The organism is Prevotella mikamonis, assembly GCF_055381405.1.
In genome coordinates this window covers 403,700-461,370 of record NZ_AP035785.1, presented here as the reverse complement: position 1 = coordinate 461,370, position 57,671 = coordinate 403,700, and the positions used below count along the sequence as shown (strand labels likewise).

The window sequence follows — 57,671 nt, the reverse complement described above, 5'->3', positions numbered from 1 at the left end:
TTCTGGTGTATCACTATTCTGTGTCTCCTATTCTATAGCGGAGTGTTCCCCTTCCTAAAGTTTGCTACCAAACTCATGGTGGCCAACTATGCCGTCAAGGAAGAGTGGGCAGGCATCATTCCCGGTCTGATTCCGTTTGGAACAATCTTCCTTACTCCCCTATTCGGCTCTATATACGATAAGGTGGGCAAAGGAGCTACGCTAATGTTGATTGGCAGTGCCATGCTCACCGGCGTCCATCTCATCTTCGCTACCCACATCCTGCCATACGGCTGGTTTGCCGTCATCATCATGATTGTGCTGGGCATTGCCTTCTCCCTAGTACCATCTGCCATGTGGCCAAGTGTGCCGAAGATTATTCCCTTGAAATATCTGGGAAGTGCCTACGCCGTCATATTCTATATCCAGAATATCGGTTTGTCGCTAGTTCCGATGTGGATAGGAAAAGTCAACGGTATCGATCCTAGCTACACCACCTCTATGAGCATCTTCACCGGTTTCGGTATCGCTGCCATCATCACTTCACTGGCACTCATTGCCATTGACAAGAAGAAAGGATACGGACTGCAAAAAGCCAATATCAAGAAATAAAAACGACTCATAGTTGTCCCAGATGATAAACATCGGGAGTACGAGGACTATATTCGTACAATACTATCTCCCCTTAATAGAATGCAGTAAAATCTCATCTATTAAGGGGATTTTCTTTTCCTTTGCCCATTCACCAGACCTCATCTTACGCATAATAGAATCAACCCCCAATTACTGCAAAGGCTCGGCAGCATCGCTGCAAGGGCCGAACAGCAGTGCTGCAAAGCCCAAACAGAACTACTGCGAAGCCTTTGCAGAAAACCCAATCAAACCGACATCCTCGCTAAACAAGATTCTATCACCACCCGCATGGATTCAGATACGGATAGTCATACAAAACAAAAGCGGTGCAACCCATACGAGTTGCACCGCTTATAGTATATTCAGATGTTACTTAGCACACCTTCTCCAATTTCTTCATAATCGCCAACATGAATACGAATGCCACCAGGCAGAGAACAATAAGCAATCCCCAAACCACATACAACGGCGCATCACCCCACAACAGAGCAGGAATACTCGTGAGATAGTTACCAACGGCCGTAGCTACAAACCATCCTCCCATCATCATGCCCTTATACTTCGGAGGCGCAACCTTGCTGACAAACGAGATTCCCATGGGCGAAAGCAGCAACTCACCAAAGGTCAATACCAGGTAGGTAGAAATAAGCCAATTAGACGACACCAATGTTTCGGCCGTAGCACCATTGGCAGCTTGCATGGCAGGCGTAGGAAGACCTATAGAGCCTATCGTCATAATGACAAAACCGATGGCAGCAATCAACATACCATACGCAATCTTACGCGGAGCAGACGGTTCTTTGCCGATGCGGCCCAACCAGCCAAAAATGGCCATACTAACAGGTGTCAGGGCTACCACGAAGAAAGGATTAAACTGCTGGAAGATAGGAGCATCAATTTCTGTCGGACCTGACAAGTTCAGATATTTCCATATCAAACCGGCAGCACCTAGAAAGACTACTGCACCGGAGATAGTCTTGCCACGACCTGTCTTAGACTGGAAGAAACCAAACAAGCCATATACCACAAAGATGGCCAATACCAAATTAAACACGTTAAAGAACATGCTCTCTGCACCAGTAGCACTCTTGACCGTGAATTCATCGGCAAACAGAGTCAACGTAAGACCGTTCTGATGGAAAGCCATCCAGAAGAATATAACGACAGTAAACACCAGTACGAGGGCTGTTACACGGTCGCGGGTTTCTTTAGGCGACAACTCTACTACTTCATCCTTGGCATCCGATACACGCACCGTGCCGCTTCCTTCTACATGCTTAAAGGTGCTACGGAATCCATAATAAATAAGAATAGAGACTATCAACGAGATACAAGCCACCCCAAAGGCAAAATGGTAACTGTCGTTGACAGATACTCCCAACTGATTCTGTGCCCAATTCATGATGCCAACGGCTGCGGACGGTGCAAAGAGTGCACCGATGTTGATAGCCATATAGAAGATGGAGAAAGCAGAATCGCGTTGTGATGAATAGCGAGGGTCGTCATACAGATTGCCCACCATCACTTGCAGATTGCCTTTGAACAATCCCGTACCAGCCGAAATCATGAGCAACGCAGCAGCCATACCAATGATAGCAAGCACGTTTGCACCCAGTGGCAAAGCTAAAACCACGTAACCGGCAAACATAATCATTACACCAATCTTCACCATTCGGCCATAACCGAACTTGTCGGCCAGCATACCACCGATGAAAGGTAGGAAATAAACTAATGCCAGGAAGGCTGCATAGATAGAGCCGGCCGTCCCCGCAGAGAAGCCAAAGTTGGCTTTCAGGAAGAGTACAAAGGTTGCCAGCATGGTGTAATAACCGAATCTCTCGCCGGTATTAGCCAATGCCAAGGCATAAAGTCCTTTAGGTTGGTTTTCAAACATAAGTTTTCAAGAATTTAAGTTACTATTTTTGTTTTTTGTTTTTCCTGGTTTTAACTATATCAATCCAGTAAGTCATCTTTATGACAACGTTACTTAGATTCGATTTAGCGAAGTAATCGCGCTTGGAAGCACCGTATAGATTGCCCAGTCCATAGTAATACCGGGCTTCCAACATGAAGTGTCCTATGGCCGGAATACTATATTCCAAGCCTGCACCCGCAGCAATACCATAGTCGAAACGATGTTCTACGGCCATCGTATCCTGCGCCACCACTGTATTGACACGGTCTTTTGTGTTCCGTGAGACGAAATCGAAGTTCGTCTTAGTGCGTTCACTGAGAAGCCAACCAAACTGCGGTCCTAAGTTTATAAAGAACTGCACTCCATTCGTTTCACGTCCCCAAGCCAGATGGGCCAGTAGCGGAAGCTGCACATAAGACAGCGTCCGGCTGTACGCTTCGGGCATACCCGTGGTGGCATTGATAACCGGCTGATTGTTTACATCGACAATATCCTCTTTCCAACCGACCTGAGCATAGTTCACTTCGGCCATGACAGAACATATCGTACTGAAATATTTCTCGCTCTTATAACGCAGGGATAAGCCCCCGGTCATTCCTCCCAACCACTTCTGATTGACTTTGGGTGTAAAGCCTACCTGACTCATCGCGTAACCACCATTGACACCCACAGAGAAGTCATTACGGTATTCTCCCACTTGAGCATGGGCAGACAATGCTACCAAGAACAATCCAGCTGCAAACGCAAAACGAATGTAACGACTCTTCATATCAATAGTTGATGCTCTCAATAGTTTGATTTACAGTGTAATGAATCAACTGGAAATTCTCATTCTGATATCCTCCATTACCTACCTTATTAAAATATAGTGGGGTCTGTATCGGCTTATAGACATGTTGTGACTTGCTGCCTACAAATGACTTTCCATACCTCCACACTCCCCGAATGAAATAAGAAGCATGGTCGTAACCGGTAAGTCCGAAACGAGGCAACGCATTCTGCATGCCTACTTGAAACCATCTTGCATAGCTATTGGCAATCTCGCGCGTCTGCGCATCGACGGGATTATAATAGAATGCGGTCGGGATATAGGTATCATATTTATAGAACGATGGCAAATTATACTCTACGTACATCAGCCATTCCGTATATCCAAACATGGAAATCTTGATTTGCGGATAGGAAACTGACAGCCCATCAAGCTTTGCAAACGCCACTCTCAACTCAGGAGAACGGCCTGTATTCAAAATGACTACATTAGGTTCTGTGCGGCTAAAGGCCTTGGCGAACATCTCTTCGCTTGACTTCAGGTTAGTGATGCTATACTTAGTACCGCGCTGTTCCAACTGCTTACGTAACCCGAAGGTAAATATTCCTTTACGGCTTGTGGTGTCATTGCAATCAATAAAGATTGCATGATGATGAGGGAATCGCTCCAAAAAGGCTTTGATGGCAGCATCGTTCTGTTTAGTGGGACTCTGATAGACTTGATATATCTGTTTATATGCCTCTACATCATTCCCACTAATAGAGAATGGAACAACCAGCTTTATATCATTCCTGGTGCAGAATTCGGCCAAAGTTTTCAGTTGTTTCGTATACAAAGGACCGAATATCAAATCACATTTCCGGGCATTATCATCCAGCAATACTGTTCTTATATCGGCATCAATGGGGACATTCCAACTATGGATAGAGGTGGAAACACCTTCTTTCTTCAACTTTTCGCATGCCATCAGGATACCCCGATAATACTCCACCATGCGCCTACCATCACCATCGACATCATGTAATGGCAGCATCACGCCTATTTTCACGGTGCGCCCCGCAGCTTGTTTCTCTGCCGGTTTAGCCGGTGCCGCAGGCTGGACAGGCTTGGCAGGGGTGGTCTCCGAAGCTGAAAAGGGAATAAAGATATAATCGCCCTTCTTGAGAGAGTAGCCTTCCAGTTTCATCTCCGGATTGGCATTCATCAATTCCGGAATCGAGATTCCATACTCTTTTGCGATTCCAAAGAGGGTATCCTTCTTCTTCACCTTGTACATATCACGCCACTTCGTGGTCTGCCCAACAGCCGATAAGGCAAAAAACAAGAATAATATGAATGACGCATAGCGAATCAAATACTTCATGATAGGTGCTTTTATTTATTACAATTGCAAAAATACAAAAAAACTCTCATCCCCATATGACATCTCTCATCTTTTTAGTAACTTTGCACAATTACAAACAATGAGAATAGGGATATTACATACTTCTTTGATAACAGCAATACTTTCGATTTCTCCGATTGCTGTATATGCTGATTTTACGCCTACGATAAACCCTACCGCCAGCGCCACAACGTCAGACGGGACGACCGAAGAAGGCATAACTACTTATTCAGGCTCAGCCCCGATTACATGTACTTTCAATGCCAACACGCTCAATCGGGCAGGATGGACTGCCCATTACGAATGGCATTTCTACACTGCCGGGGAAACCAAAACTCCGTATCTTATTAGATATGAGGAAAATACCAGTTATACATTCAAGGAATCCGGAACTCACTATATACAGCTTTATGCCACCTTTACAAACGGCTCTGATTCCGTGATATGGCAGAAAGAAGATACCAATCCCATCACGATAACCATATCGGAAAGCAAACTTGAGATGCCCAATGCCTTCTCGCCCAACGGCGACGGAGTCAACGACATCTACAAAGCCAAAAGCGGTTATCAAAGCATCGTGGAATTCAAGGCTTACATTTTCAACAGATGGGGGCAGAAACTCTATGAATGGGACGATCCTGCCGAAGGCTGGAACGGTACTTTCCACGGCAATCCTGTCAAAGAGGGAGTATACTTTGTATTGGTTAAGGCTAAAGGGGCAGACGGACATACGTTCAATATCAGAAGAGATGTAAACCTATTAAGAGGATATAGCAACGCACATGAATAGGAACGAAGACCAAATAAACATCTGGGGAGCACGCGTACATAATCTTAAGAATATAGATGTTACCATTCCGCGCAACTCACTAACAGTCATCACCGGACTCAGCGGTTCCGGCAAATCGTCATTGGCTTTCGACACGATTTTTGCTGAGGGACAACGCCGATACATAGAGACTTTCTCTGCCTATGCCCGTAATTTTCTGGGAAACATGGAGCGCCCGGATGTCGATAAGATTACAGGATTGAGTCCGGTCATCAGCATTGAGCAGAAGACCACCAACAAAAACCCTCGTTCTACGGTGGGAACAACCACTGAAATCTACGACTATCTGCGTCTGCTCTATGCCAGAGCAGGCACGGCCTACAGCTATATGACCGGCGAGAAGATGGTGAAATACACCGAAGAGAAAGTATTGGAGATGATTCTCAACAATTACGATGGAAAGAAAATCTACATCCTTGCACCGCTCGTCAGAAACCGCAAAGGCCACTATCGCGAACTCTTCGAAAGCATGCGTCGCAAGGGTTATCTCTATATACGGGTGGACGGAGAGATGATGGATCTTAAACCCGGTATGAAGACCGACCGCTACAAGAACCACAATATAGAAGTGGTAATAGACAAACTGGCCGTACAATCCAAGGACGACCAACGACTGAAGAAGACGGTTCAGGTAGCTATGCGCGAGGGTGAAGGACTTATCATGATTCTGGATAAGGACAGCAACGAAGGCAAATACTACTCCAAACGATTGATGTGTCCCACTTCGGGCATTTCATACAAGGACTCTGCGCCCAATATCTTCTCATTCAATTCACCCGAAGGTGCTTGCCCCCATTGCAAGGGATTGGGATATGTAAACCAAATAGACTTAAAGAAGGTCATTCCTAACGACAAGCTGAGTATACATGATGGCGCAATCCTGCCACTGGGGAAATACAAAAATCAGATGATTTTCTGGCAAGTCGCTGCCATTCTCGACAAATACGGCTACACGCTCAAGACTCCTTTCAAAGAAATTCCGCAAGAAGCTGTCAACGAAATTCTATATGGCAGCTTGGAAAAAGTGAAAATAAGCAAGGAGCTTGTACACACCAATTCCGACTATTTCATAGACTTTGACGGTATTATCAAGTATCTGCAAGATGTCATAGAGAATGACGATACGTCGGCAGGACAGAAGTGGGCTGACCAATTTCTGGCCGAAACCGAATGCCCGGAATGTCATGGACAACGGCTGAACCGCGAAGCCCTCTCTTACAAGATATGGGATAAGAACATCGCAACTGTTGCCAATTTCGACTTACTGGAACTGAAAGAATGGCTCGACCAGGTAGACGAGCATATGGATGAAACCCAAAAGAAAATTGGAACGGAGATAATCAAGGAAATCAAGACACGTGTCAACTTCCTCTTAGAAGTCGGACTCGACTATCTGTCATTAAACCGTCAGTCGGCAAGTTTGTCAGGTGGAGAGAGTCAGCGCATCCGATTGGCCACCCAGATTGGTTCACAACTGGTGAATGTACTATACATTCTTGACGAGCCAAGTATCGGATTGCATCAGCGAGACAACGAACGTCTCATCCGCTCGTTAAAGGAATTGCGCGACCTTGGCAATACGGTTATCGTGGTAGAACATGACAAAGACATGATGCTGGCCGCCGACTACATCGTCGACATAGGTCCTAAAGCCGGTCGAAAAGGTGGCGAGGTGGTATTCCAGGGAACTCCCAAGGAAATGCTGAAGACACATACTATCACCGCCGATTACCTCAATGGAGAACGAGCCATCACCATTCCTGCCAAGCGACGTGAAGGAAATGGCAAGACGCTGTGTCTGCGTGGCGCAACGGGCAACAATCTGAAAGACGTCGACATAGAATTCCCACTGGGCAAACTCATTGTCGTTACAGGAGTATCAGGTTCGGGGAAGTCTACCTTAATCAACGAGACACTACAGCCAATCCTCTCTCATCATTTCTACCGATCATTGAAAAAGCCCATGCCCTACCGAACTATTGAGGGCATAGACCATATAGATAAGGTGGTGAATGTAGACCAGAGCCCTATCGGAAGGACTCCCCGCAGCAATCCAGCTACCTATACGGGCGTGTTCAGTGAAATCAGAAAACTCTTCGTCAACCTGCCTGAAGCCAAAATTCGTGGCTATAAACCCGGCCGATTCTCTTTCAACGTGAAGGGTGGGCGATGTGAAACATGCGGTGGAAATGGCTACAAGACCATCGAAATGAACTTTTTACCCGACGTGATGGTCCCCTGTGAGGTGTGTCATGGCAAGAGGTATAACCGCGAAACACTGGAAGTCAGATTCAAAGGGAAAAGCATCGCGGATGTACTCGACATGACTATCAATCAAGCAGTGGAATTCTTTGAAAACGTACCTAGTATCCTGCCGAAAATCAAAAGTCTGCAAGATGTTGGCTTGGGATATATCAAACTTGGTCAGAGCTCCACTACCCTGTCAGGTGGCGAAAGCCAACGCGTGAAGCTGGCAACCGAATTAGCGAAGAAAGATACGGGCAAGACACTCTACATTCTCGACGAGCCGACCACAGGACTGCACTTTGAAGACATCAATATCTTGATGGATGTACTCCAGAAATTAGTAGATCGTGGCAACACCGTCATCATCATTGAGCACAATTTGGACGTCATAAAACTGGCCGACTACATTATTGACATGGGACCGGAAGGTGGTCGAGGAGGTGGCAAAGTCCTCTGCACCGGTACACCAGAAGATGTGGTAAAGACGAATAAGGGATATACCATCAAGTTCCTCAAAGAGGAATTAAAAAGCTAGGACTTATCGACAATGTTTCGAGTATAGTACGCTCAGACAGCTTACACCCCTTTATGAAAATACAGGGGATTCATACTTAAAACATTGCAAAGCCCAAACAGCAATGCTGCCCGACCTAGGCAGCAAAACAGCAAAGGCCTCGCAGCATCGCTGCGAGGCCTTTGCAATAATTTAAGGATTCTACTTTGCGTATGTTAAACCAATAACCCACGAAAGCCAGAGAGACCTACTCTGTCTCCTTTTCCTCTGCCGAAGCTGCTTTAACAGCTTTCTTACGGGTGGTAGCAGTCTTTTTCTTAGCAGCAGCTTGCTTCTCACGACGGGCGGCCTCGGCTTTCTCCATCTTCTCAACCTTAGCCTGCAAGCGGATGATTTCTTTTTCCTTCATCTCGATTTCTTCGCCTTGATTATTGATGGCTGTAAGCAGACTGTTCAATTCGTCATTATCTATCTCTTCAGGGTAAAGCCTGTTGACACGACTGATAAAGTCGCCAAGGATATTCATGTAGTTCGTAAAGGCATCGAACGGGCTAGTATAAATACCTCGGTCCAGTCCTACATTGCTAGGCTTGGTGGTCATAAAACGGAAGTTATTGCTTGCCTGTAGATAGTCCCAGTCTTGATTAATACGTGGGTCGTTGGATATACGCACGCGGTCGGCAACACTATACAGCTTGTTGAAAGCCTCACGCTGCATGGGATTACCAAGCCACGGACTAACGTCACGCTCCTCATCTATCCAACTCAATGTATCGGGTACTTCAAGTGCGCCGACACTCTTTACCTGCTTGAAGATTTCGCTTGGAGTAGAGAAGGTGATATCCCGCTCTTTTGCACAAGCAGGTAAAGCCTTGAAGAATTCAAGAATATTGCTGGAAAGCGGCTGTGCAATACCAAGGGCCGACAGCTCCATAAAAATGTTGATGTTCTTCTCTTCATCCGGCAGAGCTGCAATCTTGTCCACATACGCATCTGCAAAAAGAGGATAACCATCCCAACCGGTATCACTGAATCGCAATGCTATGTCATCACTCAACTGATAATCGCGAAGCAGCAACTTCAGGTTACGATTCAAAGTACAATTGTATACATAATGCGGAGACTTCCATCCTAACACGTGTTTAGCCCCTTCCGTAACCATACCCTTGAAACCCATATTCGCAACCTGAGCACCAATATCGTCACTATAAATCAAAGATGAATTGCGTAGAACAGTAGGATACTTTCCAAAGTACTCATTGATTTTCTCGCATTGGCGCTTTACCTCAGTAGCAAAACACTCTTCGTTGATGAGCGAAGAGAGTCCATGGGAATATGGCTCGGCAAGGAATTCCACACAACCGGTCTCATTCAGCTCCTGCAATTTGGCAAGAACCTGTGGAGCATGCATCTCCAACTGCTCCATTCCGACACCTGATAGTGAGAATGTCACTTTGAATTTGCCCTCATTCTCCTTTATCATGCTGAGCAAAGTATCCAATGCCGGCATATAACAGCGCTCTGTAGTATCGTTGATGGTACGCTCGGTCTCGAAATCATCATAGTAATAATGATCCGTTCCTATATCGAAAAAGCGATAACGTTTCAGATGAATAATCTGGTGTATTTCAAAATACAAACATATTGTTTTCATTATCTATGGTCTTTTAAAGATTTAACTATATAAATTGACAGACGCTATTTCCAACCCAAAGTGCGCATATAGAATTCTCGAATCCAAGCTCCAACACGCTCCCAAGTAATTTGATCGACTTCCCGTTTACCTTCTTCTTTCAGATAGTTAAACAGACTTTCGTTCGTACATATACTGTAAATTGAATCAGCCAGTGCATGAATATCCCAATAATCCACCTTGATACAGTTGGTCAGAATCTCGGCACACCCACTCTGCTTGGAAATGATTGTAGGCGTACCACACTGCATGGCTTCCAATGGAGAGATACCAAACGGTTCGCTTACAGACGGCATGACATACACATCACTATTCTTAAGGCACTCATAAACTTGTTTCCCACGCATAAATCCTGGGAAATGGAAACGGTCGGAGATACCTCTCTCCGCAGCCAGATAAATCATCTGGTCCATCATATCGCCCGAACCAGCCATACAAAAACGAATGTTACGACTACGATGAAGCACCATATTGGCTGCTTCTACAAAGTATTCCGGACCTTTCTGCATGGTAAGTCGGCCTAAGAAAGTTACGACTTTCTCACCTCCTTCATGGTTAGAACGAGGGATAGCAGCATTCTCCGGACTCAAAGGGTAAACGGCATTGTGAACCGTAAACACTTTGCGAGGGTCTTGATGATACTGATGTATGACCGTTTGGCGGGTCAACTCAGACACACACATAATGCAATCGGCATTATCCATACCGTCTTTCTCGATTCCATAGACAGTAGGATTTACCTTACCACGACTACGGTCGAAATCGGTAGCATGCACATGTATGCACAAGGGTTTGCCACTTACCTTCTTCGCATGAATACCTGCCGGATAAGTAAGCCAGTCATGTGCATGGATAATATCAAACTCAACCGTGCGGGCAACGACCCCTGCTATTATAGAATAGTTATTAATCTCATCATGAAGATTGGCCGGATAACCACCTGCAAAATCCACACATCCCAAGTCGTTGAGATACATATAGTTGAAATCGGCATAGAGATGGTCTCGCATTTTGAAATACATATCAGGGTCCATCACATTCCCTACCCGACTCTTCACATAGTCATAGTTGACGTCGCGCCATGCCACCGGCACACAATTCATGGCAACAATGTTGGCATAAGTGCGGTCTTCATCTCCCCAGGGTTTCGGTAAACAAAGTGTAGTCTCTATATCTCCCTGAGCATGGAGTCCTTCGGAAATACCGAAGTTGGCTGTCGCCAATCCACCATAGACGTGAGGAGGATACTCCCATCCAAACATTAATACTTTCATAGCATTCTCCTCCTATTATTATTTAAAGTTATACTTTTCCAATAATTCCAATGTTCGAAGAATCTCAGCCACATTCATGGCAAACGAGATAGCACCACGCCCGTGGAATGGAGGATTGCCGTCGAAGAGTTCAGGGATTGTACCCAAGCAGTGATACAGCATCTCGTCTTCATAACCAACCATCTGACGTTCAATGAAACTGAGCCGAGTACGCTTATAAAGTCGCAGACATGCCTCCATATAGAAACCACCCAGCCACGGCCATGCAGTGCCTTGATGGTACGCATAGTCACGCTGACTCTGCGGTCCTACATACATAGGATTGTACCCTCCGCTCTTTGGAGAGAGCGAACGCAAGCCCTTTGGTGTAAGCAGTTCGCGTGTACAGATATCCAACACACTCTTCTTTTGAACCAAGTCGAGCGGTGAATAGTCTAAAGCCACAGCAAAAATCATATTGGGACGGACGCTCCAATCTACCATATTTCCATCTACATAGTCGAACAGATAGCCATGTTCATTGTAGAACATATTGACAAATGACTCCTTACAACGTGCTACCAAAGAATGAAGTCGCGCTGCATGCTTTTCATTGTTATCAAGTTCAGCCATAGAAGCACAGAAACACAAGGCGTTGTACCACAAGGCATTGAATTCTACTATATATCCTGTACGGGGTACAACGGGGCGACCGTTAGCCATAGAGTTCATCCATGTAACCGGCTTGTCTTTACCTTCCGTACGCAGCAGCCCATTATCATCAAGATGCAGATTGGGATGCTTGTTTCCCTCTATAAACAGAATAATAGCTTTCAAGAACGATCCATACCGCTTCAGACACTCTTCATTCCCCTGCTCCTTAGCATACTGTTGCAGACACCAGATAGCCCAAAGGGGAACATCAGGCTGCTCCATCTCGTAAATATTCACCGAAAGCGACTTGCCCACCATGAACTCCCGCAATCCTTTTTCTGCCGTCTTCATCACCAGTTCAAAGTAATCCGGCTCCTCTATAGAAAGCGTCAATCCCGGCAATGAGATAAACGTATCGCGGGCACGACACTTGAACCACGGATACCCAGCAAGGATATAGCGATCGTCATTGGACTTGCGAATGTGGAATTGGTGAGCTGCATTGACTAGACAGTGGAAGAAATTATCTCGCGGACTTCGCTCCTCCACTTCCTTCTCAAAAAGAGTTTTCAGAGTCCTTGTCTTCGATTCTGAAGTAGAAGCAGCAAAAACGATACTCTCTCCTTTCTTGATATTCATCTCAAAATAACCAGGAACATACAAATCTTCGTTCGAAGCATACCCACGCTCCTGCTCTTTTGGGTATTCCACACCGCGATACCAATCGGGCTGGAAGACAAATTCATTCTTCTTACTGAACTGCATGTACAGGTCGGGATAGCCCGCATACATACACGTCCTGATTCCATCTTCCACTTGCTCATAGTCCCGATTCACATTGGAATTCTCATGAGTGAACTGCCGGACACTGCGGAATGCCAAGAAAGGACGGAAACGCAATGTCGTGGCAGAATGGGCATCCACCAACGTATAGCGTATCAATATTCGGTTCTCATAGTGCTGAAAAACGACTTCTTTTTTCAGAATGACGCCGCCTACCCTATATAATATTGTAGGAACTTTACCACAATCGAACTCACGAATATACTTATGCCCCAATGGACTGTAATTGTTGCCTTGATACTTATGTAATCCGAGATTGAATTCAGCGCCATGCTGGATAACAGTCACGTCCATCGAAGAGAGCAAGACATGATTTTCATCATCCAACTCAGGAACCGGAATAACAAGCAAGCCATGATATTTCCGAGTATTGCAATCCACAATCGTAGAACAGGAATAAGCTCCCGAACGATTCGTACGAAGCAATTCTCGCGGCAATGACTCTTCCAAATTAGTCATCAATGCCTTCTCAAATCGTAAATAACTCATAGTTCCGTATTAAGGTTTAAATATTTCAAAAAATCTATTTTAGCGACAACACGCTCTCGCTATAGCAAAAGCTGCATGTCTTGACTTCAAAGTTAAACATTTCCGACGGTAAAACAAAATAAAACCCAGCTTTTTATTAAAAATTGAAATCATTTCAAGTAGATGCTCATATTTTCTATATAGAGAAACTTATTTTCGAACATTTTTAGTATTTTTGCACATATTTGGCGTTGTGAAGAATATAGCATCACACCCAATCACATTAAAAGAATATGGTAAATTATGGCTTTGAAAGGTGAGATGACCAAAGAAGATGTTATCAAAGCAATCTCAGACTTATGGACAGAGTTGACAGACAAGCAACGTATCACACTGTCTGATAGCATAGAAATCCGCAAGTTCAAGAAGAACGAGTTGATATATAAAGACCAAGAAGGCCCAACACAAATGATGTGCCTGATACATGGGAAGATTAAAGTGTATAAGGTCGGCATCGGCGGACGCAACCAGATTCTACGCGTTTTCAAGCCTATGGAGTTCTTCGGCTATAGAGCTTATTTTGCCAAAGAAGAGTACAAAACGGCTGCAATGGCATTTGAGACGAGCACCGTTGCATTCTTTCCTATGGATGTTATTATCAGACTCATGCAGGAGAATCACCACATCAGCTTCTTCTTCATCCAAAAACTGGCTATCGAACTGGGTTGTTCAGATGACCGAACCGTCAATCTGACACAGAAACATATTCGGGGACGGCTTGCCGAAGCATTGATATTCCTGCAAGAGAGCTATGGATTAGAAGAAGATGGATTTACACTCAGCATCTATATGGGCAGAGAAGACCTGGCCAACATATCGAACATGACGACAAGCAATGCCATCCGGACGCTCTCTACTTTCGCCGACGAGAAACTCGTAGCCATCGACGGAAAGAAAATTAAGATTATCAATCACGATGAACTTGTAAGAATTTCAAAGATGGGCTAAGACGGAATCAAGAAATTAATCACTTCCTGTTCCACATTTATCTTAAATGCACCAACCGGTGTTTTCATCAACCGTCCGTCAATTCCCACCATCGCATGCTGTGCCTCCAGCACCTCTATCTCCCTCGTACGATAGGGATGCACACTTTTATGATTCAGGAATTTACCTTTGACAAAAAGATAAAAGCCCTCCAACAGCTGTGTCATTTCGGGATGATAAACCACCGATACATCCAACAAGCCATTATAAGGAACAGCATTAGGCGTCTGGCCATAACCCGTTGAATTACCGACACATACAGTCATAACCTTACGCTTCACTTCATCCGTATTGATTTTAAGGTGCATCCTATAGTCCAGCCGTTGGAATATCATCAGTACAAAGGAGAATATAAACGACAAGGTACGGGAACCAAACAGATGACGTGTCTGCTTCCTCAAATTCATAATGGCCGCTATCAATCCGATATTGACACAATTCAGGAAATAGCGATGACACTTCTCTCCATGCTTATTGGTATATCGAATACAGCCTAGATCTATCTTTCTGACACGCCGTGCTTTCAGCCACTCTATCGTCTGGTCATAATCAGATTCCCTGAATCCCCAAAAATGGGCAAAGTCATTCATCAGCCCATTGGGAATCAAGCCCAAAGTCACAGCGTCCCTCACGCTCTTTTCCACCATCATCAAGCTATTGACAGCATCGTTTAAGGCCGAATCGCCTCCCACAATAATGATGGTACGATAGCCATTATTGACCATCATGGAGACGAGTCTTTCAACGCTACCGGCATTCTCACTTTGTATAAAGTCGTATTCCACTCCGTGAGAATTCAAACTACGCTCTATCTTCTTCCATCGTTTTGCAGGCGTACCCCACCCCTCATGCTTGGGACAAAAGAGTATTCCCCATCTGTTTTCGCTTACTGCCATAACTCCTTGATTATATTTATCTTATCATCCATCGGATTTAACGCATCAATCCAATGGATATGTAATCCACGACGCTCCATACCACGAAACCATGTCATTTGCCGTTTGGCAAACTGATGAATGGCTATTTCCAACAAATGATACATTTCATCATAGGACAGTCGGCCTATGATATACTCCGTCACATATTTATATTCCAATCCATAGTAGATAAGAGATTCCGCCTCTATCCCGCTGTCAAGGAGCGATTTCACCTCGTCTACCATGCCGTTTTCCAAACGCGTTTTGAGCCGAGACGATATTTTCGCCCGCCGGGCATCACGCTCAATATCAAGCCCTATAATCAAAGAGTCTACTCCCGGCATTTCTCTTTTAGCCATAGGATGCTGCACGTTATAGGTTTCTATTTCTATTGCACGGATGGCACGCTGGCAGGAGTCAACGTCTGTCGTATTGTGCATGGCACTCCCCGTTTGCTTCTTCAGCTGCTCCAGCATCGGAATCAACTCTTCCAACGACTTTCCCGACAACGATTCACGCAACGACTCATTCTGCGGTACAGGCGACAACTGGTAGCCTTTCAATACAGACTCTATATATAGCCCCGTTCCTCCACAAAGAATGGGCAGCCTACCGCGATTCAGAATGCCCTGGTATGCGTCTCTGAAATCTTCTTGGTATCGAAACAGGTTGTACTTAGTTCCTGGTTCACAAATATCTATCAGATGATAAGGTATATCCTGTCCCTTGACCACATAATCGTCCAAATCCTTACCTGTACCAATGTCCATGCAACGATACACCTGCCTACTGTCGGCACTGATTATCTCTGCATTCAGCTCCAAAGCCAAATGCGCGGCAAGAGTCGTCTTGCCACAAGCCGTAGGACCTAATATAGTAATCATCTGGTACACTGAGACAAAGATATTAAAAAAAAGCCACCCGACAATGCCGGGTGGCTATATTTTTACATAACTAGGTAAAAGTCAATTATGCGTTAACCTTAGCCATGTGCTTAATCAGCTCTACTACCTTGTGAGAGTAACCGATTTCGTTGTCATACCAAGATACAACCTTTACGAATGTATCGGTAAGAGCGATACCAGCCTTAGCGTCGAAGATAGAAGTACGAGCGTCGCCGAGGAAGTCAGAAGAAACAACAGCATCTTCTGTATAACCCAGAACACCAGCCAACTCACCCTCAGAAGCAGCCTTCATAGCGTCGCAAATCTCAGCGTATGTAGCAGGCTTAGCCAAGTTTACAGTCAAGTCAACAACAGATACATCCAAAGTAGGAACACGCATTGACATACCTGTCAACTTACCGTTCAACTCAGGAATAACCTTACCTACAGCCTTAGCAGCACCTGTAGAAGAAGGGATGATGTTGCCAGAAGCAGCACGACCACCACGCCAGTCCTTCAAAGAAGGTCCGTCAACAGTCTTCTGAGTAGCTGTTGTAGAGTGAACTGTTGTCATCAAACCGTCTGTGATACCGAACTTGTCGTTCAGAACCTTAGCGATAGGAGCCAAGCAGTTTGTAGTACAAGAAGCGTTAGAAACGAACTGTGTACCCTTAACATATTTGTCGAAGTTTACGCCGCAAACGAACATAGGAGTATCGTCCTTAGAAGGAGCAGACATAACAACATATTTAGCACCAGCGTCGATGTGGCCCTGTGACTTCTCCTTTGACAAGAAAAGACCAGTAGACTCAACAACATACTCAGCACCAACCTCGTTCCACTTCAAGTCAGCAGGATTGCGCTCTGCTGTCACGCGAATAGGATTACCGTTAACGATGAGCTTTGAGTTCTCAACATCAGCTTCGATAGTACCTTCAAACTTACCGTGCATAGTATCATACTGAAGCATGTAAGCCAAATAGTCTACAGGGCAAAGGTCGTTGATACCTACAACCTGAACTTCTTTTGCGTTAGCTGCTTCACAAGTAGCGCGGAATACGAAACGGCCGATACGACCGAAACCGTTAATACCAATTTTAATCATTTTACTTTAAATTTATTAATTAAAGGGTTAAATATCACATTTTCAAAAGTCTCTCTGTCTATCCTGACGAAACCCCTTTAATCATTCCATATCAAAAGATAACGCCATTGAGACATTTTTTCTTCTTTCCGAGTGCAAATATACAAAATTATTTCTATATTTGCAGATAATTAGAGTATTAAAATATTAAAAATAAACTCGCCACGACGGCCAAGTCTTGCAGGAAAGAAATAGACTTCCAGAGTGCAAACTCAAGGTGGCAAAATAACAATTAATTATAATAAGCTATGAGTAAAATCTTGAACGAATTCAAGGAATTCGCAGTAAAAGGAAATGCAGTAGATTTGGCTGTCGGTGTCATCATCGGCGGTGCTTTCGGTAAAATCGTATCATCTATTGTCGATGATTTAATCATGCCTGTAGTAGGTATGCTCATCGGAGGCTTCGATTTCAAGACTCTTGCCATCACGGTAGGCGAAGCAAAGATTACCTATGGTAATTTCATCCAGAATGTACTTGACTTCCTCATCATCGCTTTCTGTATCTTCATGCTTGTAAAGGGCATCAATGCGCTGAAGAAGAAAGAAGAAGCACCCGCTGCTCCCGAAGCACCGGCAGAACCCAGCAACGAGGAGAAACTGCTCTCCGAGATTCGTGATTTGCTGAAAATGAAATAACACTCTCTGTCTGGAGAATGAAAATTTTTGGAAATATCATTTGGTTAATATTCGGTGGCTTGGAAACAGCCATCGGATATTTTCTTTCCAGTCTGGCTTTGATGATTACGATAGTGGGAATTCCTTTCGGCATCAAGACCCTGAAAATAGGAATCCTATGCCTGTGGCCTTTCGGCTCACAGATAGTAGAAAGTTCCAGTGTAGGCGGATGCCTGGACCTCGTGATGAACATTATTTGGATATTCATCGGAGGCATATGGATTTGCCTGACCCACCTGTTATTCGGCGTCCTACTCTATATCACTATCATCGGAATACCCTTCGGCAAGCAACATTTCAAGTTGGCACGCCTTTCATTATCTCCTTTTGGTAAAGATATTATTTAGGTTCTCCACCCTACTGCTTTCCATTCAAATCACTGCCAAGGCTCTGCAATGTCACTGCCGAGCCTCTTCAGCACTACTGCAAAGGCTTAGCAGCAATTCTGCTAAGCCTTTGCAGTAAATCAACGAAAAATATATCGCCGCATAACAAAACAGGGAATAAGCACTCAGCTTATTCCCTGATATAGTCTTTGGTCAGCATGTCATAATACAATGCCTCCAATTCTCCTTGTTTGAGTTGTTCCACCGAGTGGACAATCTTTCTCAACAGTTCCTCACGCTTGTACTCATCTTCTACATGGCCGAAGCGTGTCCTAACCTTCGTCATTACTCGTGAAGTATTATTCCCACTCGATTGTCGAAGGTGGTTTTGAAGAGATGTCGTAGCAAACACGATTTACCCCCTTCACCTTGCGGATGATTTCGTTTGACACATCGGCCATGAAGTCATAAGGCAGATGTGCCCAATCAGCCGTCATGGCATCCATACTAGTCACAGCGCGCAATGCTACCGGATGCTCATAAGTACGTTCATCACCCATCACTCCGACACTGCGAATGGTTGAGAGCAATACCGTACCAGCCTGCCAAACCTTATCATAGAGACGTTCACCATCTTCACAGATATAGTCGTGCATCTTTTCGATGTAGATATCGTCGGCATCTTGAAGGATACGCACCTTATCACGGGTGATGTCACCCAATATACGCACGGCCAAACCTGGTCCGGGGAACGGATGACGCTTAATCAATCGTTCGGGCATGCCCAGCTCATAACCCACACGGCGTACCTCGTCCTTGAACAGCCATTGCAGCGGTTCGCAGAGCTGAAGCTTCATCTCCTTGGGCAATCCGCCTACATTGTGGTGGCTCTTAATAGTCATGCCCGTGATGCTCAAACTCTCAATTCTATCTGGATAGATAGTGCCTTGGGCAAGCCATTTGGCATCGGTAATCTTCTTTGCCTCAGCATTGAACACCTCAACAAAGTCACGACCGATAATCTTACGCTTCTGTTCGGGGTCTGTTACACCTTCCAAATCCTTGAAGAACTTTTCGCTTGCATCCACACCAATCACGTTCAATCCGAGTCCGGAATAGGCTTCCATCACCTTCTCGAATTCATTCTTGCGCAGCATACCGTGGTCTACGAAGATACAGGTAAGGTTTTTACCGATTGCCCTATTCAGCAAAGTGGCACATACAGAAGAGTCTACACCACCCGACAATCCCAAAATCACACGGTCGTTACCTAGTTGCTGCTTCAATTCCTCTACCGTACTTTCCACGAAGGAAGCTGCACTCCATTCCTGCTTGCTGCCACAGATATCAACTACAAAGTTCTTCAACAGTGTCTTGCCTTGCAATGAATGGTATACCTCCGGATGGAATTGCACAGCCCAGATACGCTTCTGCTCATTTGAGAAAGCGGCAAACTTCACATCATTCGTAGAACCAATGATGTCGAACCCTTCCGGTATTGCCGTGATGGTATCGCCATGCGACATCCACACCTGTGAGCCTTTATCGAATCCCTGGAACAACTTTGAATCCAAATCGATGGTCTCCAGGTTTGCACGTCCATACTCTCTCGTACCAGCCTGCTCCACCTTACCACCTCCCGAATGAGAGATAAACTGTGCTCCATAGCAGATGCCCAAGACAGGATACTTACCTACAAAATCATCCAAGTTACACTTGAATGCCTCCTTATCATGTACCGAATATGGTGATCCGCTCAAGATGACACCTATTACCGAAGGATCGTCCTTCGGAAACTTGTTATAAGGTAAGATTTCGCAGAAGGTATCGAGTTCACGAACACGACGTCCAATCAACTGGGTCGTCTGTGAACCGAAGTCTAATATGATTATCTTCTGTTGCATAAAATATATTTGATTAAATTTCGTTCAAAAACTTTTCCGCATCATGCAGGGTTTCCAACTTCCCTACATCCATGAGTTTGAGATTGTCCTTCACATATCCTCGGATAACACGGTCCTTGCAATACTTCAGATAGAAGTCTACAATGCCAAACTTATCCGGCATATCGTCCATACAAGTAAATAAAGATGGTGAAAACACATGGATGCCGCTAAAAGCATACATATCGTGGTCAGAAATTTCCAGATGCTGATACGGACTCTTCACTTCGTGGGTCTCGATATTCGTCCATCCTTTCAACAAGTGTGAATCGTCTTGCGAAAAGAGGAAATAGCGTTTCGTCTTGCGAGTGCTTACAAGCAGGGTCGCATCGGAACGCATCCCTTCCTCATAGAATTTCTGCAAATCTATATTGCTCAAAATATCTACATTATGTATCAGAATGGGGGCTGACAAATCAAAAAAAGGTCTGGCTTTCTTGATACCACCACCAGTTTCCAGCAGTCCTTCACGCTCATCACTAATCAGAATATCTACTCCAAAATTGGCATTTGCGTCCAAATAATCTATGATTTGATCGGCAAAATGATGGACGTTAACGATGAGACGCGTAAATCCGGAATCCTTCAATTTAAGGACGACATGCTTGAGCAGTGGCTCTCCTCCTACTCTTACCAATGCCTTGGGAGTGCTATCGGTAAGTGGTTTCAGGCGAGTTCCTAAACCTGCCGCAAAAATCATAGCCTGCATCATCGTCCTTATGTCGTTTTATATCTGCAAAATTAGTCTTTTTATTTGAGATGTACAAGTTTCACATCTACATTCAATAAAAGCAGATTATCATTTTCTTTCTGCCGGAAGAGTCTGTTCGATATTCTGCTCACGATGGCAGATGCGAACCTCTACTCCGAACTTCTGATGCAGATGCTCGGCCAAATGCTGGGCGCTGTAAACGCTTCTATGCTGCCCACCTGTACAGCCGAAAGAGAACATCAGACTGGTAAAACCGCGCTGTATGTATCGTCTGACATGATTATCTGCCAGTTTATAGACACTGTCCAAGAACGTCAGAATCTCTCCATCGTCCTCCAAAAAGCGAATAACCGGTTCATCCAGCCCCGTCAACTGCTTATAAGGCTCATACCGTCCAGGGTTGTGAGTGCTTCGACAGTCGAACACATAACCACCGCCATTGCCCGTAGGGTCCTCCGGTATACCTTTTCTATAAGAGAAACTCAATACCCGTACCACCAAAGGCCCTTTCCCGTCATACTTCGAGAAGGTTGCCGGACCATCCTGCGGATGAGCTTCATAAATGGGATGTTCGGTGATTTTATATCCGTCGGCACGCGTTACAACAGGCTTTTCCGACTCTGCAAACTGCGGTAAGTCGGTCAGTCTCTTCAGCATATCCATCATATAAGGATATGGAAATATATCCGGATTCAGTTTCAGCAATTCCCTTAAATTCTGCATCGCCGCAGGTATAGAATCAATAAAATGCTTCTTACGCTCGAAATATCCGCGGAACCCATACGCCCCAAGCACTTGGAGTGTACGGAAAAGAACAAACAGACTGAGCCTGTCTACGAAGTGCCGAACCGACGGAACTTCTATATACGTCTTCAAAGAAGCATAATACTCGGATACCAATTCCCTGCGCAACTTGAATGAATACTTGGCAGAAGCTTGCCACAGGAACGAGGCCAAGTCATAATAATACGGCCCTTTACGGCCACCTTGGAAATCAATGAAGTGGGGATTTCCCGTATCATCCAACATGATATTACGTGCCTGGAAGTCACGATACAAGAAACTTTCTACCTTCTCTGATGTCAGGTCCTTGGCAAACATATGGAAGTTGGCCTCCAGTTTCAGTTCATGGAAGTCCAGCCCGGTAGCCTTGAGGAAACAATATTTGAAATAATTCAGGTCGAAGAGTACGCCGTCTTCATTAAATTCAGGCTGAGGATAGCAATTTTCCCACTCCATTCCGCGAGCTCCGGCTATTTGAAAACCGGGTAACTCGCGCACGGCTTTCACCAGCAACTGTTTTTCTCGCTGGTTATAACGGCCGTCGGCTTCCCGTCCACCTTTGATGGCATCGAAGAGAGAGACGCTGCCCAAATCGGTCTGTAGATATCGCAGCTCATCATTGCTCACCGCCAATACAGTGGGAACCGGCAACTTCTGCTTTGCGAAATGCCGCGCCATATAGACAAAGGCATGGTCCTCATCCCTGCTTGTTCCTATGACTCCTATCACTGTTTGATTGTCTTTACCCCAAAAGCGAAAGTATTGTCGGTTGCTTCCTGCCCCTGGCAGTTTCTCTACACGGGCTGGTTCTTGACCATTCCATTTCTTATACAGGTCGATGAGTTTTTGCATTTCAATGATGATTATAGCCTAACGGCAATTTCTGTTAGTTCAAGTTTTCAGGAACGAAGTCTACTTTGTCTTTCTATTCTTCTTATATTGCTCCACAAAGTATTCAATGACATACTCCAAAGCAAAAAGCAGCACAAAGATACCTGCCGACATCAAGAACGACCCAGTCAGCAATATGAGTGCCCATGCAACAATTACATACAGCACTATCATCTTCCAATTCACACCTTGTCTCATATTGATTGCAAATTTACAAAATTATATTGAAATTATGACGTCGGACGAAATTAAACAAAAAAAATCGGTTGTCATCACGACATCCGATTTCTAAAAACAAACTACTTAAAAACTAATCTACTAAAACAAATCAAAAAATATCTTTTCCGGATGTTAATCCGACACTATATTCCAAATCTTTTTGCAAAGATAGGAATATTTTGCTTATGTTCAAATCAGATACGATTAAAAACACTCATATATTTAAAAAAAATGATAAGAGGGACGATTTTTTTTATAGAATCGTCCCTCTTTTTATAAATTTCAATCTACTCAATGCAGTTTACATCATTCCACCCATACCTGGCTGTGCTGCCGGCATAGCGGGCTGAGGTTCAGGTTTGTCTGTCAACACGCATTCAGTTGTCAGGAACAGACCTGCAATAGAAGCAGCATTTTCCAGAGCTACGCGTGCTACCTTGGCCGGGTCTACGATACCAGCCTGGCGCAAATCCTCGTAAACATCCTTACGTGCATTGTAACCAAAGTCGCCCTTACCTTCGCGAACCTTGTTCACTACGACTGAACCCTCGCCGCCTGCATTGGCAACAATCTGGCGCAGAGGCTCTTCGATGGCACGAACCACGATATTGATACCAGTCTGTTCGTCGGCATTGTCACCCTTCAAGTCTTTCAATACTTCCTGAGCGCGGATATAGGTAGTACCACCACCGGCAACTACACCCTCTTCGATTGCTGCACGGGTAGCACAAAGAGCATCGTCTACACGATCTTTCTTCTCTTTCATCTCTACCTCGCTGTTAGCACCAACATACAGAACGGCTACGCCACCTGACAATTTTGCCAAACGCTCCTGAAGTTTTTCCTTATCATAAGAACTCTTGGTACTCTCTATCTCGTTCTTGATTTGAGCCACACGGTCGGCAATAGCTTCTTTCTGACCACCACCATTCACGATAGTAGTATTATCTTTGCTGACAGTTACCTTTTCGGCAGAACCAAGCATTTCCAATGTAGCCTGTTCCAGCTTCAAGCCCTTGTCTTCGCTGATAACGACACCACCGGTCAATACAGCAATATCTTCAAGCATAGCCTTACGACGGTCTCCGAAACCAGGAGCCTTGACTGCACATATCTTCAAACCACCACGCAGACGGTTTACAACCAGTGTTGTCAGTGCTTCTGAGTCTACATCTTCTGCTATTACCATCAGAGGACGGCCGCTCTCAGCTGCTGGCTGCAATACGGGCAAGAAATCTTTCAGGTTGCTGATTTTCTTGTCGTACAGCAAGATATAGGGATTATCCATCACACACTCCATCTTCTCAGAGTCTGTAACGAAATAACCAGACAGATAACCACGGTCGAACTGCATACCTTCTACCACACCGATGTTGGTATCACGGCTCTTGCTTTCCTCGATGGTGATAACACCATCCTTAGAAACCTTACGCATAGCGTCGGCCAGGAGCTTACCAATCTCAGGGTCATTGTTGGCAGATACAGTAGCTACCTGCTCAATCTTGTCGTAGTTATCGCCCACAATCTCTGCATTGCCCTTGATAAATTCTACCACCTTATCGACAGCCTTGTCGATACCACGCTTCAAATCCATGGGGTTTGCACCGGCTGTTACGTTCTTCAATCCTTCGGTTACGATAGCCTGGGTAAGAATCGTTGCGGTTGTAGTACCGTCGCCGGCGTCATCACCAGTCTTGCTGGCTACGCTCTTGACAAGCTGTGCACCGGTATTCTCGAATTTATCTTCCAGTTCGATTTCCTTGGCAACTGTCACACCGTCCTTTGTTATCTGGGGAGCACCAAACTTCTTTTCGATAACAACGTTGCGTCCTTTAGGACCAAGTGTCACCTTTACTGCGTCTGCCAACTGATCTACGCCCTGCTTCAAAAGGTCGCGGGCCTCTGTATTATATTTAATTATCTTTGCCATGATTATTGTTATTTTAATGTGTTAGAATGATTATTTATTCCTCTACGATAGCCAAAACATCGCTCTGGCGCATCATGAGATACTTCTCTGCACCGAATTCCAGTTCTGTTCCGGCATACTTGCCATAAAGCACAATGTCTCCTTCTTTCAAGAGCATCTCTTCATCTTTTGTACCTTTACCCGTAGCTACGACTTTGCCACGCTGTGGTTTTTCTTTTGCTGTATCAGGAATAATGATTCCACCTACTTTTTCTTCTGCTGGTGCAGGAAGTACCAGTACTCTGTCTGCTAATGGTTTAACGTTCATAAAATGATATTTTAATTGTTAGATTTACTATTCTATTATCGGCAGCCATACGCATCGCCAATTCATCCAATGGTATGCCAAAACCATGCCAAAAGCAGCTTATGACAATTCTGTCACACCTACACTGACAAATATGACACAAACCATCGGTTTACTGCAAAGCCTTTACAGCATTGCTGCCTCGCCCTTTCAGCAAAACTGCCGAGCCTCTGCAGCAACGCTGCAAAAGCCCGGCAGTTTTTCATGTTGACGAATAGACGAAAAACAAGTTGACCAGAGACCCATCTTACAAGCACCAAAAGCCCATGTTACTCGGCTTCCAACCTATATTTCTTTTTCTGTTGCCTGATTTTCTTTGCAGCCTCATCGGCTACTTTTAAATACAGAGTGTCTCCGACTACATTCCTGTTTTCAGAAGCATCTACCTGATGGTCGAACAACATCTGCTGCCCCGATTTCGGCCATTCGGCATAACTATATCGCGAATCCACGAGATTGTCGCCCCCCTCCCATTGCACAAATACATGCTGCTTTATTTCAGTGGACTTATTCCTCAAGACCGGCAAGAAACTCTTTCCCTCTAATTGTGCAGACGGTTTGGGCAGATGGCAAAGGTCGCACAAGGTCGGATACAGGTCTACCAACTCTACCATCGAGGCAGTCTTGCCCTGCTCCATGCCAGGCACATGCACGATAAGGGGGATGCGAGTGGAATTGTCCATCAGATTATGCTTGCCCACAAAACCGTGTTCGCCAAGATTCCAACCATGATCGCCAAGTAGTATGACGATGGTATTATCGGCAAGCCCCAACGCCGTCAGTTCATCCATGACGCGCCCAAAAAGCGCATCCACATAACTCACACAGGCATAATAGCCATGTTTCACCTCGCGTAAGAATGCCTCATCCGTAGGAGCTGCCACCCGTGCATAAGCGTTTATCTCATTGGAATTCTTGACTGCCGACGGCAACCCCTTCGACCTATACCGGTTGTGAGCCATCGGAATCCTGTCTCTATCGTACAAATCCCAATACTTCTTGGGCGCACAGAAAGGCAAATGGGGCTTCCAGAATCCACAAGCAAGAAAGAAAGGGGTATTCAGACTTTTCAACCTGCGCAGGTCGGCGATGGTTTTCTGCATCACATGCCCGTCGTCATAAGCCGTATCGGACACATCGGCTATCTCTGCAAACGGCCCACGCATTGTTTTTGGGTTGATGTGTCTGCCCGATTCACTGTTCAACCATAATTCCCACTTGTTATATTCCGCCCAATAGACATCATATCCCTTCGGATGCAATCTCCACGGCGCTTCGCTCCATGTTTCAGCCTTGTCCTCTACATGATGGATTACTTTTCCGTTGGAAATCGTATGATAGCCATGCGAGATGAACCACTGCGACAGGACAATAGCATCGGGAGCATCATGGCTGATGCGGCTTGTGTAATTAACAAACCGATGCGGAAATTTGGGATACATGCCTGTAAACAGGCTTGCACGCGATGCTCCGCTTACCGGTATATTACAATAAGCATGCTCAAACACCAGTGATTGCGAAGCAAACCGGTCGATATGGGGCGTGTGTATGGCTTCCACACCATAGCATCCTAGCTCTGGCCGGAGGTCATCGCACATCACAAGCAATACGTTCATCCGCTTTTGAGCAGAGTGGTCGGCTGCTGTCACGGGCAGTCCCATGCTACCTGCCACCGTTCCTATAAGCGAATACAAGACATGTCTATTCATTACTGTTTGCCATTAAACCTTACTACACCATAGCCCTGACAGCAACTTACTGCTTGACTATGTATTTAGGTTGTCATCTGTTGTAGGCCTCAAGCACCTTTTCTACAGACCCGTGGAGCAACAGCAGTCCCTTGGCCTTACCGTAGTCAAGCCCAAGCATATCGACCAGCATACGAGTTCCACGGTCCACCAACTTCTGATTGGTGAGCTGCATATTTACCATTCGATTGCCTTTGACACGTCCCAGCTGAATCATCACCGAAGTACTGATCATGTTGAGAATCATCTTCTGCCCCGTACCCGATTTCATACGCGAACTGCCCGTCACATACTCAGGTCCTACAACCATCTCTATGGCAACATCAGACTCCGCTGCCATCGGCGAATCGGGATTACTCGTGATACACGCTGTCAATATGCCATGCTCGCGTGCTTCGTGCAATGCTCCCACGACATACGGAGTAGCACCCGAAGCTGCAATACCTATCACCGTATCGTTGGCATTGATATTGTTTTCTACCAGTTCGTTCCAACCATCTTCTACACTGTCTTCAGCCTTTTCTACAGCATTGCGCAAGGCCGTATCGCCACCGGCAATCAAGCCGATGACCAATGTTTTCGGAACGCCAAATGTAGGGGGAAGCTCAGAAGCGTCAAGCACTCCAAGCCGCCCGCTAGTACCTGCACCGATGTAGAAGATGCGACCTCCACGGCGCATCCTGGGTACGATTTGCTCAACCAGTTTCTCTATCTGGGGGATAGCTTGCTGCACTGCCGAAGCCACCTTTTGGTCTTCACGGTTAATATCTTCCAATAGCTCGCGCACAGACTTATTCTCCAAATCGTTGTAGAGCGAAGACTGCTCCGTAATCTTAGTAAAACTCATATTCATTCCTCCTGTAAATCTAATCCATGATATGCTATCAGACCTTCCATCGGCGTCTTGCTGACAATCCCCATCTGCACGCCCAATGCCGCAGCTGCTTCGGTAAGCTCTTGCCGATAGACATGTGCAATCGTGCCAATACAGTTCAATGGATGGTGACGATAATCGTAATGCAATATATTACGCTTCACAAAAGCCGTGAAAGACTCTATGAGCAACTGATGCACAGCTGCATCGTCGCGATGTTGCTCCAGGAATATATTCAGGCTTGCAAGGAAGCGACTGGGGAAAGGTTGACGGTATACACGCTCGATAATATCGGCCTGTGACAATCCGAACTGCTGAAAAAAGCTATCTTTCAGAGCAGAAGACATCTGTCCTTTCAATATATCGCCAACCAAACGCTTGCCTAAATACGCCCCACTTCCCTCGTCGCCCAGAATGAAACCGAGTGCAGGGGTGTTCTGAACAATATCCTTTCCATCGAAGAAACAGGAATTAGAGCCTGTACCTAATATACTGGCAATACCCGGATGGTGGCCACACAAACTGCGAGCAGCAGCCAACAAATCGGAGTGGGCCTCTACTGCCCCGTCAACCGATAGGCTATCACGCAACGTAGCCTCTACTTCCGGACTCTTCTGCGGAGTACATCCGGCACCATAAAAATAGACAGCAGCCAAACGCTTATCGGGCAATTCGGGAAGAAGATACTGGCGGATTTCTACAGCCATCTCGTCTGAAGACTGGAAGAAAGGGTTCATTCCCTTGGTCGGAATACGCCGAACAGCACGGCCATCTTCTACCAGGCACCAATCAGTCTTCGTAGAACCACTGTCTGCTATCAATAGTAATTGACTCATATCATTATAGCTTAATATAAATACGACGCTTATATAATTGGTAGCCGATGGCCCAATTCAGGAGTACGAACAATACTGAATAGGCCAGTGAACCGCCATAATCGCCAAATATGGGTTGTAACATATCGTTGTAAAGAAGGCCGATGATGGTGGTTTCCTCGCCACCAATCTTGAACGAAAATGCTCCAAAGACAATAGCAAAGAAGTCGCTTAACACATATAGGAACAACGGATTGACACCAAAGACTTCAAAGAAACGACACCAACGATGATGCTCTTTCACATCTATGAAGTAGATAAGCAGGGCCAATACGATGGAGGCCAGTCCACAAGTAACAAGAACAAAGGTTGGCGACCATATCTTTTTGTTGATGGGGCAACCGTAACTCAACAAGAAACCGCTAAAGGTCAGAACAGCACCGACAACAAACAAAGGCACTATCTTGCTGACAAGCAGATGGGTCTTTACATCGGCGACTACATCTTGGATACGTTTCTGAAAGAGCAAACGACCTACAAGGAAACCTAAAAGGGTGTGGGCAATAGAAGGGATTGTACTCAACAGACCTTCGGGATCGACACCTTGATCATGATACATGTGGGCATCGGTGAGCACAGCACGGTCTACTACAGAGAGAATGTTGGTCTCGCCACTGACAAAACCATTACCGGCTAACAATAATATACAATAACCAGCAAGCAATGTGACCACGATATGGGAAATATAGCGATGACGAACCGTAATGGCAACAAGCGAGGCTATACCGTAGCAAACTGCCAAACGGGCAAGCACACCGGATATTCGCATCTTATCGAACGACCATACCATATACCATATCTGGTCTAACAGACCGGCATTTTCCAGAGGTTCATTCCAACGATAGCAAAATCTGGAGAACCAACCAATGGCTACCCCGACAAGATAGATAAGAATAGTACGACGGATAATCTTGATAACGGTAGCCCTATCACACTTAAACTCAAATTTAGAGAGGGAGATAAAGATACACACTCCCATAATAAACATGAAGAAAGGGAAGACCAAGTCGGTAGGCGTCATCCCATTCCAATCAGCATGGTGTAGTGGAGCAAAGATATGAGACCAGCTTCCCGGATTGTTCACTAATATCATACCGGCTATCGTAATGCCACGCAGAATGTCGATAGCAAGTATTCGACTACTTTTTTTTACATGCTCTGTCATCGTATTTATAGATTTAATGATAAAGATAATACTTCTTGGATAGATTGCGGAAGGCATCTACATCTTTATACCAATAGGCACGAACATCACTCCACCGGTTGTTCTTTCCCATGAGACGACGAATCTGTTTCGACCCGCAGACCTTATCAAACATAGAGAATCGGCCCTTATCGGCATGCTCCAAGACAGAATGTTCAGGATAAAGTCGGGCTATCTCTTCTATCAACACAAACTGAATATCGGTAAGGGCAACCTCCTTATAGTCGGTAAGATGCACCTGTACGCCTTGCAACTGCTCTCCTACTCCCACGCTATAATAAGGACGTACATAGATAGGACGGAATGTTACACCGGGCATCTGATGGGCATTCATGGCAGAAGCCAACTGGCTGGCATTCACCCAAGGGGCAGCAAACATCTGAAACGGAATGGTATAGCCCACGCCGATAGACATATATCCCAACTCTCCTAGGATTCCACTGACAGGATAATAATAAGATGTAATGGCCTGGGGGATATGAGGTGAGGAAGCTATCCATTGCAGTCCGGTATCACCATAGGTCATACTGCGCTTCCATCCCTTCATTTTGACAACTGTAAGTTTGCACTGTACCCCATTCTTCAACATGCGTTCTTCGTTCAGTAATCGCGCGAGTTCTCCACAGGTGAGACCATATATATAAGGTATCTTAAACTGACTGACAAACGATTCACAATCTGGCTCAACCAGATTGCCCTCTATTTTCAGTCCCCCAATAGGGTTGGGGCGGTCTAGCACCACAAATTCTTTTCCGTTTTCGGCAGCAGCTTCCATCGCAAGCCCCATTGTGCTGATAAACGTGAACGACCGGCAACCGATGTCCTGAATGTCATAAACCAATACATCAATGTCTTTCAACATCTCGCGAACAGGCTTACGTGTCTTACCATAAAGCGAATAAACCGGCAGTCCGGTGGTTGCATCTTTCATATCCTCAACCTTATCACCTGCTTTTATATCGCCACGAACCCCATGTTCCGGTCCGAAAAGGGCTACGAGATTCACATTAGCAGCTTCATGCAAGATGTCTATCGTCGACTTCAAATTGGCATCCACACCGGTAGGATTGGTTATCAAACCAACCCGCTTGCCCTCCAAACATTTGAATTGCCGATCACGCAACACTTCTATCCCCACCTTAACACGATGGCTACGAGCCGTCATTGCAAGCGGAGACAGTGCTAACACGCAGATAATCAGTGCAATAATTTTCTTATATCTCTTCATACTATCATTATTCTTTCTTCCCGTACATGGGGTCAACCTTCACCAAGAATGTCACAGCAACAGTGGCCAAGCAACACACAATAACCATCCAGAAGAAATGTTCATAGCCCAACCACTCTTGCAGATAACCGGCAAACATACCCGGAATCATCATGCTCAAAGCCATAAAAGCCGTACAGATGGCATAATGTGCTGTCTTGAACTCCCCTTCTGAGAAGTACATCATGTATAACATGTATGCTGTAAACCCAAAGCCATAACCGAATTGCTCAACGGCTACGCAGACACTGATAACAACAAGGTTGCTTGGTACATACATACTCAGGTAGACGAACGTAAAACAAGGCAGCGTCATGCAAGCAGCCATAGGCCACAAAGACTTCTTCAATCCCCATTTGGATGCAGCAATTCCACCAATAATTCCTCCAATTGTCAAGAACAACACACCTATCGTACCATAGACGATACCCACATTCTCGGTTGCCAGCTGCAACCCTCCATGTTCGCGAGTATCTAACAGAAACGGATTGACCATTTTCAAGAGAAAAGCTTCCGGCAAGCGATAAAGCAACATGAAGACAATGGCAATCAATACACCGGGCTTCTTGAAATACGTAACAAAGGTACGACCAAACTCGGATATAATCTCTTGGGCCTGTCCTTTGGTATCACCAAGACGCGGTGCATCTTCCTTAGGTTTTGGAATAAAGAATGTATGATAGAAAGTTACCAACGCGAACATGACTGCTGTAATCGCCATCGTAATCGTCCACGCCATTGGAATATTGTTTGTTTTCGACTCCAGCAGGCCGGCAATGAATACGAGTACTCCTTGGCCGAAGATAGAAGAAAGACGATAGAACGTGCTACGAATACCAACAAAGAACGACTGTTGACGATGATCGAGTGCCAACATATAGAACCCATCCGCCGCGATATCATGGGTTGCAGACGCAAATGCTGTAATGATGAAGAGTATCAAGACGAAAGTGAACATGCTCACAGGCGTTTGCATAGCCTGAATAGTCGATAAATCAGGATGTGGAATAGAAAGAGTAAGCAGCACAAATGATATGCTCATTATCAGTTGCATCACCAATATCCACCACCGCTTGGTACGGACAATATCAACAAACGGACTCCACAAAGGTTTGATAGTCCAAGGCAAGTAAAGCAAACTGGTAAATAATGCCATCTCACCATTAGGCACTCCCATACGCGTAAACATCGTTACAGAGATGTTATTTACGATAAAATACGGGATTCCTTCGGCAAAGTAGAGGGTCGGTATCCACATCCACGGACTGATATTTCGAATGATATTCTTCATGAAAACAGCTGACTTAATTATGATTTACGGTTCATTGCAATGCGTGCCTGAAGTTCCCAAGTACGTATTCTGTCTTTATATAGATTATTGGCATTCACCTTTTCAATACTCAAAGCTGCATCAGAATTGCCTCCCCAACGCCTGCACAGATAAAGTACATCATAGATTCGACCTATCTGATAGCGTCGAGAAATATTCAGTCCCATAGCATAATCCTCTCCATAACTGGTATTAGGCAGCCCCAACTGTCTAAGCAAGGGAGTAAAGAATGCACGCGGTGCACCTAATCCATTGATACGCAAAGCATTATTACGCCCATTCTCAGGCGTCCATTCTCTATGATCTATGATACCGGGAGGTAATGTATTCAAATCAAAGTCAGTCATCATGTACGTCCCGATGACCATACCGCACTGCTGAGCATAGAACGCATCGACAACTGTTTGCAGCGTATGCTCGTCTTTATACAGGTCGTCGCTGTCCAATTGGACGGCAAATCGGCCACACCACTCCGACTGAACACCCAGATTCCAACATCCTCCAATACCCAAATCCGTGCGTTCAGGTATCAGATGCACCACACGCTTATCATCAGCAAAAGCTTCAATAATCTCACCCGTTCCATCGTTAGAATGGTTATCTATGACTATAACATTATACTTGAACGATGTTTCCTGCTTCAAAACAGATTCTATGGCTGCACCAATCGTACTGACACGGTTACGGACAGGAATGATGACAGAGGCTTCATATTCAAAGTTTCCCTCTGCAAGATTGATTGGCTCAAACTCCGGTTTCAGATATCCGCCAATCTCCTTCAGATGCTCTGTGCATGCATTTTCCATTTCTATCTGTCGGTCACGGTTACGCGGATCTACATAATCAAATTGTTTTTCACCACTCTTCCGGGTATCATTCTCTATCTCACTATACAGATATTCATTCGCATGAACAAGACTTGCATGTTGGCTCAGCTTCAATCTCAAGTCGTAAAGACCTGCAAACTGATAGTCAGCCGTCATTTGTTCGGCAGCTTTCTTCAAGGCAGAAGTCTTGAAGAAGAGCACAGAGCCAAAATCGAAATCATCGCGCAAAGAACCTTGTTGATAATCAATGACAGGCGCTTTCACCTCTTCTCCACCCATCACTTTGTAATGATCGGCATAGACCATGCCTGCATCGGTATCCTCCGCAATATTCATCAGCCGCTTCAAAGCCAAATAACCGAAACGCAGAGTAGTCTGCTTCGTATAAATCAAAGTATAATCTTCGCTTGCTTGAGCAGCAATAGCTTTCAGGGTAGAAGTCTTGAACAGGCTTACTTCCACCTTGTTCACATCGCCCACTTCCACTTCTGAACGTAATGCGACCATTGTTTCAGCGGCCTGTTGCTCACTGATATATGGGACAAAACAACTAATCTTTTTCATATTTCATTCCTCTGTTTAGTTTATACTATAATATTTCTTTATTCCTTTTCAAAGAATCGAATCACGGCATTCATCAAGCTTTCACGCAACCCAGCATCCATAATAGACTCAAACGGAATACCCATAACGAATGTTTGATAGTCTTTTCCGCCGTACGCCACAGCCGCACTCAGATTGCTTTCGGGATAACGCATCACCGTAAAGGATGTGCTGTCAGCCGGTTCTATACCATCAGGAGATTCCACCACATACGACTTATCGTTCAGCTGATTCCAATAATTCCCCTCTCCTATCTTCAATTCCAGTGGAGAACGAACACCCTTGACACGCCCTGTAACTGCGGCCCGACTGTTACGCCACTTATATTTCAACACTCCCATGGCAAACTCTTGGTCTTCTTTCCGTGTCTGAGCTAAAGGATTATTCCAGATGTCAGTTCCTACATAAGAGCCTGACACCATTATATCTACACCTTGACGGGCATAGCCGACCAGCACTTGCTGCATACAATCATCGAATGTCTTAAACTCCAAAGGCTTCACTCCGCCTCGTCCTATCTTACTTTGGCACTGCTTCCCAAGAATAACATCGATAAAAGAGAAGCCATCTGCCACCTTTGTGAAAGCACTCCTACTGCATGATTCAAATGAATAGCCTGCCTTCAAGATAGCTGCACCATGCAGTGAAGGATAATCAAACGTATTTCCGGCAATGACTTTGGTCTCTTGGTCACCGTAACTATCACCATAACCACCCGAATCATCATCCAACCAAGGTTGCGTCCTGTCAAAGTTTTTCATCTTGCCGATGTAGCTAATATCCCTCAGATAAGGCACTCCATGATCTACATCGTCTAGAAATCCAGCCAACTTACTGCCACCATCGCCAGGAGCTACGAAGTCGGCAGGCGCACTTACACGATTAAATCCATTCACTATCAAGGCTTTCTTACCTTGACTCTTCGAAGAGATACCCACAGCAAGAACTTCTGATGGAAAACTCCTACCACCTTTATTATAGGCTACAACCTTAAAGCTGCAAACCACATCCGACGGAATTCTAGTCGTATAACGTGGCTTCTTCACCACCGTGCCATCATCAAACTCGCCCTCGCCTATCCGTCTATAAACGATATAACGGTCGGGACGGGCAGACTCTTCCAGCGAATCAAGCGTCGGAGTCCATGCCAACTCCACTTCCTGCCTATCGTTCAGATGTGCTGCAAAATTGTCTACAGGCAATGGTTGCACCTCAAACTTCTGTCCTCGCTGGCGACTCAGGAATCTCAACATTCCTTTGTAAATGGCCCTACTCACCGCAAAACGGAAGCGTGGGTCTAATCCATAGCGCATGTCTGCAAAGTTTTGGTGCGACAAAAGCTCCAACAACATCGTTGGAACACGTGGTACACGTGCCTCAAAATACGACGCATCCCTACTCCCACGGCTTGTCCAACGAGGTTCAAACAGCCTTCGCACATCGCGCAGAATACTATTCTGAATACTGTCTGTCAACTCTTTGCACAACAACCTTGACGCCCCATTGGCAAACACTCCGTCATAACAATCGGTCATATAGATACCTAGCGTACCGATGATGGAGTCGTTCAATGTCGTACCGGCATCCGAGTGGAAGGCAAAAGCCAAGTCTACAGGGATGTTCAGTCCCGCTTCCTGGGGATTGACTTCCGAACCACCCGCAAGCCAATTCACCCACAGCCCACGGCATTTATAGTCGTCCGAATAGTCATTTGCTCCCTTGGAAGGCGTATAGACCGAATCCGGAACACCCGCCCACTGCAACCAGTAGCGGGCAGCTTCGGTAAAACGAGGATAACCGCTCACATCCGGACGTCCTACATTCCCCATGCCACCGCCAAACTTAACAGCGTCTGCCGTTACCACTTCGCCCTTTGCTCCGGTAGCATTCGTCAGTTCCACATACTGACTGTCACTGCTATTCTTATCAAACGGGAATGTTCCCAAATATATCCATGTACCTCCCCCCATCTGCTGATTCACACTGAAACGGCTCACTCCACCTTTGTGTCTCACGGTATAGATGGCCGAAGAAGTGCTTTCCGGCAATGAGCGATAAGAGACATAGACTGCATAGCTTCCTCCATTCTCCATGGCAGGAATCCATCTGACAGTACTTTCATTCCCTTTCTTAACAGACGGAGTACATCGAAATGTCCCGGCCAGGAATGGATTCTGCATATCTGTATAGACACCCTGTGTCTGTGCAAATCCTTTTCCAGCTCCGGTTGTCCATACTTCTGCCCCAACCCGTTCTACATATCGGGAAGATGAATGGCCGAAAGTCCCGTCGTTGTCTACTACCACCTCCTCTGTGTTGCAATCTCTTTCACGGGGCAGCAAGACGTTTGCACCCGAATTTTCCAACATCGGAACTAAAAACGGCAATACATAGCTTTGGGTATAGAGATCTTCCACCGTCATCATCAAGCGAGCACGCTGCCATTCCCAACGGTCCAACTTATTCTCATAATATCGTCCGTGGCTCTGCCACATAGCGATGTGCCGGCCCGTCAATCCCTGTGTAGGAGTCTGCAAAGCTGTCAGTTCTGTCACCAACGGCTTGCTGACTTTCGGAGCAAAGACATCTTGGGCAACAAGATGCAAACTCATTGCGGCAAGTAGCAGACTCATTGATAATTTCTTCTCATCCATGACAGCTTGTATCACTAATAATTGTTTTTTCATGTATAAGGTAGCCAGATTATTTAAAATAGCTCATCTTCGGCTAAAATCCCTTTGATGCAAAGATAGTTTAGTTTTTAGAATTGAATACACAAAGTTTAAGTATTTTCAATATTTTGATATTTTTTAAGCTGCGAGAATCAATTCCTACCTCCAGGCCACCAACATCCAAACAGGGATAAAAAAAAGTTCTATAGCCAAGGCCTTCCAAAACACCTTAACTATAGAACCTATATCAAAATCAGCGAGGTCGTCAACACCCTGTTCCGTCGATATTGCATGATGCACCTTGGCTTTCTCCAAGCGTGATACCAGCCTCCTCCGGCGAAAGCGTCACCGTGCCATCTTCCAGAACGAAACATGGAATTCCGGCATAACCGTAACGCCGAACATCGTCGAAGACAGAATTATTGTCGCGCAATTTCAAAAATTCTTTCAGATAACTGACATGCGCTCCTATATCAATAGTCTGATAACGGCTGTCTCCTGCAATCTGTTCATAGACTGCCGTACAGTCAGGACACGACTTCATACCATATATCTTAATCATATTGTTCCTCCGACTGCCTAATGATTACATATCTTGGAAGCGTCTACCGTAAACCCTTCCTGCGTTGAAGGCATAAACTTGCCACGCTCTGCCAAAAAATCTACCAACTCTTCTGCGTTCATTCCATCTACCGAACAAGTATGGAAACGTTCTTCCGTACCAAACTTTTCGATAATAGCCTTCACTAAACTCTCCTTGCTGTCATAACTATTACCCTCCATCATGTGGAGGACATCGTGTCCATGTGCCATAATTCTCTTGTTTAATTCTTTATGATTCCTTGGGCTGACAGTCTTCCCACTCCTGCCATTCTTTCATAGCTTCCTGCCAATCCGTAGCCTCGCCTTGCTCAATAGCCTGCCTGGCACGGTCTGCTTCGTCGCGAGCCTTGTCGCGCGCACGCTTCTCTTTCATGTCGGCTATGGTCTTGTCATCCAATATCTCTATTACACCGCGCTGGATAGCATCCTGCAACTCGGCCTCTCCAAAGGCTTTCCCAGGCACATTGAAGTCGGAGATATTAAATTCAAATTCCACTCTCAGGTCATGCCGAATCATTTTCTGCTTGAAACGGTTACCCTCATTCTTGAGACGCAACAGACGTGCTATCTGCTTGATTTCCTGTTCTGAGAATTTTGTCCTACCCATATTTTCTTTTTGATGACAGCAATTAGTGTGCCAAGAAGTATTACTTCATATTCAGCTTCACCTGCGCCGGGAAGACATATCGAGGATCGTTGCGCTCCTTCAGCGTTGTCTCCAACGTTGCACGCGAACGCTTCAACTTGCCTTTAAACAATTTTTTGCCACGATACTTCACCGTAACCTTCTCATCCAGATTTACCAGTTCATCATTCAGATTGAGGGTCACCTGCTTGTAATCGCACTGCGTGATATTGATAACATTCCCTTCTACCGACAGACGGATGGTCTTGCCGGGCAACATCTCGCGCTTGGGTATCGTCACCCAATAGAACGAAGGACGGCGCACCTCTTCCTGCTTCCATACGATTTTCTTCGGGTAGGGATTGCGTTGATACTGCGCCATCCAGTCCACGGCAACCGTATCTACACGCTGCATCCAGTGGCCCATACCTTTCACGATATGCGTTTCGTGGATATAGCCTTCAGGGTCGGCCTGTTGCAGAGAGTCCATCTGTACGCCACGCTGTGCATCCAGCTTGTTACGATCGTAGGCCGCATCGTCAGCTCCGCACCAAATCATGAACGGAGTATTGCGTAGATTCAGCAACGAGACATCGCCGGGATGACCTGCCATCATCGAAGCGGCAGCCCAGGTATCGGCCATACGCGGTGCCATGCGCCACACACCGTCACCACCGGCCGAATATCCCATGATATAGACCTTGTCGGGATTCACGTCTTCAAAGACGATAGCCATCTGAATAAGGGCTTCATAAAACTGGTCCAGCATGGGGCGACACCACATATTCCACATATTATAGGGAGCGCGAGGCACCAGATACACACTGTTCTTAGGGGCATAGAGACGCTTCTGGTTCTCATATTGCTGGTCGTTGGCAGCTGCCGGAACTGTTCCGCCACCATGCAGCGAGATATACAGACTATAACCGTCTTTCGGCTTCTCGCCATATATCTTCACCCAGAACGGCATCTTCAGGGTGTCAATACGCACACACTTGTCGCTCCACGTCTGCTGATAACGCTCACGTACACTGGCCTTCCACTGGTCTACCAACTCTTGCTTTACGGCAATGGCCTGTTCTTTGGACAATTTATCCTCGGCATACAAGCCACCTACCAACCATAGACAAACAAATAACAATAAATTTCTTTTTTTCATGATTCAGGGTTATGATATTTCCACAAAGGTACGCATTTACTCTCAAAACACCAACATCTACACACCAAAGAGTTATATCCAAAATACTGCAAGCACTCAGCAGCATTGCTGCAAGGGCCAAACAGCAATGTTGCAAAGCCCAGACAGCAACACTGCTACGGCTTTGCAGTAAAACGCCGGGAAAACCTTGGCGTGCAACGTACTATACTGTTGAAAGATATTTTACTATCTATTTTGACAATACCATGAGATTCATGCAAAGCCTGATGATATAATTTAGGCTTTATATGCCTCATAGTCTTTATTCTATTTTAAAAATCAGAATAATCAACGTTTTCAATATAGTATGAAATAAGTCTCCCACATAAATAGTAACCTATTATTCTTGAAAGAGGCGTTCTGTCTCCTCCCTTATGTGTCTTATATGCTATCCGAATATAGATGATAATATTTACAACAGGTATCATTGCTATAAAATTACCGATTGCATTATGATAATTTGTATACAGCAACTCATCTTGGCTATAACGTTTTACCACATAATATGCGTCAAGTAAATATGTATTGTAAATTCCCATTGTAAGAACAGACATAATCGTAGGGTTATATTTGCCCATATATCTCATAAAATCACCGTAGTATTTCTCATGATAAAGTACAGCATATAGAATGAAATGTAAAAGCCCGATGATAAACAAAGTCGTGGATGACAAACATTCACTTAGATTATAGCCTAAGAAATAAAGAGGACTTCCTGTGTGACGATTGACAATATAGACTACAATGGTGCTATATATGAGTAAAGGCAGAGAGGGTATCAATACCTTATACAAATAGAATAAAATGGCCCGAAATTCTTTCATAATACGTTTCCTTATCCTTTTAATAGTCTAAGGACAGCCAAATAGCCGTCTCCATCGGAAGACACAACCATATCAAGAAGATGATACATCTCATAAGCTGACTCCTTATGAGTACAAATGTAATAAAAAAAGCGTTTAAGCCTAATGACCTAAACGCTTTTTGATGCTGAAACGAGGATTTTACAGGGCTTTCGATGCCATATCAATCCAATCGAATACGAATGAACAAACGCCAAAGGCTACAATACCGAGTGTACAAAGGGCCAAGGCAAGCTTGGTATTGACACTGCTCTGGAAGGTAGGAAGCGGTTGGTCGTTGTGGCGAATAAACATGGCCTTGACAATAAGCAGATAGTAGTACAACGATACGACCGTATTAATCAAAGCGATGAACAATACGATGTATGCCCAAGCACCTACAGTAGTATCGACACTCATACCCTTAACGGCTGCCATGAAGACGAAGAACTTACTGAACATACCTGCAAACGGAGGAATACCACCGAGAGAGAACAGGGCCAAGGTCATCAGGAAAGCCAGCTTGGGATTGGTCTTATACAGACCGTTGTAGCTATCCATCTCTACAGTTCCGTTGTTGTGTTCCTCTATCGCACTGATGATGGTAAAGACACTCATATTAGCCACTACGTAAATCAATACATAGAAACTGAGTGTAGTTACGCTCAATGCAGAGTTACCTACAATAGCCAATACGATGTAACCGGCCTGAGAGATAGAGCTGAACGCCATGAAACGCTTCAAGTTGCTCTGGCGAAGTGCAAACAGGTTGGCTATTGTGATAGAAAGTACCACTACGATATAGAGCAGATACTGCCAGTATTCGGCCATAGGAGCGAACACCTTCATCAGGATAGCGCACAAGGTAAATGCCGCAGCACCCTTACTTACCACAGAGAGATAACCCGTAACAGTGGTCGGCGCCCCCTGATAAGTGTCGGCAGTCCAGAAATGGAAAGGCACGAGACTAATCTTGAAACCAAGTCCGCTGAAAAAGAATACCAATCCCATGATGGTCAATGGAGTGGCGGTAATCCTTGTTGCCACATCGTCGAAATACAATGTACCCACAGCACCATAGAGGAACGAGATACCATACAGCATCACACCACTGGAGAATGTAGCCGTAAGAATGAACTTTGCTCCTGCCTCTGCCGAGTCATGACGATACTTATCGAGCGCCACAAGGCATGCCATAGGCACAGAAGCCATCTCCAGGCCGAGGAAGAACAACAGGAAGTGGTTGGCACTTACCATCATGTTCATACCCAACAATGTTGAGAGTATCAGTACATAGAACTCGCCTTCCTTGAATGCTGTATCGGGACGGCTCATCCATTCCTTAGACTGAATCAGTACAATCAACGTACCGAATGCCAAGATTGTCTTGATAATGCCTACGGAAGCATTCGTATAATACATACCACCAAAGGCTGTAGCAGCTTCTGTAGGACCGATGTTGAATAACAAATGGGCCAACAGCAGTACACATACCAACGGATTGAACCACTTACGGTCAGTGGAACGTGCACTCCAGAAATCGGCAATAAAAGTAATAACCAAGGCTACTGTCAACGTAACCTCTGGAATCATATTTAAAAATTGACTATAATTCATCTCTTTATTAATTCTAGATTATCCGATAATGTTCTGAAGAATCGTACCTACTGCGTCAGAAATGGTATTGCCTACCCAAAGTGGGAACATACCCAATCCTGCAACACATGCTATCAAACCGATAACAGCCACACGCTCATCCCAAGAGGCATCGTGCAGTTTCTCAAACTCTGGGTTGGGTACTTTCTGGAAGAGAATCTTACCTACAACGCGCAGAATGTAGACAGCTGTAATCACAATAGATGTACAAGCGATGATGGTGCACACGCGACGGAACATGTCGGCATTCTGGAAAGAACCCACGAAGATGGTCATTTCTGCAACGAAACCAGAGAAACCGGGCAAACCGAGGTTAGCCAGACCAGCAATAACATAAGCTACGGAAAGGAATGGAATAACTTTCATCAAACCGCCCAGATAGCGTACATCACGAGTTCCGGCACGATGATAAATCATACCGATAACGGCAAAGAACAATGCTGTCATCAAACCATGGGATAACATCTGGAGAATAGCTCCTGTACAAGCGGTCTGAGTCATCATCAGAAGAGCAAACAATACGAGTCCACAGTGAGACACGGAAGAATATGCGTTGATATACTTCAGGTCGGTCTGCACACAGGCAGAGAGCGCTCCATAGACAACAGAACAGGTGGTGAGAATCAAGAAAATCCAAGACAACTCCTGAGCTGCCTCAGGCAACAGGTACATAGCGATGCGGAAACATCCGTAACCACCAAGTTTCATCAATACACCGGCGTGCAACATAGACACGGCTGAAGGCGCACTGGCGTGACCGTCGGGACTCCATGTGTGGAATGGGAACATAGCGCCGAGCACTCCAAAGCCGATAAAGATAAAGGGGAAGAATATCTTCTGAATCTCTACAGGGATATTATGCAAGGCTGCAATCTGGGTAACTTCCATAGTTGTAGCACCACTGAAGTAATAAATACCGAGGATACCGATAATCAACAAGGCAGAACCACCCATCAACATCAAGGTCAGCTTCATGGCTGCATACTCCTTCGGACCTGTTCCCCAGACACCAATCAAGAGGTACATAGGAATCAAAGCCACCTCATAGAACATGAACATGGTGAACATGTCGGTAGAGATGAAGAAGCCGAATACACCAATACTCAGCAGCGTAAACCATAGGAAATACTCTTTCATCATAGGCTGCATACGCCAAGAAGCGAATGTACCGGTCCAAACTATGATGGCACTCAACAGTATCATCACTACCGAGATACCGTCGACACCCACGCTATAGGCTATATTCAAAGGCTTGAACCAAGGGATGCTGGCTGTGAAGAGCATCACATCGGTGTTGCCTGCATGACGCATCTGAACAAAAGTGACAGTAAGCCAGACCGCTAATACCAGAAGAGCTGACGCACCTGCTACCATCACACCACGCACCTGATTATCATTGCGGGCTATCCAAAGACCCACCAACATCAGTACGGGAATAACTACGAATAAAGTTAATATACTCATCTTTCTATCTTTTCAAATTAAAGAATGCTAAGTAAGATCAACGTGAGCGCTACACTACCGGTCAGGAACCAAATAGCATACTGGCGTACATCGCCACTCTGCCACGGCCTAATGGTCTCTCCTGCTTCTTGTGCACCCCATGCCATGAAGTTGAATGTACCATCAATCACCTGACGGTCGAACCAAGCGATAGGCTTAGAGATACAGTTGAAGATGACCTTGTGGGTAACAAACTGCCAAGCATCGTCGATATAGAAGCGATTGAGGGCTGCCTTGTGAAGTGTAGGCATCTTCTTGGCCAGCATATCTGCCAGAGGCTGTTTCTTAGGAGCGTACATATAAGTAGCCAGACCAATACCAATCAATGCAACGACAATACTTGTAGCTGCCACCTGCATATTGATATGGATGTCATAACTCTCTCCGGTAGCTGATACGAAGTGACCGAATGGAATCAAACCGGCAACACATGAAACCAATGCAAGGAATACCAAGGGAATCCACATAACCGCAGGAACTTCCTGAGGACGGCGACGGTGTTCCGGATCAAGCTCATAATAACTCTGTCCCCAGAAGATAACATAGTACAAACGGAACATGTAGAACGCTGTCATACCGGCAACAAGTGTCATGAAGTAGCCCATCCAAGGACTGAATTCCATACAAGCCGTAATGATTTCGTCTTTAGAGAAGAAACCGGCAAACGGTGGAATACCGCTGATGGCCAAACAGCCAATCAAGAAACAGGCATTCGTAATAGGCATATACTTGTGCAAACCTCCCATGTATTCCTTGAAGTTGCTACCGATAATAACGATGATAGCACCCGAACAGAGGAAGAGCAAAGCCTTGAACATGGCGTGGGTGAACAGGTGGAACATACCAGCCATATAACCCAAGCCACCTTCGTGGTTGTCTAAAGCCGTACAAACACCCAAAGCAACGAGCATGTAAGCAATCTGAGAAATCGTAGAGAAAGCCAGACCACGCTTAATATCACGCTGACAACATGCAACAGCAGCAGCATAGAATGCTGTAAACGCTGCGATATATGCTATCCAGTGGAGTTGCTCTATAGCTCCGAACTGAACATAGATGGGGAACAGACTTGCTACCTGATAAACACCAGCAACAACCATAGTGGCCGCATGAATCAATGCAGACACAGGAGTCGGACCTTCCATAGCATCGGGAAGCCAGATGTGCAATGGGAACATGGCACTTTTACCAGCACCACCAATGAACATCAAAAACAGGGCTGTGGGCAATAACCACCCGTACTCCGTAGCTACCTGAGCCAACTTTGAGCCTAACTCCGGATTAGCATGAAGGTCGTAACTGAATGTTCCTACATAGTAGCTGAAGAACAAAATACCAATCAGGAAGAACAAGTCGGCAAAGCGCGTAACGATAAACGCTTTCTTACTAGCATGTACTGCTTCGTGCTTGGGATAGTAGAAGCCTATCAAAAGATAAGAACATACACCCACCAACTCCCAGAACATATACATCTGGAAGATATTGGTAGCCACTACCAAGCCCAACATAGACATGGAGAAGAGACTCAGGTAGGCATAGAAACGCTGAAAACCTTTCTCATAGCCTTCCTTTTCATAGTGTTCATCTCTTTCTGCCATGTAGCCGAAAGAGTAAATATGAACCATGAAACTGACTGTCGTAATAACTATCAACATCATCACACTGATAGGTGTCAGGCGGAAACCGATGTTGAATGTCAACAGTTCTGTAAACTTCAACCAAGTCAAATTAAATACGGTTACTGTGGGATACAGACCTGTAGCAGCATCACGACCTATCGCAAAGAAGTATTCGTATGCCGTAAAGCAGGACATGGCAAACACCAATCCCATCATACAGGTACCAATTAAACCGGCAACCTTCTCTTTCATCTTCATTCCCGCAAGTCCAAGTAGCAAGAAGCTTAGGAACGGGAGAAGAAGTATTAAAAATGAATAACTATATTCCATTGTCTTTTTAGAATTTCATATTTTCAATACTGTTCACCTGATCACTCTTGTAATTACGGTAAACATTAATGATTATTGCCAAGGCAACTGCACTCTCTGCCGCACTTACACCGATGGAGAACAACGTGAAGAAAAAGCCTTCCAGCTGTCCAGGGAACAAGATACGATTGAATACTGCAAAGTTAATATCCACAGCATTCAATACCAGTTCGACGGAAATGAGCATTGCAACCAGATTACGACGGGTCACAAAACCAAAAACTCCAATGAAGAACAGTAATGCGCTCAAGATAAAATATGCTGATACGGGTATCATTTATTTTCCTCCTTTCGTGCTATCATAATTCCACCAATAATACAAGCCAACAGGAATACAGAGATGAACTCAAATGGTAATACATACTGGAATTTGTCTGCACCAAGCAAACTATTGCCAATCTGCTCCATAGGAACTTCTGTATCAGCAACCTGAGCAGCTGCATCTATAAACTGATTCTTGAGAAGAACCACTGCTACCGTAGCCAATCCGATGAGCGAAATCAAGACTCCACTCACAACCCGACTGCCCTTGAAGCGCTCTACCAAGCCTTGCAGCGTCTGCTTTGACACCAACTGTATGGCGAAGATATACATCATCGTAATACCACCGGCATAGATAGAAATCTGCGCAGCACCCAAGAATGTATAGTCAAGCAGGAAATATATACCTGCCACACCGAACAATACGAACAACAGGAAAGTAGCAGCTCGCATAATTCTTTTTGTCATTACACACATCACAGCCGAGCAAAGAATGACCGCAGCCAAGATGCAAAATACAACTAAATTTGCCATATTTGTTACTAACCTATTTTATTTTAGTATTGAACTTACCTATTTCGAATGGAGCACCACCATCAATCAGCTGGGGAAGGCTGCCACCCTCATACACTTCTTTATCCAAATGCAGCACAAGCTTATCACGATCGAAAACACTGTTTTCAAAATCATTGGTAAACTCAATAGCATCAAAATTACAAGCGTTGACGCAAAGCTCGCAGAACATACAGTCGCCAAGATCGTACTGATAATCTATCAGCTGACGCTTCTTCTTACCGGTTTCCTCATTGGTAACCATCTCAGAAGTAATCTTGATAGTATCATTCGGACAAGCTTTCTCACACATCAAGCAAGCAACACACTTATAAGCCTGATTCTCATCGCGCTTAAACACCAAGCGGCCACGATGACGAGGGCTTACGTGCAATGTTGTCTTGCGGTTCTCAGGATACTGTTCTGTGGTCTTAGGAATGAAATATTCCTTCAAGGTCACCTTCAAACCGGTAACCAAAGTCTTCAATCCATCGGCAATACCCTGGAAATATGTTTTTTCATTATTTGCCATTTCTATACCTTATTTATTTAACCTACCAAGCCAAATGCTACACACAAAGTCATTAATACGAGATTGAGCAATGACAATGGCATGAGATATTTCCATTCAAGCTTCAATATCTGGTCAACACGCAGACGCGGGAATGTCCAACGAATCCACATCAACAGCCAAACGACCACGAATGTCTTACCAAAGAACCATACGAATCCGGGAATCAAATTCATCAGGTTGTCGAAGCCTTCGATGCCGATATTCAGAGGTGCCCAACCGCCCAGGAAGACTGTTGCAGCAATACCTGAGATAACAAACAGATTCAGATATTCGGCCAGATAATAGAAACCGAATCCCATACCGGAATACTCCGTGTGATAACCGGCAGTCAACTCGCTCTCAGCCTCAGCCAAGTCGAACGGACCACGGTTAGCTTCTGCATTGCCGGCAATCAGGAATACCAGGAAAGCAATAATGGCTGGGATATGTCCTTTAACGATAAGCCAGTTCCAAGGTCCGGTCTGCTCTGCCACAATACCGCTGATTTGCATCGTCCCGGTAAGCGCTACAGCTGCTATCAAGCATAGTCCCAATGATATTTCATAGGATATCATCTGAACAGCTCCACGCATTGCAGACACAACAGAATACTTATTATTACTACCCCAACCGGCAATAAAGATACCCAGCACGCCGATAGAAGACACGGCAGTGAGCAGGAATATGCCGACATTGAAGTCGAGGATGACCGCACCATTATTCCAGGGAAGGAACGAGAAGGTGGTCACCGAAGCAATAATAACGAGGAACGGAGCTATACAGTAAAGCAGTTTATCGGCCTTATCAATGATAAAGATTTCCTTAATCAACATCTTCACAACGTCGGCGAATACCTGGAATATACCCCACGGACCTACACGAACCGGACCGATACGGCACTGGAAGTATGCACAGACCTTGCGCTCCATAAATATAAGTATAATGGCAATAACGGCGTATGCTGTCAAAATCAGCACACCGACTATCACGCATTCAATCAATATAGACAAGAAATCTCCAAGCCCCAGAGTCTGGCGGAGAAGATTGTCAAACCATGTTGTTACTATACTAAAATCAAACATAATTATTCGTTGTTTTTATTCTATCATTCTTTGAAATTAGTATTATCTGTCCAAATCGGGAATAACGAAGTCGACAGCAGCACCCGTAGCCACGAGGTCGGCTATCTTCTGCCCTTTCAACATCTTGTCGAAAGCACCGACAATGTTCAATCCCATCGGACGCATCTTCACTCTATATGGGCTCTTGTCGCCACGGCTATCAAGATAAACACCGAATTCGCCGGCTCCACCTTCAACAGAGAAGAACCATTGGCCTTCCGGAACCTTGATAATAGGCTTCTGTTTGATATAGTATTCGCCCTCAGGAATATTGTCTATCAGCTGTTCGATGATGTCCAGACTCTGATAGAGTTCCTGAATATGAATCATATATCGGTCCATAGAGTCGCCGTTGGTGGCCACAATATCGTTCCATTTCACCTTGTCATACAGGCCGTAGGGATGATTCTTACGAACGTCGTTATGCCATCCGGAAGCCCTGCCGGCAGGACCTGTCACACCATAATTAATACAATTAGGCATATCCATGACACCTACACCTTCCAGACGCTGATGTGTAATCACATTGTTTCCGAACACGTCAAGATACTCCTGAATCATCGGACGAAGGTATTTACACAGCTTCTTGGTGTTCTCCACGAAGTTAGGGTCGATGTCGGCTTGCAATCCACCTATTCTATAATAGTTCTGTATCAGACGTCCGCCGGTGGTCTCCTCCATCACGTTCAACACCTGCTCACGGTCGCGCATGCAATAAAGGAATGCCGTCAACGCACTCAAGTCTTGCGCACATGTACCGAGGAACAGCAAGTGGTTGTCAATACGCTGCAACTCGTCCATGATGGTACGGATATACAATATACGGTCGCTCAACTCAATGCCCATAGCCTCTTCTATCACGCCCACCAAGGCATGACGATGGTGCATGGCACACAGATAGTTAAGACGATCGGTCAATGCAAGTGTTTGCGGATAAGTCATATCTTCCATCATCTTCTCAATACCACGGTGGATATATCCCAGATGGGGGTAAACATGCTTAATCGTCTCACCGTCTACGACGGTTTGCAAACGAAGCACACCGTGAGTAGAAGGGTGGTTAGGACCGAAGTTCATGACGAAATCGTTTTCGTCAAAGAGCCGATGCTTGGTCTCAACCAATTCACCATTTGCATTTAAATTCCATTCTGAAGTCCAGTCATTTTCTGGCTCGTCCGTCATAGGGAACTGGTTGGCTTCCGGACTCATATCAAAGTCCTTACGCAGAGGATATCCCTGGAAGTCGTTGCGCAGGAAGAGGCGACGCATGTCAGGGTGTCCCAAGAACTTGATACCGAGGAAGTCGAAGACTTCGCGCTCCAACAAGTCGCTGCTGGCCCATACATGATAGAGCGAAGGAATCACATACTCCTCACCCACCTGCTTAGCCACCTGCTTGACACTCATGCGCTCATGACTCTCTGTATTCTCCAGAATATAGATACAGCCGAGTCCTTCTTCGCCTCCAAAGTCTTCACCGATGATCGTAACGAGGTAATCGAAATGTTTTTCATCTTTCAGTTTCGACATCTCCGCCAGGAAACTGTCAAAGCCAAATTCTTTATTTTCTAATTTCATATTGCTCGCTTACCTTATTTATTATTAGTTTCAGTAGAAGGAGTCTCCTGTGTTGCAGATGCGGGAGCAGCAGGAGCTACAGGTGCACTTTCTGCCTTGACGGCATTTTGCTCCAATGTATCAAGTTCCTTACCGAGTTCCTCTATCTTCTCCTGAGCAGGAGTCTCTGTCACAATGATGGGACGGCTGTTGCCCAACTTGTCGGCACTGAAATTCTCATTACTCAGGCCACGAAGTCCACCGAGCTTCAAACTCTCGGCCTTTTCCTCGCTGCTCATCTTGTGGTTAGCACCACCGAAGAATTTCTCCACCTTAATCTTACGCTGCAACTGCATCATGCCATAGATGATAGCTTCGGGACGTGGAGGGCAACCAGGAATATATACATCTACCGGCACCAACTCGTCTATACCGCGAACCACACTATAGCTCTTCTTGAACGGGCCACCACTGATAGTGCATCCACCCACGGCTACCACGTACTTAGGCTCAGCCATCTCGTCATAAAGACGCTTGAAGACAGGGGCCATCTTGTTCGTAATCGTACCGGCACACATGATAAGGTCGGCCTGACGGGGAGAGTTACGCGTAACCTCCCAGCCAAAACGAGCCATATCATAACGGGAACAACCGATAGACATAAACTCGATACCACAGCACGAAGTACCAAAGGTTAACGACCAAGGAGAGTTGGAACGTCCCCAGTTGATAGCTGCGTCGAGCGAACCCAATATAACATTGGCCCCACCCTCGTTTAGCTCCTCGGCAATACGCTCCAGCGACTCGTTGTCCTTAAAGTCTTCGTAGGGAAAACTCTTGATAGACGCTCTTTTTCTTACTTCCATTCCAAAGCTCCTTTCCGCCAGGCATAAGCCAAGCCAAACACTAGTACTACAAGGAAGAAGCCGATGCTGACAAGAGCCATCGGTCCAAACTGTTTTACAACAACTGCCCAAGGATACAGGAACACGGTCTCAATGTCGAACACCAGGAAGAGGATGGCAAAGAGATAGTATCCAATATGGTTGGGCAACCATGACGACCCACGGGTCGGAATACCACACTCAAATGCTTCACCTTTGACCGGATTGTACGAACGCGGACCGATAAGCTTAGCAATGACGTATGCAGCCACCACCAAAACCACAGCCGTTATCAAAACGGTAACAAATAAAGTAAAATACATAAAGAATTTATAACGTTATTATATGATGCTTCCAAAGCGAGTCCAAAGGTACTAAGTTTTGTCATACAATTACGCTATATTAACACAAAAAATCATAAATTCAAACAAAAAGTCATGTCGAGATAGCAAAAATACACATATCTACTGCAACTCGGAAACTTAAAAACCTAATATTTTTAAAGTCTCGACACTCATTTTGCAGGTCGAGGGTACAACCGTCTCATAGCCCTGACCGAAGCGCTACGCAAGCCTGCTGAAGAAGGATGCAAGGCTCATTGTCCACCTCAAGCAATCATACCCAAATTACTGCAACGGCCCGGCAGCATTGCTGCAAGGGCCAAACAGAAATGCTGCAAAGGCTTAGCAGCAACACTGCCGAGGCCTTGCAGTTTTCTAATTGAAATCGCTATGGCTAGCCAAGCAGGATTGCCGGGAAACCAAGAGGGTATCTGCCGATATACCATCGGCTACAACCGGATATGGCGTATCGACGTACCCGACATAAAACGGTTGAGGTCTACAAAGCCACGAATGCCTTGCACGCGCCCTCGTTCCGAAAACTGCCAGATGTTGTGTCTGCCCAATCCCTTGATTTGAGGACGGGAAGCACTGTACTTCCCCAGACACAAAAAGTAATGATTGAACTGAGGTGCCAGGTTCTTATTGTAGAAATTCACCTGTGAATAGACGAGCGGAGACTTGCCATAATGCAACTTGAGCAATCTGACGAAGAGCGACAAGCTGTCTTGCATTTGCTTGCGCGACCATCCCCTCACGCCTTCGCGCTCAATATCCACCATCGGTATCAGGTCTTGCTGACTCTTCTTGACTACAGCACAGAAATGCCTGAACTGCGCCCTGACAGGACTGGCAGACGACAAGAAATGATAAGAGCCACAGCGAAGTCCGTATTTCCGTGCTTCACGAATGTTGCGGCGATACAGCTCATCCGTTACCGTGACTCCCTGAGTGGCTTTGATATAGACAAACTTGATACGTGGATTGCGTGCTACGGTCTGCCAGTCTATCGTACCCTGATGGTGAGACACATCTATACCGTCGTACCGCAGATGAGACACATGCGCCTTACGATGCCTGGGCTTGCGGGCACACGAGTTGGCTACAGACAGCCACAAAAGAATATAGACCAGGACAATGCGCAACATTATTTACCCATATATTTCTTGATCATAGCCGAAGCTATGGGTACAGCGACGTCTGCTCCCATACCGCCATGCTCTATAAACACACAAATGGCAATCTTCGGTTGGATGGCAGGAGCAAATCCTATAAATACGGAATGGTCTTCGCCGGAGTTCTCCACCGTACCTGTCTTGCCGCAGATGGCATACGCCTTGGTATCCATACTCTTGCAAGTACCATATATGACAGCCGACCTCATACCGGCGATGACAGTCCGATAGGCTGCCTGTGTGGCCATCGTCACGTGTGGGGTATAGTATTTCACTGGGTCTGCCTTCACCGAACTGCGGTGCAGATAAGGGGTAAAATAGTGTCCTCGGTTGGCAATCGTGACCGCCAAATTACACAGTTGAAGCGGCGTGACAAGTATCAATCCTTGCCCCATACCGAAATACAATACCTGACGCTCGTTCCATTTCTTGCCGTATCGCTTCGTCAGAAACTCGGCATTAGGTATCAGTCCGCCGGCTTCCCCATGCACGTCGACCCCCAATGTATGCCCCAGGCCATAGCTCTGCATATAGTCGTTCCATGTATCTACGGCACGGCTGTAGGTCTCATAGCGCACGGTATCGGACACCATATCCATAAACGATTGGCAAAACCAGGTATTGCAAGAGTGGGCCAACGCATCGACCAGCTTGAGCGACGGACTGTGTGGATGACAACCCACATGTGTGCCCTGCTTCCAAAAACCTTTCTTGCAGGGATAAGAAGTCTGGGGTGTTACCTCGTCTTCCGACAACAGTGTCAGTGCCTGTGCAGTCTTGATAGTTGAACCAGGCGAATAGATACCGGTAATGGCACGATTTATCTTGCTGGAATCCAGCGAATTGCTGACCAAGGCCAAGATTTCTCCCGTCTCAGGACGAATGGCCACGATGCTCCCCTGCCTCCCTTCAAGAAGCTTATGTCCCAATTCCTGTAGTGCAGGGATGGTCGTTAAGTCGTTTATTTTTGTCTTCTCTGTTTCGGCCTCTACTACAGTAAAAACAGATAATAGTAGAGACAATAGGCATATAACTCTCTTCATGTCTGCAAAATTAGCCAAAAGCGCGATAATGGCAAAGGCTTAAAACAAAAAAACTCTCACCGCAGTGAGAGTTGAGAGTAGTTTTGTTTTTAGAAATCAGTTTCTTCTTCTGTAAAGAGTTGTCAGACAGTCGCCCTTAAACCATGATATATAGAGACGACTGCCGACAAACTCAATTACTGTTGATTTGTTTAAAGTAGTTCTCTCGTCCTCACGGATTTAAGAAATAAGCAATCTAATATTACCATGAATTACAATTTTACATGCGCTCTAACAGTTCCAAGCACATGCGACTATTGTGATATGGACACTTCCATACACCTATTTTATCATCATCCAAATTTAAACTTCCATCGTCTAATACGGCCCAATGCCATTCACCATTCTTCCAGTCGATAAGATTCTTCTGAACGTAGGCCCAACACCTCACTGCAACACTTAATGCTTCTTCATCGCCAAAGTGCTGGTACAGATTCACATGGCCTATGATGTTCTCACATTGAACCCACCATTGACGCTGCCTGTCTTCACGTCCGGAATCGACCCAGCGCTCGTACAGCATACTGCCATCAGCCTGCAAACCTTCGTCGGCAGCGTCGGCAATACGGCGAATCAGAGGACCTACCGTGCGCAGCAAGGCCTTATCGCCCAATACTAAAGCCGACTCATGGAGCAACCATGAAGCCTCTATATCATGACCGAAACTCTGCATATTGCGCTCGCTTTCCCACTCATCATTAAAGAAAAGGTCGAGATGCCAAGTCGTATGATTGAGTATTTTGTCTGTGAATATGCCGATTAGATTGCGAATACGCTCTTCCAGTCCGGCATCTTTCCACACACGATAGAGATTGGTATAAGGCTCTATGATGTGAAGATGCGTATTCATCGTGCGGCTGCCATTCTCGTCTTTATCGCTTAATCGCATATCGGCAATAGGTTTCCACTCGCGTGTCAACGCTTCGATGTAGCCATTGTTCACGCGGTCGAAAGCATGTATCTCGATATCGTGATACAGTTTGATAGCCATATCCAGAGCCTGTTGGTCGCCAGTGGCACGTGCATATTCACTCAGTCCGTAGATGGCAAAGCCTATGGCATAGGTCTGCTTCTTCGTATCTACCGGTTTGCCATGGCAATCCAGACACCAATATACACCTCCGAACTCCTTGTCGACAAAGTTTTCCAGCAGATAGTCCTTGGCATGTGTGGCAGCACTCAGATATTCCGGCTTCTTCAGTACACGGTAAGCAGCACTGAAAGCCCACAGGATACGGGCATGCAGCACAGCCCCCTTATCGGCATCGGCATGCAATACATCGTGACCGTCTATTCTGCCGTAGAATCCTCCACGCTCTTGGTCAATAGCCTTGTCGAGCCAATATCGGAGTATATTATTCTCCAATACCTCTTGCATTATTTGCTTGAATCCTTCCATATATCTAGTCTTCAATCCGGCGTACAGCCTTCAACTGTGTATTAATATTTTCTATTTTCTCTGTCGTCAAAGGGTAGAAATAAACCACAACCAATGATACCAATGCCACACCAGCAGGAATAAAGCTCATCAAATAGCGCAGGCAATCAAGTGCAGCTTCGGGTTGTACCACCCCACCCTTGGCCAAAATGGCAGGGTCTGTGATATATCCGAAACCACCCAACAGCCATAGTGCGGCCGAACCACCGATAGCGCCACCAAACTTCTGAGCCATGGAGCTGCTGCTAAAGATGAGACCCGTCGATGCTGTCTTGAACTTCAACTCTGCATAATCGCTCACATCGGCATACATACTCCATACCAACGGACTCATGATACCTGTAAGGATGGAAATTAAGACCTGCAATATCAGCATCCACCAATACCCTGACGGACTGCAAGGAATAAAGAAGAAAATGATGCTCAATGCTATCAACAATACATCAACCAACATGAAAGTGGTCTTCTTGCCGATACGGTTGGCAATAGGAACTGTAATTGATACGCCCAGCATATTGGACACTTCGCCCACTCCAAGGAACAACCCTCCGTAGAAAGCCAGCTGTGTGGTAAAGAACATCAGCACTGCCCCATCGCCAATAATATCCTTGAAGAAGTAAGCAACTGTCGACCCACGCACCGTATTAAAGAGGTTGAAGCAGAGCGCAGCACCTATCAACAGCCACCAAGGCTTATTGTGCAACAACGATTTAATATCCGACCCGATGCTCACATTCGACACCGTCTTCAAGTGTTCGCGTGTAATTACGAAGCAAAGCAAGAACAGGATAAAGCATGCAACGGAAATAGATACCATCGCCCAGAACCATCCTTGTGTACTATCATAGCCACCGAAGAGGCGCGTCAGAGGCTCCCAGGCAAACAGAGCGATAAAAGAACCGCCATAAGCAAAGAACATCCTGAAACTGGAGAACACCGTCTTTTCGTTCGAATCATCGGTCAATACACCTAGCATAGCACCGTAAGGAACATTAATGGCAGTGTAGACTGTCATCATCAAAATGTAGGTGACGTAAGCCCAAATCAACTTAGCGGCATATCCCCAATCGGGAGTTGTGAAAAGCAAAATGCCTGAAATAGAGAATAACGGGGCTATCCATAACAGATAAGGGCGATATTTTCCCCACTGCGTGTTGGTGCGGTCGGCAATGATTCCCATCATAGGGTCGGAGACTGCATCCCAAATTCGAGTAACCAACATCAAGGTTGCAGCATCTGCCAAACTCAATCCGAAGATATTACTATAAAAAAACGGGAGGTAATAGGAGAATATCTTCCAGAACATGCTGGAAGACATATCTCCAAAACCATAACCAACTTTCTCTATCAACTTGCTTTTTGCCATTGTATCAAATATTATCGTAGGTTAATCAAAGGTACAATCTTTATTCCAATGTACCTAGACTTTGATTCTTCTCTATCAACTTTTTTATCGTCTCGACGCTGTGCGAAGTCGTAAATCCGTCCTCCGGCGTGTGCATGCAATAGTCTACCAACTTATCAATAGTAGACACCGCCACGTGCATACGAGTGTCTGACGAAGCATAATAGATATAAACAGTGCCGTCAGCATCGGCTATCCAACCATTCGAGAACACCACGTTCATCACATCACCGATATACTCCTCACCTTGCGGAACGAGGAAATAGCCTCCCGGCTGTGCGATTACACGTGTGGGATCTTCAAGTGCCGTCATATACATATAGAGTACATAGCGAAGTCCACTGGCACATCCGCGTACACCATGAGCCAAATGCAACCAGCCCTGTGGGGTCTTGATTGGATGCGGTCCTTCTCCATTCTTCACCTCCATAATGGTATGATAATGTCTCTGATTGATGATTTTCTCCTCTTTGATTTCTGCATGGGTAATATCATCTACCAAAGCCCAACCGATACCGCCACCTGAACCGGCATCAATAAAACCATCTTGCGGGCGCGTATAGAAAGCATACTTTTCATCCACGAACTCCGGATGAAGCACCACATTGCGCTGTTGACTCCTCGTCTTCAGGTCGGGCAGGCGGTCCCAATGAATGAGATCCTTGGTCCGGGCGATAGCTGCCGTAGCCGTTGCTGCACTCAAATCATTCGGACAGGCATTGTCATGACGCTCGGCACAGAACACTCCGTACACCCAACCGTCTTCATGCTGTGTAAGTCGCATATCGTAGATGTTCGTCGCCGGAATCAAATCGTCGGGCATCGTAACGGGAGTTGGCCAGAACTTGAAGTTGTCGATACCGTTCGGACTCTCTGCAATAGCAAAGAAACTCTTGCGGTCTGCACCTTCTACACGCACCACCAGCACGTACTTTCCGTTCCACTTAATAGCACCACTGTTCATGGTTGCGTTCATCATGATGCGTTGCATCAGATACGGATTGGTCTGCTCGTCAAAGTCATAACGCCATTCCAATGGAGTATGCTCAGCTGTTAAGACAGGATTTTTATATCTTACATAGATACCATTCCCCCACTCTTCCGGAACATTCGTACGTTCCAGAAGTTCCTGATGACGTAGTTTCAGACGTTCAACTTTCTCCTTAAATTTTTCCATTACGTATGTATTTTTATTTAATATCGTTTACAAACAAGGTCTTCTTCATCTTGTAGAAAGCCTTGAAATCTTTCTCCGTAGCATGACCGGGACTCGCCATATAGCACTCTTTGCTATTATCCCACGCATTGCGCCAAAAGAGTACATAGCTGATAGGATAGTTCTTGATGGCAGGCCACAGCGTCTGGGTAAACCAATCGGCATAAGGCAACCCCTGGCAACCGGTCTCCGTAAATGCAATAATCTTGTTTTCTTGCTTTCCAAGAGCCGTCAGTTCGTCCAGACACAGCTTCACCGACTGCTGATACTTGGCATTATCCTTGTCGAATTCATAAATATCAATGCCCAATACATCTACATACTGGTCACCAGGATAATATTTCATGAAATCATCGTAACCCACATTAGGTGAATAAGCCCATACAATATTATTGCAGCCCATGCCAGACAAATGTCGGTAAAGCACTCGATAGAGCTGCTGATATTCCTCCGGTGTGCAGCTCTTGTTGCCCCACCAGAACCATCCACCCGACATTTCATGGAACGGACGGAATATGACTGGAATCAGATGGCCATCCTTGTCTTTCAATGACAGGATGAAATGGCCGACCCGGTCTGTCCACTCCCTCATCTTAGCCCGATGAGTACCATGAGGCAGAGAAGCCTTCACGGCGTCACCACTGGGATCCCATGCCGTCTTTTCCGTTACGGGATTATCAGGATGCCAACTCAATGTCACGATGCCACCTCTGGTATGCTGGGCAATAATTTCTTCCCTCATACGATTGAAATCCACTCCGTCCAGATTCTCTGCCCGACCTAGTTCCAATTTTCCTAAGTCGAATCCCATCACTGCCGGATAGTCTCCGCACACCTCTTTCACGTCAGAACGACCGGCATCCCACTTCCATGTACGGCCATAGACAGGAGCGTCTTGATGCCCTATCATAATTCCTTTTTTCTGAATCTTCTTCAGCCGAAGAATCAATTTCGACGCCGGTGTATTGCTTCCCAGTGCTATTGTACTCATCAACATCATGGACAAAGCCAGTGATAATCGGATATGTTTCATACGAACAAATTATTTATTCAACAGATGCGCAACCAACCAAGCCTGCCATTCATCCCACTGCTCCTGATACCAGAAGTGGGCAGTCTGCTGATACACACTCAGTTTCTTCTCTGCTTTTACAATGTTATAAAGACCATAAGATGATGTCGGGGGTACTACCTCGTCATTATACCCGAACGAATACCATCCCGGCACTTGTATACGACGGGCAAAGTTCACACCATCATAATATCTTGCG

Annotated in this window: 51 protein-coding genes (2 of these 51 running past the window's edge); 6 read left to right on the top strand and 45 right to left on the bottom strand. The window is 45.5% G+C overall.

Annotated features, from left to right (window positions below; genetic code table 11):
- Window positions 1–591: the end of an MFS transporter gene (locus ACZ42L_RS02005; protein WP_464700299.1), read on the top strand. Its footprint begins 783 nt before the window's first position; the window shows 591 of its 1,374 coding nt (coding positions 784–1,374); the start codon falls outside the window, past its left edge; its stop codon occupies window positions 589–591.
- 394 nt (window positions 592–985) lie between these two features.
- Here ACZ42L_RS02005 and ACZ42L_RS02000 read toward each other — a convergent pair whose 3' ends face one another.
- Genes ACZ42L_RS02000 through ACZ42L_RS01990 form a run of 3 tightly spaced genes read right to left on the bottom strand, consistent with a single transcriptional unit; the run spans window position 986 to window position 4,659 of the window.
- Entirely contained in the window at window positions 986–2,506 is a 1,521-nt protein-coding gene (locus ACZ42L_RS02000; RefSeq protein WP_464716474.1) for a peptide MFS transporter, read from the bottom strand.
- A gap of 22 nt (window positions 2,507–2,528) precedes the next feature.
- Entirely contained in the window at window positions 2,529–3,296 is a 768-nt protein-coding gene (locus ACZ42L_RS01995; protein WP_464700295.1) for a porin family protein, read from the bottom strand.
- Between the two features lies 1 nt (window position 3,297).
- A complete protein-coding gene (locus ACZ42L_RS01990) occupies window positions 3,298–4,659 on the bottom strand; it encodes an amino acid ABC transporter substrate-binding protein (protein WP_464716473.1) in 1,362 nt (453 codons plus the stop codon).
- A 100-nt stretch (window positions 4,660–4,759) separates the two neighbouring features.
- Here ACZ42L_RS01990 and ACZ42L_RS01985 point away from each other — a divergent pair, with 100 nt between their 5' ends.
- Together ACZ42L_RS01985 and uvrA are read left to right on the top strand one after the other, a co-directional pair.
- Window positions 4,760–5,470, top strand: a complete 711-nt coding sequence (locus tag ACZ42L_RS01985; protein WP_464700291.1) for a gliding motility-associated C-terminal domain-containing protein — start codon at window positions 4,760–4,762, stop codon at window positions 5,468–5,470.
- Complete coding sequence (gene uvrA, locus ACZ42L_RS01980) at window positions 5,463–8,291, top strand: excinuclease ABC subunit UvrA (RefSeq protein WP_464716472.1); 2,829 nt, start codon at window positions 5,463–5,465, stop codon at window positions 8,289–8,291. Before ACZ42L_RS01985 ends, uvrA begins: the two co-directional genes overlap by 8 nt.
- A gap of 226 nt (window positions 8,292–8,517) precedes the next feature.
- Here the strand turns inward: uvrA and ACZ42L_RS01975 are convergent, their stop codons facing one another.
- The 3 genes from ACZ42L_RS01975 to ACZ42L_RS01965 are packed head-to-tail and all read right to left on the bottom strand — an operon-like array spanning window position 8,518 to window position 13,202.
- Window positions 8,518–9,924 (bottom strand): glycoside hydrolase family 57 protein, encoded by a 1,407-nt coding sequence (locus ACZ42L_RS01975; protein WP_464716471.1) that lies wholly within the window; start codon window positions 9,922–9,924, stop codon window positions 8,518–8,520.
- Between the two features lie 44 nt (window positions 9,925–9,968).
- Window positions 9,969–11,237 (bottom strand): glycosyltransferase family 4 protein, encoded by a 1,269-nt coding sequence (locus ACZ42L_RS01970; RefSeq protein ID WP_464716470.1) that lies wholly within the window; start codon window positions 11,235–11,237, stop codon window positions 9,969–9,971.
- Between the two features lie 18 nt (window positions 11,238–11,255).
- Window positions 11,256–13,202, bottom strand: coding sequence for a glycogen debranching enzyme N-terminal domain-containing protein (locus ACZ42L_RS01965; protein WP_464716469.1), 1,947 nt, complete (start codon window positions 13,200–13,202; stop codon window positions 11,256–11,258).
- A 282-nt stretch (window positions 13,203–13,484) separates the two neighbouring features.
- Between ACZ42L_RS01965 and ACZ42L_RS01960 the strand changes: the two genes are divergently transcribed.
- Entirely contained in the window at window positions 13,485–14,189 is a 705-nt protein-coding gene (locus ACZ42L_RS01960; RefSeq protein ID WP_464703331.1) for a Crp/Fnr family transcriptional regulator, read from the top strand.
- Here the strand turns inward: ACZ42L_RS01960 and ACZ42L_RS01955 are convergent.
- The 3 genes from ACZ42L_RS01955 to gap all read right to left on the bottom strand — a co-directional run bounded on the left by ACZ42L_RS01955 (window position 14,186) and on the right by gap (window position 17,134).
- Complete coding sequence (locus ACZ42L_RS01955; protein WP_464700278.1) at window positions 14,186–15,124, bottom strand: diacylglycerol/lipid kinase family protein; 939 nt, start codon at window positions 15,122–15,124, stop codon at window positions 14,186–14,188. The genes ACZ42L_RS01960 and ACZ42L_RS01955 overlap by 4 nt on opposite strands.
- On the bottom strand, window positions 15,115–16,029 hold the full coding sequence (gene miaA / locus ACZ42L_RS01950; protein WP_464716468.1) for a tRNA (adenosine(37)-N6)-dimethylallyltransferase MiaA: 915 nt from the start codon (window positions 16,027–16,029) through the stop codon (window positions 15,115–15,117). The genes ACZ42L_RS01955 and miaA overlap by 10 nt, the downstream gene beginning before the upstream one ends.
- A gap of 85 nt (window positions 16,030–16,114) precedes the next feature.
- Window positions 16,115–17,134: a type I glyceraldehyde-3-phosphate dehydrogenase gene (gap, locus tag ACZ42L_RS01945; RefSeq protein WP_464700274.1), complete on the bottom strand. Its 1,020-nt coding sequence runs from the start codon at window positions 17,132–17,134 to the stop codon at window positions 16,115–16,117.
- Between the two features lie 287 nt (window positions 17,135–17,421).
- On the opposite strand from gap, the gene mscL reads away from it, so the two are divergent.
- The gene (mscL, locus tag ACZ42L_RS01940) at window positions 17,422–17,811 is read left to right on the top strand and encodes a large-conductance mechanosensitive channel protein MscL (RefSeq protein WP_464700273.1); all 390 of its coding nucleotides are present in this window, start codon (window positions 17,422–17,424) and stop codon (window positions 17,809–17,811) included.
- Window positions 17,812–17,828: 17 nt separating this feature from the next.
- Window positions 17,829–18,197: a YccF domain-containing protein gene (locus tag ACZ42L_RS01935; RefSeq protein WP_464700271.1), complete on the top strand. Its 369-nt coding sequence runs from the start codon at window positions 17,829–17,831 to the stop codon at window positions 18,195–18,197.
- 169 nt (window positions 18,198–18,366) lie between these two features.
- Here the strand turns inward: ACZ42L_RS01935 and ACZ42L_RS01930 are convergent, their stop codons facing one another.
- From ACZ42L_RS01930 to ACZ42L_RS01755, 36 genes are all read right to left on the bottom strand, one after another.
- The gene (locus ACZ42L_RS01930; protein ID WP_464700269.1) at window positions 18,367–18,522 is read right to left on the bottom strand and encodes a hypothetical protein; all 156 of its coding nucleotides are present in this window, start codon (window positions 18,520–18,522) and stop codon (window positions 18,367–18,369) included.
- Window positions 18,523–18,535: 13 nt separating this feature from the next.
- Entirely contained in the window at window positions 18,536–20,080 is a 1,545-nt protein-coding gene (gene guaA, locus ACZ42L_RS01925) for a glutamine-hydrolyzing GMP synthase (RefSeq protein ID WP_464703328.1), read from the bottom strand.
- 13 nt (window positions 20,081–20,093) lie between these two features.
- A complete protein-coding gene (locus tag ACZ42L_RS01920; RefSeq protein ID WP_464716467.1) occupies window positions 20,094–20,831 on the bottom strand; it encodes a nucleotidyltransferase family protein in 738 nt (245 codons plus the stop codon).
- Between the two features lie 87 nt (window positions 20,832–20,918).
- On the bottom strand, window positions 20,919–22,466 hold the full coding sequence (locus ACZ42L_RS01915) for a RapZ C-terminal domain-containing protein (RefSeq protein WP_464716466.1): 1,548 nt from the start codon (window positions 22,464–22,466) through the stop codon (window positions 20,919–20,921).
- A gap of 60 nt (window positions 22,467–22,526) precedes the next feature.
- Window positions 22,527–22,703: a hypothetical protein gene (locus ACZ42L_RS01910; protein ID WP_464700261.1), complete on the bottom strand. Its 177-nt coding sequence runs from the start codon at window positions 22,701–22,703 to the stop codon at window positions 22,527–22,529.
- A gap of 322 nt (window positions 22,704–23,025) precedes the next feature.
- A complete protein-coding gene (groL, locus tag ACZ42L_RS01905) occupies window positions 23,026–24,654 on the bottom strand; it encodes a chaperonin GroEL (protein WP_464716465.1) in 1,629 nt (542 codons plus the stop codon).
- 34 nt (window positions 24,655–24,688) lie between these two features.
- The gene (locus ACZ42L_RS01900) at window positions 24,689–24,961 is read right to left on the bottom strand and encodes a co-chaperone GroES (protein WP_036897099.1); all 273 of its coding nucleotides are present in this window, start codon (window positions 24,959–24,961) and stop codon (window positions 24,689–24,691) included.
- Window positions 24,962–25,269: 308 nt separating this feature from the next.
- Window positions 25,270–26,661 (bottom strand): sulfatase, encoded by a 1,392-nt coding sequence (locus ACZ42L_RS01895; RefSeq protein WP_464716966.1) that lies wholly within the window; start codon window positions 26,659–26,661, stop codon window positions 25,270–25,272.
- Between the two features lie 121 nt (window positions 26,662–26,782).
- Window positions 26,783–27,595, bottom strand: a complete 813-nt coding sequence (murQ, locus tag ACZ42L_RS01890; protein ID WP_464700240.1) for an N-acetylmuramic acid 6-phosphate etherase — start codon at window positions 27,593–27,595, stop codon at window positions 26,783–26,785.
- A 2-nt stretch (window positions 27,596–27,597) separates the two neighbouring features.
- Window positions 27,598–28,458 (bottom strand): ATPase, encoded by an 861-nt coding sequence (locus ACZ42L_RS01885; RefSeq protein WP_464700239.1) that lies wholly within the window; start codon window positions 28,456–28,458, stop codon window positions 27,598–27,600.
- Between the two features lie 4 nt (window positions 28,459–28,462).
- Window positions 28,463–29,662 (bottom strand): acyltransferase family protein, encoded by a 1,200-nt coding sequence (locus ACZ42L_RS01880; protein WP_464700237.1) that lies wholly within the window; start codon window positions 29,660–29,662, stop codon window positions 28,463–28,465.
- A 13-nt stretch (window positions 29,663–29,675) separates the two neighbouring features.
- The gene (locus ACZ42L_RS01875; protein ID WP_464700235.1) at window positions 29,676–30,929 is read right to left on the bottom strand and encodes an exo-beta-N-acetylmuramidase NamZ family protein; all 1,254 of its coding nucleotides are present in this window, start codon (window positions 30,927–30,929) and stop codon (window positions 29,676–29,678) included.
- Between the two features lie 7 nt (window positions 30,930–30,936).
- Window positions 30,937–32,259 carry an MFS transporter gene (locus ACZ42L_RS01870; protein ID WP_464700233.1) on the bottom strand — a complete coding sequence of 441 codons (1,323 nt, stop codon included), beginning with the start codon at window positions 32,257–32,259 and terminating at the stop codon, window positions 30,937–30,939.
- 17 nt (window positions 32,260–32,276) lie between these two features.
- Window positions 32,277–33,689, bottom strand: coding sequence for a glycosyltransferase family 2 protein (locus tag ACZ42L_RS01865; RefSeq protein ID WP_464716464.1), 1,413 nt, complete (start codon window positions 33,687–33,689; stop codon window positions 32,277–32,279).
- 38 nt (window positions 33,690–33,727) lie between these two features.
- Window positions 33,728–36,361, bottom strand: coding sequence for a golvesin C-terminal-like domain-containing protein (locus ACZ42L_RS01860; protein WP_464716965.1), 2,634 nt, complete (start codon window positions 36,359–36,361; stop codon window positions 33,728–33,730).
- A 304-nt stretch (window positions 36,362–36,665) separates the two neighbouring features.
- Window positions 36,666–36,962 (bottom strand): glutaredoxin-related protein, encoded by a 297-nt coding sequence (locus ACZ42L_RS01855; protein ID WP_464716463.1) that lies wholly within the window; start codon window positions 36,960–36,962, stop codon window positions 36,666–36,668.
- Window positions 36,963–36,979: 17 nt separating this feature from the next.
- Window positions 36,980–37,213 carry a YecH family metal-binding protein gene (locus ACZ42L_RS01850; protein ID WP_464703319.1) on the bottom strand — a complete coding sequence of 78 codons (234 nt, stop codon included), beginning with the start codon at window positions 37,211–37,213 and terminating at the stop codon, window positions 36,980–36,982.
- Window positions 37,214–37,232: 19 nt separating this feature from the next.
- Window positions 37,233–37,610: a hypothetical protein gene (locus ACZ42L_RS01845; RefSeq protein WP_464716462.1), complete on the bottom strand. Its 378-nt coding sequence runs from the start codon at window positions 37,608–37,610 to the stop codon at window positions 37,233–37,235.
- Window positions 37,611–37,650: 40 nt separating this feature from the next.
- Window positions 37,651–38,787: an alpha/beta hydrolase gene (locus tag ACZ42L_RS01840; protein ID WP_464706481.1), complete on the bottom strand. Its 1,137-nt coding sequence runs from the start codon at window positions 38,785–38,787 to the stop codon at window positions 37,651–37,653.
- Between the two features lie 1,043 nt (window positions 38,788–39,830).
- Window positions 39,831–41,285: an NADH-quinone oxidoreductase subunit N gene (locus ACZ42L_RS01835; protein ID WP_464716461.1), complete on the bottom strand. Its 1,455-nt coding sequence runs from the start codon at window positions 41,283–41,285 to the stop codon at window positions 39,831–39,833.
- 18 nt (window positions 41,286–41,303) lie between these two features.
- On the bottom strand, window positions 41,304–42,788 hold the full coding sequence (locus ACZ42L_RS01830; RefSeq protein WP_464716460.1) for a complex I subunit 4 family protein: 1,485 nt from the start codon (window positions 42,786–42,788) through the stop codon (window positions 41,304–41,306).
- 17 nt (window positions 42,789–42,805) lie between these two features.
- A complete protein-coding gene (gene nuoL / locus ACZ42L_RS01825) occupies window positions 42,806–44,776 on the bottom strand; it encodes an NADH-quinone oxidoreductase subunit L (protein ID WP_464703314.1) in 1,971 nt (656 codons plus the stop codon).
- Between the two features lie 7 nt (window positions 44,777–44,783).
- Window positions 44,784–45,092, bottom strand: a complete 309-nt coding sequence (gene nuoK, locus ACZ42L_RS01820) for an NADH-quinone oxidoreductase subunit NuoK (protein ID WP_464700219.1) — start codon at window positions 45,090–45,092, stop codon at window positions 44,784–44,786.
- Window positions 45,089–45,610 (bottom strand): NADH-quinone oxidoreductase subunit J family protein, encoded by a 522-nt coding sequence (locus ACZ42L_RS01815; RefSeq protein WP_464700217.1) that lies wholly within the window; start codon window positions 45,608–45,610, stop codon window positions 45,089–45,091. Before ACZ42L_RS01815 ends, nuoK begins: the two co-directional genes overlap by 4 nt.
- Window positions 45,611–45,623: 13 nt before the next feature.
- Window positions 45,624–46,160: a NuoI/complex I 23 kDa subunit family protein gene (locus ACZ42L_RS01810; protein WP_464716459.1), complete on the bottom strand. Its 537-nt coding sequence runs from the start codon at window positions 46,158–46,160 to the stop codon at window positions 45,624–45,626.
- A gap of 17 nt (window positions 46,161–46,177) precedes the next feature.
- Window positions 46,178–47,263, bottom strand: a complete 1,086-nt coding sequence (gene nuoH, locus ACZ42L_RS01805) for an NADH-quinone oxidoreductase subunit NuoH (protein WP_464700213.1) — start codon at window positions 47,261–47,263, stop codon at window positions 46,178–46,180.
- A gap of 42 nt (window positions 47,264–47,305) precedes the next feature.
- Window positions 47,306–48,880 (bottom strand): NADH-quinone oxidoreductase subunit D, encoded by a 1,575-nt coding sequence (locus tag ACZ42L_RS01800; protein ID WP_464700211.1) that lies wholly within the window; start codon window positions 48,878–48,880, stop codon window positions 47,306–47,308.
- Window positions 48,881–48,894: 14 nt separating this feature from the next.
- Complete coding sequence (locus ACZ42L_RS01795) at window positions 48,895–49,725, bottom strand: NADH-quinone oxidoreductase subunit B (protein ID WP_464703312.1); 831 nt, start codon at window positions 49,723–49,725, stop codon at window positions 48,895–48,897.
- Window positions 49,716–50,066: an NADH-quinone oxidoreductase subunit A gene (locus tag ACZ42L_RS01790; RefSeq protein WP_036897165.1), complete on the bottom strand. Its 351-nt coding sequence runs from the start codon at window positions 50,064–50,066 to the stop codon at window positions 49,716–49,718. The genes ACZ42L_RS01795 and ACZ42L_RS01790 overlap by 10 nt, the downstream gene beginning before the upstream one ends.
- 467 nt (window positions 50,067–50,533) lie before the next feature.
- Window positions 50,534–51,232 carry a glycoside hydrolase family 25 protein gene (locus tag ACZ42L_RS01785; protein ID WP_464700207.1) on the bottom strand — a complete coding sequence of 233 codons (699 nt, stop codon included), beginning with the start codon at window positions 51,230–51,232 and terminating at the stop codon, window positions 50,534–50,536.
- Window positions 51,232–52,302: a penicillin-binding transpeptidase domain-containing protein gene (locus ACZ42L_RS01780; protein WP_464716458.1), complete on the bottom strand. Its 1,071-nt coding sequence runs from the start codon at window positions 52,300–52,302 to the stop codon at window positions 51,232–51,234. The genes ACZ42L_RS01785 and ACZ42L_RS01780 overlap by 1 nt, the downstream gene beginning before the upstream one ends.
- A gap of 259 nt (window positions 52,303–52,561) precedes the next feature.
- Entirely contained in the window at window positions 52,562–53,740 is a 1,179-nt protein-coding gene (locus tag ACZ42L_RS01775) for an AGE family epimerase/isomerase (protein ID WP_464716457.1), read from the bottom strand.
- Between the two features lie 4 nt (window positions 53,741–53,744).
- Complete coding sequence (locus ACZ42L_RS01770; RefSeq protein ID WP_464716456.1) at window positions 53,745–55,145, bottom strand: MFS transporter; 1,401 nt, start codon at window positions 55,143–55,145, stop codon at window positions 53,745–53,747.
- A 40-nt stretch (window positions 55,146–55,185) separates the two neighbouring features.
- Window positions 55,186–56,361 carry a glycoside hydrolase family 130 protein gene (locus tag ACZ42L_RS01765; RefSeq protein ID WP_464716455.1) on the bottom strand — a complete coding sequence of 392 codons (1,176 nt, stop codon included), beginning with the start codon at window positions 56,359–56,361 and terminating at the stop codon, window positions 55,186–55,188.
- Window positions 56,362–56,374: 13 nt separating this feature from the next.
- A complete protein-coding gene (locus ACZ42L_RS01760; RefSeq protein WP_464716454.1) occupies window positions 56,375–57,433 on the bottom strand; it encodes a glycoside hydrolase family 26 protein in 1,059 nt (352 codons plus the stop codon).
- Window positions 57,434–57,442: 9 nt separating this feature from the next.
- Window positions 57,443–57,671: the 3' portion of an acetylxylan esterase gene (locus ACZ42L_RS01755; protein ID WP_464716453.1), read on the bottom strand. Its footprint extends 1,067 nt past the window's final position; the window shows 229 of its 1,296 coding nt (coding positions 1,068–1,296); its start codon lies beyond the right edge, outside the window; its stop codon occupies window positions 57,443–57,445.

Coding starts and splice junctions, on each gene's coding strand:
- ACZ42L_RS02000 (WP_464716474.1), bottom strand. CDS start 2,506: ATGTTTGAAAACCAACCTAAAGGACTTTATGCCTTGGCATTGGCTAAT.
- ACZ42L_RS01995 (WP_464700295.1), bottom strand. CDS start 3,296: ATGAAGAGTCGTTACATTCGTTTTGCGTTTGCAGCTGGATTGTTCTTG.
- ACZ42L_RS01990 (WP_464716473.1), bottom strand. CDS start 4,659: ATGAAGTATTTGATTCGCTATGCGTCATTCATATTATTCTTGTTTTTT.
- ACZ42L_RS01985 (WP_464700291.1), top strand. CDS start 4,760: ATGAGAATAGGGATATTACATACTTCTTTGATAACAGCAATACTTTCG.
- uvrA (WP_464716472.1), top strand. CDS start 5,463: ATGAATAGGAACGAAGACCAAATAAACATCTGGGGAGCACGCGTACAT.
- ACZ42L_RS01975 (WP_464716471.1), bottom strand. CDS start 9,924: ATGAAAACAATATGTTTGTATTTTGAAATACACCAGATTATTCATCTG.
- ACZ42L_RS01970 (WP_464716470.1), bottom strand. CDS start 11,237: ATGAAAGTATTAATGTTTGGATGGGAGTATCCTCCTCACGTCTATGGT.
- ACZ42L_RS01965 (WP_464716469.1), bottom strand. CDS start 13,202: ATGAGTTATTTACGATTTGAGAAGGCATTGATGACTAATTTGGAAGAG.
- ACZ42L_RS01960 (WP_464703331.1), top strand. CDS start 13,485: ATGGCTTTGAAAGGTGAGATGACCAAAGAAGATGTTATCAAAGCAATC.
- ACZ42L_RS01955 (WP_464700278.1), bottom strand. CDS start 15,124: ATGGCAGTAAGCGAAAACAGATGGGGAATACTCTTTTGTCCCAAGCAT.
- miaA (WP_464716468.1), bottom strand. CDS start 16,029: ATGATTACTATATTAGGTCCTACGGCTTGTGGCAAGACGACTCTTGCC.
- gap (WP_464700274.1), bottom strand. CDS start 17,134: ATGATTAAAATTGGTATTAACGGTTTCGGTCGTATCGGCCGTTTCGTA.
- mscL (WP_464700273.1), top strand. CDS start 17,422: ATGAGTAAAATCTTGAACGAATTCAAGGAATTCGCAGTAAAAGGAAAT.
- ACZ42L_RS01935 (WP_464700271.1), top strand. CDS start 17,829: ATGAAAATTTTTGGAAATATCATTTGGTTAATATTCGGTGGCTTGGAA.
- ACZ42L_RS01930 (WP_464700269.1), bottom strand. CDS start 18,522: ATGACGAAGGTTAGGACACGCTTCGGCCATGTAGAAGATGAGTACAAG.
- guaA (WP_464703328.1), bottom strand. CDS start 20,080: ATGCAACAGAAGATAATCATATTAGACTTCGGTTCACAGACGACCCAG.
- ACZ42L_RS01920 (WP_464716467.1), bottom strand. CDS start 20,831: ATGATGCAGGCTATGATTTTTGCGGCAGGTTTAGGAACTCGCCTGAAA.
- ACZ42L_RS01915 (WP_464716466.1), bottom strand. CDS start 22,466: ATGCAAAAACTCATCGACCTGTATAAGAAATGGAATGGTCAAGAACCA.
- ACZ42L_RS01910 (WP_464700261.1), bottom strand. CDS start 22,703: ATGAGACAAGGTGTGAATTGGAAGATGATAGTGCTGTATGTAATTGTT.
- groL (WP_464716465.1), bottom strand. CDS start 24,654: ATGGCAAAGATAATTAAATATAATACAGAGGCCCGCGACCTTTTGAAG.
- ACZ42L_RS01900 (WP_036897099.1), bottom strand. CDS start 24,961: ATGAACGTTAAACCATTAGCAGACAGAGTACTGGTACTTCCTGCACCA.
- ACZ42L_RS01895 (WP_464716966.1), bottom strand. CDS start 26,661: ATGGGACTGCCCGTGACAGCAGCCGACCACTCTGCTCAAAAGCGGATG.
- murQ (WP_464700240.1), bottom strand. CDS start 27,595: ATGAGTTTTACTAAGATTACGGAGCAGTCTTCGCTCTACAACGATTTG.
- ACZ42L_RS01885 (WP_464700239.1), bottom strand. CDS start 28,458: ATGAGTCAATTACTATTGATAGCAGACAGTGGTTCTACGAAGACTGAT.
- ACZ42L_RS01880 (WP_464700237.1), bottom strand. CDS start 29,662: ATGACAGAGCATGTAAAAAAAAGTAGTCGAATACTTGCTATCGACATT.
- ACZ42L_RS01875 (WP_464700235.1), bottom strand. CDS start 30,929: ATGAAGAGATATAAGAAAATTATTGCACTGATTATCTGCGTGTTAGCA.
- ACZ42L_RS01870 (WP_464700233.1), bottom strand. CDS start 32,259: ATGAAGAATATCATTCGAAATATCAGTCCGTGGATGTGGATACCGACC.
- ACZ42L_RS01865 (WP_464716464.1), bottom strand. CDS start 33,689: ATGAAAAAGATTAGTTGTTTTGTCCCATATATCAGTGAGCAACAGGCC.
- ACZ42L_RS01860 (WP_464716965.1), bottom strand. CDS start 36,361: ATGAGTCTGCTACTTGCCGCAATGAGTTTGCATCTTGTTGCCCAAGAT.
- ACZ42L_RS01855 (WP_464716463.1), bottom strand. CDS start 36,962: ATGATTAAGATATATGGTATGAAGTCGTGTCCTGACTGTACGGCAGTC.
- ACZ42L_RS01850 (WP_464703319.1), bottom strand. CDS start 37,213: ATGGCACATGGACACGATGTCCTCCACATGATGGAGGGTAATAGTTAT.
- ACZ42L_RS01845 (WP_464716462.1), bottom strand. CDS start 37,610: ATGGGTAGGACAAAATTCTCAGAACAGGAAATCAAGCAGATAGCACGT.
- ACZ42L_RS01840 (WP_464706481.1), bottom strand. CDS start 38,787: ATGAAAAAAAGAAATTTATTGTTATTTGTTTGTCTATGGTTGGTAGGT.
- ACZ42L_RS01835 (WP_464716461.1), bottom strand. CDS start 41,285: ATGAATTATAGTCAATTTTTAAATATGATTCCAGAGGTTACGTTGACA.
- ACZ42L_RS01830 (WP_464716460.1), bottom strand. CDS start 42,788: ATGAGTATATTAACTTTATTCGTAGTTATTCCCGTACTGATGTTGGTG.
- nuoL (WP_464703314.1), bottom strand. CDS start 44,776: ATGGAATATAGTTATTCATTTTTAATACTTCTTCTCCCGTTCCTAAGC.
- nuoK (WP_464700219.1), bottom strand. CDS start 45,092: ATGATACCCGTATCAGCATATTTTATCTTGAGCGCATTACTGTTCTTC.
- ACZ42L_RS01815 (WP_464700217.1), bottom strand. CDS start 45,610: ATGGCAAATTTAGTTGTATTTTGCATCTTGGCTGCGGTCATTCTTTGC.
- ACZ42L_RS01810 (WP_464716459.1), bottom strand. CDS start 46,160: ATGGCAAATAATGAAAAAACATATTTCCAGGGTATTGCCGATGGATTG.
- nuoH (WP_464700213.1), bottom strand. CDS start 47,263: ATGTTTGATTTTAGTATAGTAACAACATGGTTTGACAATCTTCTCCGC.
- ACZ42L_RS01800 (WP_464700211.1), bottom strand. CDS start 48,880: ATGAAATTAGAAAATAAAGAATTTGGCTTTGACAGTTTCCTGGCGGAG.
- ACZ42L_RS01795 (WP_464703312.1), bottom strand. CDS start 49,725: ATGGAAGTAAGAAAAAGAGCGTCTATCAAGAGTTTTCCCTACGAAGAC.
- ACZ42L_RS01790 (WP_036897165.1), bottom strand. CDS start 50,066: ATGTATTTTACTTTATTTGTTACCGTTTTGATAACGGCTGTGGTTTTG.
- ACZ42L_RS01785 (WP_464700207.1), bottom strand. CDS start 51,232: ATGTTGCGCATTGTCCTGGTCTATATTCTTTTGTGGCTGTCTGTAGCC.
- ACZ42L_RS01780 (WP_464716458.1), bottom strand. CDS start 52,302: ATGAAGAGAGTTATATGCCTATTGTCTCTACTATTATCTGTTTTTACT.
- ACZ42L_RS01775 (WP_464716457.1), bottom strand. CDS start 53,740: ATGGAAGGATTCAAGCAAATAATGCAAGAGGTATTGGAGAATAATATA.
- ACZ42L_RS01770 (WP_464716456.1), bottom strand. CDS start 55,145: ATGGCAAAAAGCAAGTTGATAGAGAAAGTTGGTTATGGTTTTGGAGAT.
- ACZ42L_RS01765 (WP_464716455.1), bottom strand. CDS start 56,361: ATGGAAAAATTTAAGGAGAAAGTTGAACGTCTGAAACTACGTCATCAG.
- ACZ42L_RS01760 (WP_464716454.1), bottom strand. CDS start 57,433: ATGAAACATATCCGATTATCACTGGCTTTGTCCATGATGTTGATGAGT.